Annotated in this window: 59 protein-coding genes, 1 other RNA gene, 1 pseudogene and 1 riboswitch (2 of these 62 cut by a window edge); of the genes and pseudogenes, 54 read left to right on the top strand and 7 right to left on the bottom strand. The window is 30.3% G+C overall.

Annotated features, from left to right (window positions below; all coding sequences use genetic code 11):
- The 3 genes from HMPREF3131_RS03010 to xerD all read left to right on the top strand — a co-directional run.
- Positions 1–238, top strand: partial view of an NUDIX domain-containing protein gene (locus HMPREF3131_RS03010; protein ID WP_049420513.1) — the 3' end only. The gene continues 305 nt to the left of window position 1, outside the view; the window shows 238 of its 543 coding nt (coding positions 306–543); its start codon lies beyond the left edge, outside the window; the stop codon is at positions 236–238.
- Between the two features lie 100 nt (positions 239–338).
- A complete protein-coding gene (locus HMPREF3131_RS03005; RefSeq protein WP_048679284.1) occupies positions 339–785 on the top strand; it encodes a ferric iron uptake transcriptional regulator in 447 nt (148 codons plus the stop codon).
- Between the two features lie 164 nt (positions 786–949).
- Entirely contained in the window at positions 950–1,837 is an 888-nt protein-coding gene (gene xerD, locus HMPREF3131_RS03000) for a site-specific tyrosine recombinase XerD (protein WP_070436446.1), read from the top strand.
- A 25-nt stretch (positions 1,838–1,862) separates the two neighbouring features.
- Here xerD and HMPREF3131_RS02995 read toward each other — a convergent pair whose 3' ends face one another.
- The gene (locus HMPREF3131_RS02995) at positions 1,863–2,366 is read right to left on the bottom strand and encodes a DUF309 domain-containing protein (protein WP_048679289.1); all 504 of its coding nucleotides are present in this window, start codon (positions 2,364–2,366) and stop codon (positions 1,863–1,865) included.
- Between the two features lie 98 nt (positions 2,367–2,464).
- Between HMPREF3131_RS02995 and HMPREF3131_RS02990 the strand changes: the two genes are divergently transcribed.
- The 6 genes from HMPREF3131_RS02990 to HMPREF3131_RS02965 all read left to right on the top strand — a co-directional run bounded on the left by HMPREF3131_RS02990 (position 2,465) and on the right by HMPREF3131_RS02965 (position 8,126).
- Positions 2,465–3,196 (top strand): segregation and condensation protein A, encoded by a 732-nt coding sequence (locus HMPREF3131_RS02990; RefSeq protein ID WP_048679292.1) that lies wholly within the window; start codon positions 2,465–2,467, stop codon positions 3,194–3,196.
- Entirely contained in the window at positions 3,189–3,722 is a 534-nt protein-coding gene (scpB, locus tag HMPREF3131_RS02985) for an SMC-Scp complex subunit ScpB (RefSeq protein WP_049382022.1), read from the top strand. Before HMPREF3131_RS02990 ends, scpB begins: the two co-directional genes overlap by 8 nt.
- A 1-nt stretch (position 3,723) precedes the next feature.
- Positions 3,724–4,461, top strand: a complete 738-nt coding sequence (locus tag HMPREF3131_RS02980; protein WP_017176278.1) for a pseudouridine synthase — start codon at positions 3,724–3,726, stop codon at positions 4,459–4,461.
- Positions 4,462–4,667: 206 nt separating this feature from the next.
- Positions 4,668–5,393, top strand: a complete 726-nt coding sequence (locus HMPREF3131_RS02975) for a response regulator (RefSeq protein ID WP_048681466.1) — start codon at positions 4,668–4,670, stop codon at positions 5,391–5,393.
- Entirely contained in the window at positions 5,374–7,143 is a 1,770-nt protein-coding gene (locus tag HMPREF3131_RS02970; protein ID WP_017176280.1) for an ATP-binding protein, read from the top strand. Before HMPREF3131_RS02975 ends, HMPREF3131_RS02970 begins: the two co-directional genes overlap by 20 nt.
- Positions 7,144–7,388: 245 nt before the next feature.
- Positions 7,389–7,516, top strand: a riboswitch (FMN riboswitch).
- Positions 7,517–7,580: 64 nt separating this feature from the next.
- Entirely contained in the window at positions 7,581–8,126 is a 546-nt protein-coding gene (locus tag HMPREF3131_RS02965; RefSeq protein WP_002449844.1) for an ECF transporter S component, read from the top strand.
- An 83-nt stretch (positions 8,127–8,209) separates the two neighbouring features.
- Here the strand turns inward: HMPREF3131_RS02965 and HMPREF3131_RS02960 are convergent, their stop codons facing one another.
- On the bottom strand, positions 8,210–8,458 hold the full coding sequence (locus HMPREF3131_RS02960) for a ferredoxin (RefSeq protein ID WP_002449743.1): 249 nt from the start codon (positions 8,456–8,458) through the stop codon (positions 8,210–8,212).
- A gap of 96 nt (positions 8,459–8,554) precedes the next feature.
- Here HMPREF3131_RS02960 and HMPREF3131_RS02955 point away from each other — a divergent pair, with 96 nt between their 5' ends.
- From HMPREF3131_RS02955 to ypdA, 4 genes are all read left to right on the top strand, one after another.
- A complete protein-coding gene (locus tag HMPREF3131_RS02955; RefSeq protein WP_017176281.1) occupies positions 8,555–9,520 on the top strand; it encodes a helix-turn-helix domain-containing protein in 966 nt (321 codons plus the stop codon).
- Positions 9,501–10,880, top strand: coding sequence for a RecQ family ATP-dependent DNA helicase (locus tag HMPREF3131_RS02950; RefSeq protein ID WP_017176282.1), 1,380 nt, complete (start codon positions 9,501–9,503; stop codon positions 10,878–10,880). The genes HMPREF3131_RS02955 and HMPREF3131_RS02950 overlap by 20 nt, the downstream gene beginning before the upstream one ends.
- Before the next feature lie 147 nt (positions 10,881–11,027).
- Complete coding sequence (gene ebpS / locus HMPREF3131_RS02945) at positions 11,028–12,554, top strand: elastin-binding protein EbpS (protein ID WP_037541042.1); 1,527 nt, start codon at positions 11,028–11,030, stop codon at positions 12,552–12,554.
- Between the two features lie 150 nt (positions 12,555–12,704).
- A complete protein-coding gene (gene ypdA, locus HMPREF3131_RS02940) occupies positions 12,705–13,691 on the top strand; it encodes a bacillithiol disulfide reductase YpdA (RefSeq protein ID WP_037541041.1) in 987 nt (328 codons plus the stop codon).
- A gap of 62 nt (positions 13,692–13,753) precedes the next feature.
- Here ypdA and HMPREF3131_RS02935 read toward each other — a convergent pair whose 3' ends face one another.
- Positions 13,754–14,722, bottom strand: a complete 969-nt coding sequence (locus HMPREF3131_RS02935; protein ID WP_017176285.1) for an asparaginase — start codon at positions 14,720–14,722, stop codon at positions 13,754–13,756.
- Between the two features lie 75 nt (positions 14,723–14,797).
- Between HMPREF3131_RS02935 and cmk the strand changes: the two genes are divergently transcribed.
- From cmk to HMPREF3131_RS02810, 25 genes are all read left to right on the top strand, one after another.
- Positions 14,798–15,454 (top strand): (d)CMP kinase, encoded by a 657-nt coding sequence (gene cmk, locus HMPREF3131_RS02930; RefSeq protein WP_017176286.1) that lies wholly within the window; start codon positions 14,798–14,800, stop codon positions 15,452–15,454.
- 309 nt (positions 15,455–15,763) lie between these two features.
- Positions 15,764–16,942 carry a 30S ribosomal protein S1 gene (gene rpsA, locus HMPREF3131_RS02925; RefSeq protein ID WP_017176287.1) on the top strand — a complete coding sequence of 393 codons (1,179 nt, stop codon included), beginning with the start codon at positions 15,764–15,766 and terminating at the stop codon, positions 16,940–16,942.
- A gap of 184 nt (positions 16,943–17,126) precedes the next feature.
- Positions 17,127–18,437, top strand: a complete 1,311-nt coding sequence (gene der, locus HMPREF3131_RS02920) for a ribosome biogenesis GTPase Der (protein WP_017176288.1) — start codon at positions 17,127–17,129, stop codon at positions 18,435–18,437.
- A 14-nt stretch (positions 18,438–18,451) separates the two neighbouring features.
- Positions 18,452–19,450, top strand: a complete 999-nt coding sequence (locus HMPREF3131_RS02915) for an NAD(P)H-dependent glycerol-3-phosphate dehydrogenase (protein ID WP_017176289.1) — start codon at positions 18,452–18,454, stop codon at positions 19,448–19,450.
- A gap of 168 nt (positions 19,451–19,618) precedes the next feature.
- Positions 19,619–19,891: an HU family DNA-binding protein gene (locus HMPREF3131_RS02910; RefSeq protein WP_002449794.1), complete on the top strand. Its 273-nt coding sequence runs from the start codon at positions 19,619–19,621 to the stop codon at positions 19,889–19,891.
- Between the two features lie 188 nt (positions 19,892–20,079).
- Entirely contained in the window at positions 20,080–20,661 is a 582-nt protein-coding gene (locus HMPREF3131_RS02905) for a heptaprenyl pyrophosphate synthase subunit A (RefSeq protein ID WP_017176290.1), read from the top strand.
- Complete coding sequence (locus HMPREF3131_RS02900; protein WP_017176291.1) at positions 20,661–21,362, top strand: demethylmenaquinone methyltransferase; 702 nt, start codon at positions 20,661–20,663, stop codon at positions 21,360–21,362. The genes HMPREF3131_RS02905 and HMPREF3131_RS02900 overlap by 1 nt, the downstream gene beginning before the upstream one ends.
- A 29-nt stretch (positions 21,363–21,391) precedes the next feature.
- Positions 21,392–22,348 (top strand): polyprenyl synthetase family protein, encoded by a 957-nt coding sequence (locus HMPREF3131_RS02895; protein WP_017176292.1) that lies wholly within the window; start codon positions 21,392–21,394, stop codon positions 22,346–22,348.
- 120 nt (positions 22,349–22,468) lie between these two features.
- Positions 22,469–22,921 (top strand): nucleoside-diphosphate kinase, encoded by a 453-nt coding sequence (gene ndk / locus HMPREF3131_RS02890; RefSeq protein ID WP_017176293.1) that lies wholly within the window; start codon positions 22,469–22,471, stop codon positions 22,919–22,921.
- Positions 22,922–23,150: 229 nt separating this feature from the next.
- Positions 23,151–24,317 (top strand): chorismate synthase, encoded by a 1,167-nt coding sequence (gene aroC, locus HMPREF3131_RS02885; RefSeq protein WP_017176294.1) that lies wholly within the window; start codon positions 23,151–23,153, stop codon positions 24,315–24,317.
- 38 nt (positions 24,318–24,355) lie between these two features.
- Positions 24,356–25,420 (top strand): 3-dehydroquinate synthase, encoded by a 1,065-nt coding sequence (gene aroB, locus HMPREF3131_RS02880; protein ID WP_070436445.1) that lies wholly within the window; start codon positions 24,356–24,358, stop codon positions 25,418–25,420.
- A gap of 10 nt (positions 25,421–25,430) precedes the next feature.
- On the top strand, positions 25,431–26,729 hold the full coding sequence (gene aroA, locus HMPREF3131_RS02875) for a 3-phosphoshikimate 1-carboxyvinyltransferase (RefSeq protein ID WP_049420515.1): 1,299 nt from the start codon (positions 25,431–25,433) through the stop codon (positions 26,727–26,729).
- Positions 26,730–26,735: 6 nt separating this feature from the next.
- Positions 26,736–27,980, top strand: a complete 1,245-nt coding sequence (locus HMPREF3131_RS02870; protein ID WP_017176297.1) for a tetratricopeptide repeat protein — start codon at positions 26,736–26,738, stop codon at positions 27,978–27,980.
- 14 nt (positions 27,981–27,994) lie between these two features.
- On the top strand, positions 27,995–28,534 hold the full coding sequence (locus HMPREF3131_RS02865) for a YpiB family protein (protein WP_017176298.1): 540 nt from the start codon (positions 27,995–27,997) through the stop codon (positions 28,532–28,534).
- A gap of 25 nt (positions 28,535–28,559) precedes the next feature.
- Positions 28,560–29,177 (top strand): DUF1405 domain-containing protein, encoded by a 618-nt coding sequence (locus HMPREF3131_RS02860; protein WP_049420517.1) that lies wholly within the window; start codon positions 28,560–28,562, stop codon positions 29,175–29,177.
- A 27-nt stretch (positions 29,178–29,204) separates the two neighbouring features.
- Positions 29,205–29,903, top strand: a complete 699-nt coding sequence (locus tag HMPREF3131_RS02855) for a zinc metallopeptidase (RefSeq protein ID WP_017176300.1) — start codon at positions 29,205–29,207, stop codon at positions 29,901–29,903.
- 200 nt (positions 29,904–30,103) lie between these two features.
- Entirely contained in the window at positions 30,104–30,421 is a 318-nt protein-coding gene (locus HMPREF3131_RS02850) for a nucleotide pyrophosphohydrolase (RefSeq protein WP_017176301.1), read from the top strand.
- A 22-nt stretch (positions 30,422–30,443) separates the two neighbouring features.
- Complete coding sequence (bshA, locus tag HMPREF3131_RS02845; RefSeq protein WP_017176302.1) at positions 30,444–31,562, top strand: N-acetyl-alpha-D-glucosaminyl L-malate synthase BshA; 1,119 nt, start codon at positions 30,444–30,446, stop codon at positions 31,560–31,562.
- 15 nt (positions 31,563–31,577) lie between these two features.
- Positions 31,578–32,780, top strand: a complete 1,203-nt coding sequence (locus tag HMPREF3131_RS02840; RefSeq protein ID WP_017176303.1) for a CCA tRNA nucleotidyltransferase — start codon at positions 31,578–31,580, stop codon at positions 32,778–32,780.
- Entirely contained in the window at positions 32,767–33,738 is a 972-nt protein-coding gene (locus HMPREF3131_RS02835) for a biotin--[acetyl-CoA-carboxylase] ligase (RefSeq protein ID WP_017176304.1), read from the top strand. The genes HMPREF3131_RS02840 and HMPREF3131_RS02835 overlap by 14 nt, the downstream gene beginning before the upstream one ends.
- A 29-nt stretch (positions 33,739–33,767) precedes the next feature.
- Complete coding sequence (locus HMPREF3131_RS02830; RefSeq protein WP_070436444.1) at positions 33,768–36,476, top strand: helicase C-terminal domain-containing protein; 2,709 nt, start codon at positions 33,768–33,770, stop codon at positions 36,474–36,476.
- Positions 36,477–36,582: 106 nt separating this feature from the next.
- The gene (gene asnS / locus HMPREF3131_RS02825; protein WP_048682152.1) at positions 36,583–37,875 is read left to right on the top strand and encodes an asparagine--tRNA ligase; all 1,293 of its coding nucleotides are present in this window, start codon (positions 36,583–36,585) and stop codon (positions 37,873–37,875) included.
- A gap of 97 nt (positions 37,876–37,972) precedes the next feature.
- Positions 37,973–38,659 carry a DnaD domain-containing protein gene (locus tag HMPREF3131_RS02820; protein ID WP_048762449.1) on the top strand — a complete coding sequence of 229 codons (687 nt, stop codon included), beginning with the start codon at positions 37,973–37,975 and terminating at the stop codon, positions 38,657–38,659.
- Entirely contained in the window at positions 38,649–39,308 is a 660-nt protein-coding gene (gene nth / locus HMPREF3131_RS02815) for an endonuclease III (RefSeq protein WP_049415974.1), read from the top strand. The genes HMPREF3131_RS02820 and nth overlap by 11 nt, the downstream gene beginning before the upstream one ends.
- A 4-nt stretch (positions 39,309–39,312) precedes the next feature.
- The gene (locus HMPREF3131_RS02810; protein ID WP_048762447.1) at positions 39,313–39,648 is read left to right on the top strand and encodes a YpoC family protein; all 336 of its coding nucleotides are present in this window, start codon (positions 39,313–39,315) and stop codon (positions 39,646–39,648) included.
- A 93-nt stretch (positions 39,649–39,741) separates the two neighbouring features.
- Here the strand turns inward: HMPREF3131_RS02810 and HMPREF3131_RS02805 are convergent, their stop codons facing one another.
- Together HMPREF3131_RS02805 and recU are read right to left on the bottom strand one after the other, a co-directional pair.
- Positions 39,742–42,126, bottom strand: coding sequence for a transglycosylase domain-containing protein (locus HMPREF3131_RS02805; protein WP_048762445.1), 2,385 nt, complete (start codon positions 42,124–42,126; stop codon positions 39,742–39,744).
- Positions 42,123–42,749 carry a Holliday junction resolvase RecU gene (gene recU / locus HMPREF3131_RS02800; protein ID WP_048762475.1) on the bottom strand — a complete coding sequence of 209 codons (627 nt, stop codon included), beginning with the start codon at positions 42,747–42,749 and terminating at the stop codon, positions 42,123–42,125. Before recU ends, HMPREF3131_RS02805 begins: the two co-directional genes overlap by 4 nt.
- A gap of 261 nt (positions 42,750–43,010) precedes the next feature.
- Between recU and HMPREF3131_RS02795 the strand changes: the two genes are divergently transcribed.
- The 8 genes from HMPREF3131_RS02795 to HMPREF3131_RS02760 all read left to right on the top strand — a co-directional run bounded on the left by HMPREF3131_RS02795 (position 43,011) and on the right by HMPREF3131_RS02760 (position 51,374).
- Entirely contained in the window at positions 43,011–43,364 is a 354-nt protein-coding gene (locus HMPREF3131_RS02795; protein WP_017176309.1) for a DUF1798 family protein, read from the top strand.
- Entirely contained in the window at positions 43,361–43,924 is a 564-nt protein-coding gene (locus tag HMPREF3131_RS02790; RefSeq protein ID WP_017176310.1) for an SLOG family protein, read from the top strand. The genes HMPREF3131_RS02795 and HMPREF3131_RS02790 overlap by 4 nt, the downstream gene beginning before the upstream one ends.
- A gap of 11 nt (positions 43,925–43,935) precedes the next feature.
- Positions 43,936–44,274, top strand: a complete 339-nt coding sequence (gene gpsB, locus HMPREF3131_RS02785; RefSeq protein WP_002449866.1) for a cell division regulator GpsB — start codon at positions 43,936–43,938, stop codon at positions 44,272–44,274.
- Positions 44,275–44,410: 136 nt separating this feature from the next.
- An RNA gene (gene rnpB, locus HMPREF3131_RS02780) (RNase P RNA component class B) lies at positions 44,411–44,797 on the top strand.
- Positions 44,798–44,914: 117 nt separating this feature from the next.
- Positions 44,915–46,051, top strand: coding sequence for a THUMP domain-containing class I SAM-dependent RNA methyltransferase (locus tag HMPREF3131_RS02775; RefSeq protein ID WP_017176312.1), 1,137 nt, complete (start codon positions 44,915–44,917; stop codon positions 46,049–46,051).
- 178 nt (positions 46,052–46,229) lie between these two features.
- Entirely contained in the window at positions 46,230–46,868 is a 639-nt protein-coding gene (locus tag HMPREF3131_RS02770) for an SDR family oxidoreductase (protein WP_002455331.1), read from the top strand.
- A gap of 163 nt (positions 46,869–47,031) precedes the next feature.
- Positions 47,032–50,475, top strand: coding sequence for a dynamin family protein (locus HMPREF3131_RS02765; RefSeq protein ID WP_049415971.1), 3,444 nt, complete (start codon positions 47,032–47,034; stop codon positions 50,473–50,475).
- Positions 50,476–50,489: 14 nt separating this feature from the next.
- On the top strand, positions 50,490–51,374 hold the full coding sequence (locus HMPREF3131_RS02760) for a 5'-3' exonuclease (protein ID WP_049415968.1): 885 nt from the start codon (positions 50,490–50,492) through the stop codon (positions 51,372–51,374).
- 63 nt (positions 51,375–51,437) lie between these two features.
- On the opposite strand, the gene HMPREF3131_RS02755 is transcribed toward HMPREF3131_RS02760, so the two are convergent.
- Both HMPREF3131_RS02755 and HMPREF3131_RS02750 read right to left on the bottom strand, forming a co-directional pair.
- Entirely contained in the window at positions 51,438–51,839 is a 402-nt protein-coding gene (locus HMPREF3131_RS02755) for a ribonuclease HI family protein (RefSeq protein WP_002449811.1), read from the bottom strand.
- A gap of 99 nt (positions 51,840–51,938) precedes the next feature.
- The gene (locus HMPREF3131_RS02750) at positions 51,939–52,643 is read right to left on the bottom strand and encodes a queuosine precursor transporter (protein ID WP_049382033.1); all 705 of its coding nucleotides are present in this window, start codon (positions 52,641–52,643) and stop codon (positions 51,939–51,941) included.
- A 199-nt stretch (positions 52,644–52,842) separates the two neighbouring features.
- On the opposite strand from HMPREF3131_RS02750, the gene HMPREF3131_RS02745 reads away from it, so the two are divergent.
- The 8 genes and pseudogenes from HMPREF3131_RS02745 to msrA form a co-directional block, all read left to right on the top strand.
- The gene (locus HMPREF3131_RS02745) at positions 52,843–53,037 is read left to right on the top strand and encodes a zinc-finger domain-containing protein (RefSeq protein ID WP_002449911.1); all 195 of its coding nucleotides are present in this window, start codon (positions 52,843–52,845) and stop codon (positions 53,035–53,037) included.
- Positions 53,038–53,048: 11 nt separating this feature from the next.
- Positions 53,049–53,297, top strand: coding sequence for a NifU N-terminal domain-containing protein (locus tag HMPREF3131_RS02740; protein WP_002449746.1), 249 nt, complete (start codon positions 53,049–53,051; stop codon positions 53,295–53,297).
- A 17-nt stretch (positions 53,298–53,314) separates the two neighbouring features.
- Positions 53,315–54,430: pseudogene (locus tag HMPREF3131_RS02735) on the top strand (conserved virulence factor C family protein).
- 13 nt (positions 54,431–54,443) lie between these two features.
- Entirely contained in the window at positions 54,444–54,878 is a 435-nt protein-coding gene (gene brxA, locus HMPREF3131_RS02730) for a bacilliredoxin BrxA (RefSeq protein WP_017176317.1), read from the top strand.
- Positions 54,879–55,059: 181 nt separating this feature from the next.
- Complete coding sequence (locus HMPREF3131_RS02725; RefSeq protein WP_017176318.1) at positions 55,060–56,016, top strand: thymidylate synthase; 957 nt, start codon at positions 55,060–55,062, stop codon at positions 56,014–56,016.
- Between the two features lie 41 nt (positions 56,017–56,057).
- On the top strand, positions 56,058–56,534 hold the full coding sequence (locus HMPREF3131_RS02720) for a dihydrofolate reductase (RefSeq protein WP_048679885.1): 477 nt from the start codon (positions 56,058–56,060) through the stop codon (positions 56,532–56,534).
- A 21-nt stretch (positions 56,535–56,555) separates the two neighbouring features.
- On the top strand, positions 56,556–57,401 hold the full coding sequence (locus HMPREF3131_RS02715; protein ID WP_017176320.1) for a DegV family protein: 846 nt from the start codon (positions 56,556–56,558) through the stop codon (positions 57,399–57,401).
- A 101-nt stretch (positions 57,402–57,502) separates the two neighbouring features.
- Positions 57,503–57,671 carry the 5' end (the start) of a peptide-methionine (S)-S-oxide reductase MsrA gene (gene msrA / locus HMPREF3131_RS02710; RefSeq protein ID WP_017176321.1) on the top strand. Its footprint extends 359 nt past the window's final position, so only the first 169 of its 528 coding nucleotides appear in the window; its start codon is at positions 57,503–57,505; its stop codon lies off the right edge, out of view.

The raw sequence follows: 57,671 nt of genomic DNA, 5'->3' as shown, positions 1-57,671 counted from the left end.
TCTAACGTTCATCACTCATATGTATGGTTCTCCAGGATTTTCAAATGAGAAACTAACTATTTATTTTACTGATCATTTAAGTGTAGGAGAATTAAATCTGGATGATGACGAATTTGTAGAATTGCATAAAATACACTTAGACGATATCCATGCACTTTTAGAAAATCATGAAATTGAAGATGCGAAAACAATGATTGCTTTACAATATGTATTATTAAATTATAATCATTCTAAATAAGATGTGATAACTACTTGATTTTCACTAAATTTATTGGTAATTTATTAATTGAAATAATTTAGTTTAAAATGATTATAATTAATTGAGGAGTGATGCTCCCGTGGAAGAACGTCTAAATAGAGTAAAACAACAATTACAGCAATCTTCTTATAAATTAACACCTCAACGCGAAGCAACAGTTCGTGTGTTAATTGAGAATGAAAAAGATCATCTCAGTGCTGAAGATGTATATTTAAAAGTAAAAGATAAAGCACCTGAAATAGGTTTAGCTACTGTTTATCGAACTTTAGAACTACTTGCTGAATTAAAAGTAGTAGATAAAATTAATTTTGGTGATGGCGTAGCGCGATTTGATTTGAGAAAAGAAGGTGCTAAACATTTTCATCATCACTTAGTTTGTATGGAATGTGGTAAGGTAGATGAAATTCATGAAGACTTACTACCAAAAGTAGAAGAACGTGTTGAATCAGAATATCAATTTAAAATTTTGGATCATCGCTTAACATTTCACGGTATATGTTCAGAATGCCAAGCTAAAGGTAAATAATAAGTTAAACCTAATAAAGTGTTGTATCAACTCTATATACAAATGCTTGAAGAACTTTTCAAGATAAAAAAGTAATATGTAATAATTAATCGATAGAAGGTGTGAAATTAAGAATCAACTTTGAATTCTATTTCATACCTTTTTTATATAAACAGAGGTGTAATATGAAGACGATTATTGAAGAATTCTTAAAATTTATTCAAATTGAAAAGGGATTGAGTGACAATACTATCGGCGCATATCGACGTGATTTAGCTAAATATGAAGAATACATGAAAGAACATAAAATTGCTCATATCGATTTTATTGATCGCCAAGTTATACAAGAATGCTTAGGATATTTAATAGACCAAGGTGCTTCTGCTAAATCAATGGCGCGTTTTATCTCTACAATTCGCAATTTTCATCAATTTGCACTTAGAGAAAAATATGCCGCTAAAGATCCAACTGTCTTAATTGAGACTCCGAAATATGAGAAGAAGTTACCCGATGTTTTAGAAGTTGAGGAAGTCATTCAACTTTTGGAAACACCGGACTTAAATAAGAAAAATGGGTATCGTGATCGTACAATATTAGAATTATTATATGCGACTGGCATGCGTGTTTCTGAACTGATACAAATTAATATTGAGGATATAAATCTTATTATGGGATTTGTTAGAGTATTTGGTAAAGGTAATAAAGAACGAATTATACCATTAGGAGACACTGTGATTGAATTTCTAGATACGTATTTAGAAAAGATACGTCCTCAACTTTTGAAAAAGACTATTACGAATGTATTGTTTTTAAATATGCACGGTAGACCTTTAACTAGACAAGGGATATGGAAGATGATTAAACAATATGGTTCAAAGGCCAATATTAATAAAACTTTAACTCCTCATACGTTGAGACATTCATTTGCTACACATCTTTTAGAAAATGGGGCAGATTTAAGAGCAGTTCAAGAAATGCTTGGTCATTCAGATATTTCAACAACGCAACTTTATACACATGTGTCTAAATCTCAAATACGACAAATGTATAATCAATTCCATCCTAGAGCTTAAAATAAAAGAAAGAAAAGTGAATGATTTAACTTTTCTTTCTTTTATTTTTAAGTGCTTTTTTTCTAGCTGCAATGATATCGCTTCTATCTCTTAGACGATGACAATGAACAATCATGTCATCATTGTTAATTTGTGTCTTATATTCATAATTAGGATATAAATTGATAATTTTCCTTTCTACCGCAGATTTAATTGGCAACTGTATTGGTTGAAATGTCTGATCATGTTTCACTTTTTCTATTTGATTTTGAATCAATAAAGTAAATTCATTGACCTTTAAACCAAGTGTCTCTTTATCTTTTGCATGCTTAAATGTATATAACGCTTTTTTAAAGCTTTTTAATGCACCTAACTTATTACATCGTCTATAGTGATACATTGCAGTTGAAAATAGTATTAAACTAACTACAGCATCTTTCTTAGAAAAATTAGGTTTTGACTTCCATAATTCTTCTAAAATATCATGACATAAAAAATAATGTTGGTGTGTATGAAATTGATAGTAGAAGTGACTTAATGCTTTATTCATGAATACTCATCCTTAATTTAATTCTAATATATATTCATGCTATAATATTTAAGTGAATTATGCACAATTTAGATTTTATAATACAAGGAAGTTAATTTATGTACGAAGTTAAATTAGATGCTTTTAATGGCCCATTAGATTTACTTCTTCATTTAATTCATAAATATGAAATAGATATTTATGATATACCAATGAAAGCTTTAACTGAACAATATATGCAATATGTTCATGCAATGAAAGAAGTTGAAATTAATATTGCAAGTGAATATTTAGTGATGGCTTCAGAGTTATTAATGATAAAAAGTAGATTATTATTGCCACAACAAGAAACTGAAAATGACTTAGAAGAAGATCCTCGTGAGGAACTTGTAGGTCGTTTAATCGAATATCAAAATTATAAAGAATATTCTTTACTATTAACAGAATTAAAGAAAGAACGAGAATTATATTATACTAAATCACCAGCTGATTTATCTCACTTAGAAAAAGAAACGCATTGGGACAAAAATCAAACGATTGATTTGACTCAACTGATTGTTGCATACCAAAGAGTAAAAAATAGAGTAGCATTAAATACGCCAAAAGCAGTTGAAATTTCAAAAGATACTTTTACAATTCAACAAGCTACTGAAGTGGTTGCTAAACATTTAGAGAAACAAACATCATTTAACTTCTTTAGTTTATTTAACTTTAATGAATCTGTGAGTAAAGTCGTTACACATTTCTTAGCAATATTAGAAATGTCTAAAGCAGGTCTTATTAATATAGAACAGTCAAATAACTTTGAAGACATCAATATCATTAGAGGAGTGAACTATTCTATTGGATAACATTGGCATTATAGAGTCATTATTATTTACTGTAGGCGATGAAGGACTCGAAGCAGGTCAGCTTGCAGATATTTTAAAAATGGATTTAGATGAACTTGATCAATTAATTTCGACGTATCATTCAAAAGGTCTTGAAATACAAAGATATGGTTCCATTTATATGTTAACCTCCAAAAAAGAGAGTGCACCTTTTATCGAAGTATTAGTGAATCAAAAAGCAAACATGAAATTATCTCAAGCTGCTATGGAGACACTATCGATTATTGCTTATAATCAACCATTAACTAGAAGTGATATCGAAGTAACAAGAGGTATCAATTCTGATGGTGCAGTGAGAACATTAATTGCTAGAGGACTTATTGAAGCAAAAGACATGGAGAATTCGCGTAGTCATTTACTCATGACTACTGATTTATTTTTAAATGTTTTTGGAATGAAATCAATAGAAGAACTACCATCTACTGAAGAAGATAACGAAGAGATCGAAAATTTCTTTAGTACACTTACAGAGCAAAAGGAGAAATAAAATGAATAAAGATTTAGAAAGACTTCAAAAACGAATTGCTAACAGTGGATATACATCTCGAAGAAAGGCAGAAACTTTAATCACTGAAGGTAAAGTAAAAGTCAATGGTCAAGTAGTTACAGAACTTGGAACGAAAGTTAAATCTTCAGACACTGTTGAAGTTGAAGGAATTAAAATTGAGCAAGAAGATAAAATTTATATTCTGTTCTATAAACCAACGCAAGTGATTACTAGTGTTTCAGATGATAGAGGTAGAACGGTTGTAACAGATTATTTTAAAGATTTAGAAGCAAGAATTTATCCAGTTGGACGATTAGACTATGATACTTCAGGGTTATTATTACTTACAAATGATGGTGAATTTACTAACCTGATGACTCATCCTAGATATCATATTCAGAAAAAATATGTTGCAAAATTAAAAGGGTATTTAATGAGAGAAGAAGTTAAAGCATTAGAACAAGGAATTGAATTAGAAGATGGTTTTACACAACCTGCTCAAGTTAAAATAAAAAATCAAAATAAAGAAAAAAATACGACACTGGTTGAAATAACTATTAGCGAAGGTAGAAATAGACAAGTTAGACGTATGTTCGAACATTTTAATCACACAGTCGATAAATTGATACGAATCGAATTTGGAAATCTTAATTTAAAAGGTTTAAATGCAGGTGAAGGTAGAGTATTAACACCTCATGAGGTGAAAATATTAAGACATATGGCTGAAAATGGTAATTAATTCGAAATAACTTAACAATACAAAGTATTTTCTCAATTACAATGTGTATCTTTTTTTATTTATTCACTGTAATTATAAATCATAGGTCCTACATCAAAAAAGATATTTTGCTATTTTTTTCACAAAGTCAATTGAATCGAAAGCTTTAATATAGTGAATATGCTATAATTAAAATGGTATAGAGCATGTGTAGGAGGTATATTGTAATGATGAATGAAATATTAATTGTAGACGATGAAGATAGAATCAGAAGATTATTAAAGCTTTACTTAGAAAGAGAATCGTTTACTATCCATGAAGCAAGTGATGGTAGAGAAGCATATGAACTTGCTATGGAAAATGACTATGCGTGCATTCTTTTAGATTTAATGTTGCCTGAAATGGATGGTATTGAAATGTCATCAAAATTACGTGAGCATAAAGATACGCCTATTATTATGCTTACAGCTAAAGGCGAAGAAACTAATCGTGTGGAAGGATTCGAATCAGGTGCAGATGATTATATAGTGAAGCCTTTCTCTCCCCGAGAAGTCGTATTAAGAGTGAAAGCATTACTACGTAGAACTCAAACATCTAAACCAGAACAAAGCGAACCACATGCAAGAGATGTCATTGAGTTTAATCATCTTATTATCGATAATGATGCACATCGTGTATTAGCGGATCAACAACAAGTGAATTTAACTCCAAAAGAATATGAGCTATTAATATACTTAGCAAAAACACCTAATAAAGTATTTGATCGTGAACAACTATTAAAAGAAGTTTGGCATTATGAATTTTATGGTGATCTAAGAACTGTAGACACACATGTTAAACGATTAAGAGAAAAATTAAATCGAGTTTCTGAAGAAGCAGCACATATGATTCAGACCGTTTGGGGTGTCGGTTACAAATTTGAGGTCAATACAAATGATGAATCGACTAAATAGTGTTGTTATAAAACTGTGGTTAACTATAATATTTATAGTAACGACAGTTTTAATTTTATTAAGTGCAGCATTAATTACATTTATTCAATATTATTACACCCAACAAACAGAAAATGCTATAAGAGAAGATGCTTCAAGGATTAGTCATCTTGTTGAAAAAGCTGATAACAAGTCACTTGCCATACAACATAGTCAGGAATTGATTGATGGTACAGGTGGCGTTATTATTATGTCTAATAAAAATATGTCAGCAGAAAAATCATATAATCTGATTAAAAAAAGAATGTTAAAAGAAATACAAAACAATGACAACTTTAATAAAGTATTTGATACAGGGAAATCTGCCACACAAAACGTCACAATAAGTGAAAAAGGAGCATCCCATTCTTATATTCTTTTAGGATATCCGATGCAATCTCAAGATCGTAAACATGCTAAGTTTAGTGGCGTATTTATATATCAAGATTTAAAAACAATTGAAGATACTAATAATGCAATTACCATTATTATTTTAATTACTGCCATTGTATTTTTAATTGTTTCAACGATTTTTGCGTTCTTTTTATCTAATCGTATCACTAAGCCACTTAGAAAATTAAGTACACAGGCAATCAATGTATCGAATGGAGATTACTCTCAAAAAACAACAGTAAATACGAAAGATGAAATTGGTGAACTTTCTTATACTTTTAATAATATGAGTTATAAAATTCAAGAACACATTGAAGCTTTATCTACTCAAAAAAATATTCGTGATCGTTTATTTAATTCTATGATTGAAGGTGTAGTGGGTTTAAATGATAAAAGTGAAATTATTTTATCTAACAAAATGGCAGACCAAATACTACCGACAATTGATAAATCTATTTATTCAGAAATTAAAAATCAAATTAATGCCACATTTCATTCAAAAGGTACAGAGTTTAATGAATATACAATAAACTCTAAGTATTATGTGTTTATAATGAGCTATATTGATCGTATTCAACAAGATGGTCGTAGCGGGATTGTAACCATCATAAGAGATATGACAAATGAACATAATCTTGATCAAATGAAAAAAGATTTTATCGCAAACGTATCCCATGAACTCCGTACACCGATTTCGTTATTACAGGGTTATACTGAATCGATAGTCGATGGCATTGTAACAGAACCTAACGAAATCAAAGAATCACTATCAATTGTATTAGATGAAACAAAACGACTTAATCGCCTTGTCAACGAGCTTTTAAATGTTGCAAGAATGGATGCGGAAGGATTAGCCATTAATAAAGAAATACAGCCTATAATGCCATTATTACGTAAAATACAACTTAAATATCGTCAACAAGCACAAGATTTAGAACTAAACATAGACTTGTTACCAAATATTAATGAAGATGATTTATGGAATTACGATGCTGATCGAATTGATCAAGTACTCACAAACTTAATTGATAATGCAACACGCTATACACATCCTGGAGATTCAATTACGATTACTGCTAATAAAGATAGTCAGTACCAAATTTTAAATATAAAAGACACAGGTAGCGGCATTGCTCCCGAACATCTTGATCATGTATTTGATCGTTTTTATAAAGTAGAAGCTTCTAGAACTAGAGGTAAACAAGGAACTGGTTTAGGATTATTTATTAGTAAGATGATTATTCAAGAGCATGGCGGAATTATTTCTGTAGAAAGTACAGTGAATAAAGGCACAACCTTTATTATTAAATTACCTAAACCTTCTATAGATTCTAAATAATTAACTTTCGACAAAATAAGATTAAATATCCAAATTATTTGAGATTACGCTCTTCAAAGTTAAAGATAAAACTTTGAAGAGCGTTTTTATATCTATAGTTTTTTTAATATCATATTTCATTTCATATTAATTTAAAATCAGTCGACGAAATTGATGAACCATATCTCTCATTTTTATAAATAAACAGAGATATTGCAATGAAGGAGTTATTCATGTAATATAAATTTTAAATGATAAATTCAATAATTCATCTTCGGGGTAGGGTGTAATTCCCAACCGGCAGTAATTTGAGCCTGCGACCCGCTTCAATGGAAGTGGCTGATTCAGTGTAAATCTGAAGCCGACAGTATAGTCTGGATGGGAGAAGGTGGAGGTTTTTTGTTGTGTAAAAGTATCCTCCAATTCTTAGTAAGATGAATGGAAGGAGAAAACTGAATATGCAACAAAATAAACGTTTAATTACCATAAGTATGTTGAGTGCAATTGCATTCATATTAACATTTTTGAAATTTCCATTACCATTTTTGCCTCCATACTTAACATTAGATTTTAGTGATGTACCGACTTTATTAGCTACTTTTATTTTTGGTCCTTTATCTGGTCTTCTTGTAGCATTAATTAAAAATATATTAAATTTCTTATTTAATATTGGCGATCCTGTTGGGCCTGTGGCAAATTTTTTAGCAGGAGCTAGTTTTTTACTAACAGCTTATTTTGTTAGTCATCGTAAACAATATTCATCTCGTCGTTCACTAATTATAGGATTAGTTGCCGGCACTATTGCAATGACTATCGTTTTAAGTATTTTAAATTATTTTGTCTTACTACCTTTATATGGCATGATTTTTAATCTTGGTGATGTATTTACTAATTTAAAAGTAATTATTTTATCTGGTATTATTCCTTTTAATATTATTAAAGGATGTGTAATATCGATTATTTTTATCTTGCTATATCGCCGTTTAAAAAAAGTATTGAAATAAAATCAAAACCTCCGATGACTTCTTAGTAGGAATCATCGGAGGTTTTATATTATAATTGTGGTAATGCAATTTTATTTACGGATTTATTCAAATTTTAAGGCATCTCCATCAAAAGGCTCTTCTTCAATTTTAATTGAATCAGTTGGACAGCCTTCAAGAGCATCTTCCATATCTTCATATAATTCTTCTGGTACTTCTGCAGTACCTTGATTATCGTCAAGGATTACGAAAGCAATACCTTCGTCATCATAATCGTAAATATCTGGTGCAGCAGCGCCACAAGCACCACAAGCAATACATGTATCCATATCAACGATTGTGTACTTTGCCATTTTATTCGCCTCCTTTGATAAAAATGCTACACTAGTCATAATAAATAATTTTATTATATTCTAGATATAAAAGTTCTATAAAAGAGGAGTTCACTCATGCAAGAAATGATTAGTTATGTTAAACATCACTCATTCAATTATAAAACTAATAAAAGTATATATAATATTTTAAGTGGAAAAAAGTCACATCAAACGTTTTTTGATGCGAGCTCTCAACAACTTTTATCATTATATCATAGTTTACCTAAATTAAAATATCAGACATTTGAACGACTTTTAAATAAAAATGATATAAAAGAATTAAATATCAAGGTGCATCCTCGATTCACTTATGATAGTCTTAATAATACTTTTAAATGTATTCAATTATTAATTCAGACGATATCTCAATATCTCCATCATCAACTTAAATTCGTACCAATGAACCAACAGGTTATTATTCAAAATAAAGTTAAAAAGGTTTATGGAACTATTATTGAAAATGATTTAATAAAAGACTTTGAAAATGAAGTGACTGATTTATTTCAAGCAATCAGTTTAAATAATAATAATAAGTGTTACCTTCATTATTATTTGCATGGTTATGATGAGCCTATGTATACAAGACAACAGGTAAGTTTGATTGAGAATATTTCTATTTCAAAATTATATACATTAGAATTGAATAATTTAGTCACCTTAGGAAGTGAAATTGAAAATAAACAACGTTATCCTATATTGTCTGAATGTATTATTCTTTCATCATTATTAAATAAAACATCTATTACTCAACAATATCTTCATCAAGGTTTGAGTTTAAATGAAATCGCAATTGCACAGAATGTTAAACTTAATACAATAGAAGATCATATTTTAGAATTATTTATTAAAGGTTATGAGAAAAATTACGAAAATTATGTGGGAAAAAAAGATATTTTTCAATTTACTCAATACTATACAGAGCATAAAGGAGAAAGATTAAAACGATATAAACAAGAGTTTGATCATTTATCATACTTTGAAATTAAACTCATGATTGTTGGGATAGAAAGAGGTGAAATGAATGTTAGAGAACAATCTTAAACAATGGTTTGGACATGAAAGTTTTCACCCAGGTCAGAAAGAGGTCATAGAAAGTGTATTACAAGGCAATCATACACTTGGTGTTTTGCCAACAGGTAGTGGGAAAAGTCTGTGTTATCAATTTCCAACTTATATGCAACAAAAACCTACTCTTATTATTTCACCGCTAATTTCTTTAATGGATGACCAAGTGATGCAACTTAAATCTCAAGGTGAACGAAGGGTTGTGTGTATTCATTCAGGTATGGATGAACAAGAAAAAAAAGAAAATATCAATGTATTAAATCAAAGTCGTTTTATATTTCTAAGTCCTGAATTTATTCTTCAATCTCATCATTTCAATTTAATTAAAAACATTCCATTTGGTTTAGTAGTATTAGATGAAGCACATTGCTTATCAGAATGGGGATATGATTTTAGACCGCATTACGCACTTATTGGTCAAATCACTCATCATTTTAAATTAGCGACTATTTTAGCATTAACTGCTACTGCACCGCCACATTTAACAAGTGATTTAGAACATATTTTAAAAGTTAAATTAAACACTATACAAACTACTATGAATCGTAAAAATATTTCGTTATCACATTTTAATTTCAAGGATGACGACGAAAAAATAGAATGGTTATTGAAATTTATTGAATCTTCAGGTCCCACAATTATTTATGTATCATCTAAGAAAATATGCTTACAACTCGCAAAACTCATTTATCAACATGGATATTTAACTGGTATTTATCATGGGGATTTAACTTATCAAGAACGTCAAACTGTTCAAAATCAATTTATTAATAATTTTATTCCAGTTATTGTAGCTACTAGTGCTTTTGGAATGGGGGTTAATAAAAAAGACATTCGGACTGTTATTCATTTTCATTTATCATCTAGTCCTTCAAATTATTTACAAGAAATTGGACGAGCTGGGAGAGATGGAAAACAAAGTCAAGCGATTAGTCTATATCAACCAGACGATGCTTATATTCTAGAGACGTTACTCTTTAATGATGCTATCGTATCAGAAGATGTCGAAACTTTTGAGTTAGGCGCATTCCTTCCACCTAATAAAGAAGAAATTTTAACAGTATTACACCAAAATTATACATTTAAAGAATTGAAACACATTTTTAAAACCTCATATATACGTAAACAAGCTGGTTATCAAAGAATCATAGGTTATACTCGTATAGATCAATGTAGAAGAAAATTTTTACTGGAATTTTTTGGAGAATCTCCTAATCAATCTAATGAATGTTGTGACAATGATTCAGATTTAAGTAAAATTGAGTGTTACAACAGAAAAAAAGTTAAAAGACAATTTACTTTCAATGAAAAAATTAAAAACTTATTTAGAGTTTAGTGACTTTACTTTACTAAAATATTTTATACAGGATATAATTAAATTACAAAATGATTTATAAGAAATTTAAAAAATGATACATATTTATGCATTACTTGGGTATAAATAATGTGACAATTAAAATAAGAAAAAGAAAGGATGTTGACTATGTCTAGAGATAATTTTAAGGATGATTTTGAAAAAAATCGACAATCGATAGATTCAAACGATCAATTCGATCGTGTAAATAATGAAACTAACGATGAAATAGACAATTTTAACAATGAAACTGATCAACAGTTTCCACCAAGAAATGCACAAAGACGACAAAGAAGAAGAAACCAATCTTCTAGTCGTAACAAAAAATTTAACGATCAGGTTAATGATTATGAAGAAGGTTCATTAGATGACCGTTATGATGAGGAAACATTTGACAAAGTACATAACGAAAGTAACTCTCATCATAATCACGAGAATGATGAGAATAATCAACGTTCCAATATAGATGAGCATTATGATGAACGCAACCGTCATTCTAATTTAAATGATCGTCATAATGATGATGATCGTCGTAATAATTCTAATCATCGTTTTGAGGACGATAGTTATGAAAATGATGATAATAGTGATGATAGAATGAATAGTGATCATCGTCGTCATCGTGATTTTGATCAAGATAATGATAGACATGAAGATCATCATTCCAAAATCGGAAAAGATGCAACCATTGCTGGAGGAGCTGCTGCTACTGGAGCTGTTGGAGCAAAAGCATCACGTAATAAAAAACGTAAAAATAATCGTCATGATGAGGAAAATTATAGAGATAATGAAAATAGAAGTGTTCAACATGACAACGAAGATAATAATGAACTAGATAATAAACATCACAGAAAAAAAGGAAATAAAGGCAAAAAAGCTGCTGCAGTCGGTGCTGGCGCAGCTGGAGCAGGTGCTGCTGGTGCTGCTGCTTCTAAACATAAACATCATAATGAACATAACAATCTAAATCATCATGATGATGATAAACATCGTGAATACGAAGATAATGATGGTTTCCAAGCACATAACGGTAAGAAAAAACGTGGTTTAATGGGAATTTTACTTCCACTCATAGCTTTATTACTTATTTTAGCTGCTCTAGCTATTTTTATTGGCATGTATCTTAACAATGACCATAAAGATAAGAATAATAACACTGCAGATAATAAAACAGAACAAACTGAGAACAAAGATAAAGATAAAGACAAAGACAATGCTACAAATGAAAAAGACCAATCAAATGAAACAGCAGCAACAAAAGAAGATAAATCAAGTGAATCAGATAATAGCACTAAAAAAGATAGTGATGAGTCAAATGAAGTAGCTACAACAGAAAACAGTACATCAAATGATAATAATGATAAAAATTCTACTGAAAATGCAACATCTGAAAATGATAACAATAAATCAAATGTATATAATAATTCATCAAGTTCAGATAATAACTCAAATTCTCAATCAACTCAAAATAACACACAATCAAGTAATAGTGTTGGCCAACAAACTCACGTAGTATCTGGTAATGATAATTTATATCGTATTGCAATTCAATACTATGGTGAAGGTACAGTTGAAAATGTAAATAAATTAAAACGAGCTAATGGCTTAACTAGTAATAATATTGTAAATGGTCAAAAATTAGTTATTCCTCAATAATATCTGAATGTATTAAAAAAGATACACCTAAAATGGTGTATCTTTTTTATGTTCATTTGAAGATAAGTAAATAATAATGTAAATATTTTTATTTAGAAATATATCAGTAAACTGATATAATATGTTAGTGATTAAAGGAGGCCATTAAACATGCAAACAATTGAAAGTATTATTATTGGTGGAGGCCCATGTGGTTTAAGTGCAGCCATTGAGCAAAAGAAAAAAGGCATAGAAACACTAGTAATTGAAAAAGGTAATATTGTAGATGCCATTTATCATTATCCTACGCATCAAACTTTTTTCTCTTCTAGCGATAAATTAAGTATTGGCGATGTGCCATTTATTGTAGAGGAAAGTAAACCTCGTCGTAACCAAGCACTTGTCTATTATAGAGAAGTAGTAAAATTTCATCAGTTGAATGTACATCCTTTTGAGGAAGTATTAACAGTTAAAAAAATTGGAAATAAATTTACAATTACAACAACTAAAGACGTGTATGAATGTAAATTTTTAACAGTTGCGACTGGTTATTACGGTCAACATAATACTTTAGATGTTAAAGGTGCGGATTTATCTAAGGTTAAACATTACTTTAAAGAAGCACATCCATACTTCAATCAAGATGTTGTGGTTATTGGAGGTAAGAATTCTGCAGTAGATGCAGCTTTGGAATTGGAAAAGGCTGGGGCAAATGTGACTGTATTATATCGTGGAGATCGATATTCAGCAGCAATTAAACCTTGGATTTTACCAAATTTTGAATCTTTAGTTAACCATGAAAAAATCGATATGGAATTTGATGCAAATGTTACTGAAATCACTCAACATTCAGTAACTTATGAAAAAAATGGTGAAACAGTAACAATACCAAATGACTTTGTTTTTGCAATGATTGGTTATCATCCAGACTATGAGTTTTTACAATCTATTGGTATAGATATTCATACTAATGAATTTGGAACAGCTCCAATTTATAACAAAGAAACGTATGAAACAAATGTGGAAAACTGTTATATTGCTGGTGTTATAGCAGCTGGTAATGATAATAATTCAATTTTCATTGAAAACGGTAAATACCATGGTGGCATTATCGCTCAAAGTATTTTAAGAAAAAAACAAACTCCACTAGAAAGTTAAATTTCATTTATTTTAATTAAAAGAGAGAAACAATGAGTGCATCATCATTGTTTCTCTCTTTTTTAAGTTTCAAAGTATTCTTTCAATTCCTTGTGATTCATATGATTACTTAAACCAATTAAAAGTTTTAATCTTGCTTTAGGGCCATTTAATCCGTTAGAAAAAATAAGTCCCTCTTCAGCTAATCGAAAACCTCCACCTTCATAATCATATACTGGACTTACAATGCCATTAAATGAGCGAGACACAAGTACGATAGGAATATCTTTTTTGACACACGATTCAATACCTTTTAAACAACTTGGGGGTAAGTTACCTTGGCCTAACGCTTCAATAATTATACCTTGAACATTTTGTTGAGCATAAAATTCTAAAACATCCTTAGTCATCCCCATATACGCTTTAATTAATGGCACATTTAAACTCTCATCTATTCTTGGAAATACTGTTTGTCGATATGGACGATTATAGAATTGAACACGATCTTTAGTTAAGATACCTAAAGGGCCTTGATTAGGACTCTGAAAGGTATTGATATTCGAAGTATGTGTTTTAGTAACATTTCTCGCAGTATGTATTTCGTCATTAAATACGACCATCACGCCTTTATCAGAAGCTTCTAATGAAGTTGCAACTCTAATTGCTGAAATAAAATTATATAGCCCATCTGAACCAATCTCGTTTGATGAACGCATCGCACCTGTTATAACAATAGGTTGACTTATATCGATTGTTAAATCGAGCAAATAAGCTGTTTCTTCTAACGTATCTGTGCCATGTGTAATCACACATCCATCATAATGATTCTTAGAAAATTCCTTAATAATGATGTCTTTTAACTTTATTACATGAGAAAGTGTGATATGTGGTGATGGGACATTAAAGGGACTTATTTCATATACATTTGCATATTGACCTATGATGTTTTTATGTAATGAAATAGGATTGATGTCATTTGTAACGACCTGATTGAGTTGATTTTGAGACATACTAATTGTTCCACCTGTATGAATAACAAGTATTTTTTTCATTAAACTCCTCCTATTTTTAAAATATATATTTATGATAAAATAATACAGATAAAACAACAAGAAAGGAAAAATGTTATGAATCCAATTAATATTGCATTAGATGGTCCTGCTGCTGCTGGAAAAAGTACAATTGCAAGACAAGTGGCTAGTAAATTATCAATGATTTATGTCGATACTGGTGCAATGTATCGTGCAATAACGTATAAATATTTAAAGCAAGATGCTCCTGAAGATTTTCAAAATTTAATTAATCATACTTCTTTAGAATTAACTTACAATCCATCAAAAGGACAACGAATTATTTTAGATAACGAGGATGTGACAGACTATCTAAGAGAAAATGATGTCACGCAACATGTTTCATATGTTGCATCAAAAGAACCTGTACGCACATACGCCGTACAAAAACAAAAAGAATTAGCAATAAAAAAAGGAATTGTTATGGACGGTAGAGATATTGGTACCGTCGTTCTTCCAGATGCTGAGTTAAAAGTATATATGATTGCCTCTGTAGATGAAAGAGCTGAAAGAAGACAAAAAGAGAATGAATTACGTGGCATTTCTTCCACTTTAAATCAATTAAAAAAAGAAATTGAAGAAAGAGATCATTACGATATGAATCGTGATATTTCACCTTTAAGAAAAGCGGAAGATGCTATAACAGTGGATACAACGAGTAAAACTATAGAAGAAGTAACTGAAGAAATATTAAAATTAGTAGAGAATCTGTAATTTTTGTACATAGCTATTTAATTTAATTCGTTAAATGACTAAAATATAAGCGAATTATTTTAAATAGCTATTTTAGTTATATATAATTAATTATGGAAATATAAACAATAAATTTTCTTAATCTTATATTCAATCATAAGTTTCGATTTTTATTGATATTAATAAATATATTTTTCTATTGCTCAATATTAAATAATTTTAAAAAATGATATATTTTTTAAAAACTTATGAAACTAAAGGGGTATTTCTTGACAATTCCTTGTGTTTATAAGATGTTATAGTTATGTAGTGTATAAGGAGGCAAACATGATGACTGAAGAATTCAATGAATCAATGATTAATGATATTAAAGAAGGTGACAAAGTCACTGCAAAAGTTCAACAAGTTGAAGATAAACAAGTAGTAGTTCATATTGATGGGGCTAAATATAATGGAATTATTCCAATTAGCCAACTTTCAACTCATCACATTGAAAATCCAAGTGAGATTATTTCAGAAGGTGATGAAATTGAAGCATATGTAACCAAAATTGAAATTGACGAAGAAAATGAATCAGGCGCTTACATTTTATCAAAACGTCAACTTGAAACCGAAAAATCATATGAATATTTACAAGAAAAGCTTGATAATGACGAAGTAATCGAAGCTAAAGTTACTGAAGTAGTTAAAGGTGGCTTAGTTGTGGATGTGGGCCAAAGAGGATTCGTTCCTGCGTCACTCATTTCAACTGATTTCATTGAAGATTTCTCTGTATTTGAAGGACAAACAATTCGTCTTAAAGTAGAAGAATTAGATCCTGAAAATAATAGAGTCATTTTAAGCCGTAAAGCAGTTGAACAAGCTGAAAATGACGTTAAAAAAGCATCGTTATTAGATTCACTTAATGAAGGGGACGTTATCAAAGGGAAAGTTGCTCGTCTTACTAACTTTGGTGCTTTTGTAGATATTGGTGGCGTTGATGGATTAGTTCACGTATCAGAATTATCACATGAGCATGTTCAATCTCCTGAAGACGTGGTAAGCGTTGGACAAGAAGTGGACGTTAAAGTTAAATCTGTTGAAAAAGATTCTGAGCGTATTTCTTTATCTATTAAAGATACTTTACCAACTCCATTCGAAAATATTAAAGGTAAATTCCACGAAAACGACGTTATCGAAGGTAAAGTAATTCGCTTGGCTAACTTTGGTGCTTTTGTGGAAATTGCTCCTGGTGTTCAAGGACTTGTACACATTTCAGAAATTGCTCATAAACATATTGGTACACCAAGTGAAGTGTTAGAACCAGGACAACAAGTGAGCGTTAAAATTTTAGGTATTGATGAAGAAAATGAGCGTATTTCTTTATCTATTAAAGCTACATTACCAAATGAAGATGTGATTGAAAGTGACGAAGCTACAACTCAATCATATTTATCTAATGAAACAGATGAAGACAATCCAACATTAGGTGACGTTTTTGGTGATAAATTTAAAAACTTAAAATTCTAATATTAAATATTTTATTATTTAATTTAATGATGAGAGCAAGAAAAGATATTCAAATAGAATTCTTTCTTGCTCTTTTTTATTTATCTTTACTCACTATCTATCGTATGACAATATATACTTGTTTTTAAATCATCATTGCATATGATAAAATTATAGAGATTTTAGAAAGAGAGGAAGTTAGCTTATGACTAAACCTATTGTAGCAATTGTAGGTAGACCTAATGTGGGTAAGTCTACAATTTTTAATAGAGTAGTAGGTGAACGTGTATCAATTGTTGAAGATACTCCAGGTGTTACGCGTGATCGTATTTATTCTTCAGGCGAATGGTTAACACATGAATTTAATATCATTGATACTGGAGGCATCGAAATCGGAAATGCACCTTTCCAAACACAAATAAGAGCTCAAGCAGAAATCGCTATTGATGAAGCAGACGTAATTATCTTTATGGTAAATGTAAGGGAAGGTCTCACTCAAAGTGATGAAATGGTAGCTCAATTACTTTATAAATCAAAAAAACCTGTTGTTTTAGCAGTAAACAAAGTAGATAATCCTGAAATGAGAAGTGATATTTTTGATTTTTACTCTTTAGGTTTTGGCGATCCTTATCCAATTTCTGGTTCACATGGTTTAGGTCTAGGTGATTTATTAGATGAAGTCGTTAAACATTTTAAAGAAGAAGATAGTGATCCATATGATGATGACACTATTCGTTTATCTATTATTGGTCGTCCAAATGTGGGCAAATCTAGTTTAGTAAATGCCATTTTAGGTGAAGAACGTGTTATTGTATCAAATGTAGCAGGTACAACTCGAGATGCTGTAGATACTGAGTATAGCTATGATGGACAAGATTATGTGTTAATAGATACAGCAGGTATGAGAAAAAAAGGTAAAGTATATGAATCAACTGAGAAATACTCTGTATTAAGAGCTTTAAAAGCAATTGAGCGTTCAAATGTGGTGTTATTAGTTATTGATGCCGAAGAAGGAATTATTGAACAAGATAAGCGTGTTGCTGGATATGCTCATGAAGAAGGAAAAGCAATGGTGATTGTCGTAAATAAATGGGATGCTGTAGAAAAAGATACTAATACCATGAAAAAATTTGCTGACGATGTACGTAATCAATTTCAATTTTTAGATTATGCACCTATCGCTTTCGTATCGGCAAAAGAGCGACTACGATTAAAAACACTTTTCCCTTATATTAGAGAAGCAAGTGAAAATCACAAAAAACGTGTTCAAAGCTCAACACTTAACGAAGTAGTAACAGATGCTATTTCAATGAATCCTACACCTACAGATAAAGGTAGACGTTTAAATGTCTTCTATACTACTCAAGTGGCTATTGAACCACCAACATTTGTTGTATTTGTAAATGATGTTGAGTTAATGCATTTTTCTTATAAACGCTATCTCGAAAATCAAATTAGAGATGCATTTGGTTTTGAAGGAACGCCTATTCATATCATCCCTAGAAGAAGAAACTAAGAGGAGAGATTAAGATGACTAAGATTACGGTTTTTGGTACAGGAAGTTTTGGTACTGCATTAGCAAATGTTTTAGCAGAGAATGGCCATTCAGTTTTAATGTGGGGGAAAAATGAAAATACTGTAGATGAAATCAATCAATCTCATCAAAATAAACGGTACTTGAAAGACGTAACATTAAATGAAACGATTAAAGCAACAAGTCAATTAGAACAAGCAGTTAATTTTTCAGATATATTTTTAATTGCTTTACCTACAAAAGCAATTAGGAATGTTGTGACTGAAATTGATCAACATATTAAAACTAAAAAAACGTTTATTCACGTTGCAAAAGGTATTGAAAATGAAACATTTAAACGTGTATCAGAAATGATTGAAGATTCAGTATCTAAGAACCATAAAAATGGCGTAGGGGTACTATCTGGACCAAGTCATGCTGAAGAAGTTGTAATTAAACAACCCACAACTGTTGCAGCTTCGTCAAAAGATGAACACATAAGTAAACTTATTCAAGATTTATTCATGAATGATTACTTAAGAGTATATACTAATAATGATTTGATAGGAGTAGAACTAGGTGGTGCACTTAAAAACATTATTGCTGTAGCAAGTGGTATTGTTGCTGGAATGGGTTATGGTGATAATGCTAAAGCGGCTTTAATGACAAGAGGTTTAGCTGAGATTAGTCGACTAGGTGAAAAGCTAGGGGCTGATCCTATGACTTTTCTAGGTCTTGGTGGCATTGGTGATTTAATTGTAACGTGTACGTCTACTCATTCAAGAAATTATACTTTGGGATATAAATTAGGAAAAGGTAAAACGACTGAAGAAGCACTTAACGAAATGAATATGGTTGTTGAGGGAATTTACACAACAAATTCAGTATATCATTTAGCGAAGTCTCAAAATGTTGATATGCCAATAACCAATGCTTTATACAAAGTATTATTTGAAGATAAACCAGTGAAAGATAGCGTGAAAGATTTAATGGGGCGAGATAAAAAAGCTGAATAAAGTGTAATTTTGCTATTTAACACAAATATTTTATAAAATTATTCACGAAATACTGACAATTCAACGTTTTAAGTATATAAATCGTTGCGGTAAAGGGAATTATTGTGTTAAAGTCATACCATAATGATATAAATTTATCATTATCATTCATCCGGAGGTGAACTCATAATGAATAAAACTGACTTAATCAATGCGGTTGCAGAACAAGCTGATTTAACTAAAAAAGAAGCTGGTTCAGCAGTAGATGCTGTTTTCGAATCAATTCAAAACTCACTTTCTAAAGGTGAAAAAGTTCAATTAATTGGTTTCGGAAACTTCGAGGTACGTGAACGTGCTGCACGTAAAGGACGTAACCCTCAAACAGGTAAAGAAATCGAAATTCCTGCAAGTAAAGTTCCAGCATTCAAAGCTGGTAAAGCATTAAAAGATGCTGTAAAATAATTTACTTAAAAAAGCCCTATAAGGGCTTTTTATTTTATATATTGTTTAATTCTAAATACATATGTTTTATTTATAATTGTACAATTCACTGTGAAGCGACTATGAAGTTATTTTCGTCATAAGCACTATATTTTATTTTTATGAATATAATGTTAATATGTATATTGATACTAACGTGAGGTGTGAACATGGAAAGAACATTAAGCAAATTAAATAGACAAATTACTCAAAGGCTTAAAGGAATTAATGAATATGAAGCAATTCACATTAATAAAGGATTAAGTGATGTTTTAGATCATTTTAATATTCCAGAAAATGCTAAACTTGCCTGCCTCACTATTGATACTTCAATGAAGCATCTAGATGATATTTCTAAAAATAAATTATCTAAGAAATCAATTCTAATTGGTGACTTATTAAGTGCTCATTTTTATACTTTAATATCTGAAATTGGTGATGTATCATATCAAAGACTAATGAGTGAAGCGATTATCAAATCTAATGAGCTTAAAACTTCATTGCATCATCATTCACTCGAGCGTCATGATATATATAAGGCTGTGTTAGATATAGAAACACTTTTCCCTTTTATAACTATTTCTCATTTTACAGATATTGAGATCTCTCAATATGAAATATTTGAAAAATTATTTAATGGGGTACATCAATATTATCCCTCTTATTTAAGTGAATATGATGAAGATGAAATCAACCAAATTATTAAACATATAAAGCAAAGCGATAAAGAGAAAAGTAGAGGTAATAATTAATGACTGAAAATAATGCAAAAAAAGAACAAGTTCATACGGTTTTTCAAAATATTTCTAAAAAATATGATCGATTGAACAATATAATAAGCTTCGAACAACATAAAATATGGCGTAAACATGTAATGAAAGATATGAATGTGTTACCTGGAAGTAAAGCACTTGATGTATGTTGTGGTACAGCAGATTGGACCATTGCTTTAAGTAGAGCAGTAGGACCTAATGGAGAAGTTACAGGTTTAGATTTCAGTGAAAATATGCTTGAAGTTGGTAAAGAAAAAACTAAATCAATGCCTAATATTCACTTAGTGCACGGCGATGCTATGAATTTACCATTTGAAGATAACACATTCGATTATGTAACCATTGGTTTCGGTTTAAGAAATGTGCCTGATTATTTAGCAACATTAAAAGAATTAAATCGCGTATTGAAACCAGGCGGTATGATTGTATGTTTAGAAACAAGTCAACCAACATTACCCGTATTTAAACAAGTTTATAAACTTTACTTTAAATTTGTGATGCCTATTTTCGGGAAGTTGTTTGCTAAATCTAAGGAAGAATATGAATGGTTACAACAATCTACATTCAATTTTCCAGATAAAACTAAATTAAAGCGTTTATTTGAACAGGCTGGTTTCAGTCATGTAAAAGTTCGTAGCTTTACAGGTGGCGTTGCTGCAATGCACCTTGGCTATAAATAGAAAGTTCTACTAAATAAAAGGTGATTAATGTGGCAAAGTTAAGTATGAATAGTGAAATTAAAAATGTTGAAAAGCGTTTAAAAAATGCTATTAAAAGTAATGATTCTGTATTACAAGAAGCAGCATTTCATTTATTATCTTCGGGTGGCAAACGAGTGCGTCCAGCATTTGTTCTTCTTAGTAGTCAGTTTGGACCAAAAAAAATTACTGAAGATACGTATCATGTTGCAGTAGCTTTAGAATTAATTCATATGGCAACACTTGTGCACGATGATGTGATTGATAAAAGTGACAAACGTCGTGGTAAATTGACGATTGAAAAAAAATGGGATGTTACTACCGCTATCCTAACTGGCAATTTCTTACTAGCTTTAGGTTTAAAACAACTTTCTAAAATTGAAGATCATCGTGTTCATACTATTATTTCTAACGCAATTGTTGATGTTTGTAGAGGCGAGCTCTTCCAATTCCAAGACCAATTTAATAGTCATCAAAATATTACGAACTATTTGAGACGTATTAATAGAAAAACGGCGTTGCTTATTCAACTTTCAACGGAAGTTGGTGCAATAACATCACAAGCTGATAATGAGACGATTCGAAAATTAAAAATGATTGGTCATTATATTGGAATGAGTTTTCAAATTGTAGATGATATTTTAGATTTTACAAGTACTGAGAAAAAATTAGGTAAACCTGTGGGTAGTGATCTAATGAATGGCCATATTACATTACCAGTTTTATTAGAGATGAAAAAAGACCCAGTTTTCAAAAAACAAATTGCTGAGTTATCACACCTGACAAATAAAAATCAATTTGGCCCACTTATTGATCAAATCAAGAATTCAAATAGTATCACACAATCTCAAGAAGTGAGCGATCACTATTTAAATAAAGCACTCGACTTAATTGATCAATTAGAGGAACCAAATGCTCAAAATTTATTTAGAAAGCTTATTAAAAGAATGCGATCTAGAAATACTTAAAAATAGAAAAAAGTTGAAAGCGCTTTAACAACCTGTTAGTATTTAGTAGTAGTAGGTTGTTTTCTATTAAATGTATTTATACATATTAAATCAATTTTTTTAATTAGGGGGATTTGTATAATGGAACGCACTTTTTTAATGATTAAGCCAGATGCAGTACAACGTAATTTAATAGGAGAAATTATTTCTAGAATTGAAAGAAAAGGTTTAAAAATAGTTGGCGGTAAATTTATAATTCCAACTAAAGATACTGTTAACGTACATTATGCTGAACATACAGAGAAGCCGTTTTTTCATAAACTTGTTTCATTTTTAACTTCTGGACCTGTGTTTGCCATGGTTGTTGAAGGAGAAGACGCAGTTGCGGTATCTAGACATATTATCGGAAAAACAAATCCCACTGAAGCCGATCCCGGTACTATAAGAGGCGATTATGGTTTAACAGTAGGGAGAAATATTATTCACGGATCAGACTCTGTAGAATCTGCTGAAAGAGAAATCAATTTATGGTTTAATGATGATGAAATATATAGCTACGAAGCTATTAGGGAAAATTGGCTTTATGAAGAATAATTTTTTAAAATTGGAATAAACTGGAATTTATTTTCCATTCAACCATTGACTGCCAACATGTTAGAAAGTACCTAAGACAACAGTTGTCTTAGGTACTTTTTTATATGAAATTATTTGAATTTTCAAACACCAATTATTCTACACTAGTTATGTAATTTCGTTGAATATGATATGATAACAAATAATACATAATACTATTTAAAGTGGTAAAGGAAAGGAGCTATTATTCATGAGATATTTAACTTCAGGAGAATCCCATGGTCCACAACTAACAGTAATTATTGAAGGTGTTCCAGCTAACTTAGAAATGAGAGCTGAGGAGATAAATAAAGAAATGTTTAAGCGTCAAGGTGGCTACGGTAGAGGACGTCGAATGCAAATTGAAAAAGATGCAGTAGAAATTGTTTCTGGTGTAAGAAATGGCTTTACTTTAGGTAGTCCAATTACAATTGTAGTTAAAAATGATGATTTTACTCATTGGAGAAATATTATGGGTATTGAACCAATTAGTGACGAAGCACGAGAAAATATGAAACGTACAATTACAAAGCCAAGACCTGGTCATGCAGACTTAATTGGCGGTATGAAATATAATCATCGTGATTTGAGAAATGTACTTGAACGTTCTTCTGCAAGAGAAACAGCTGCACGCGTAGCTGTAGGAGCAGTGTCCAAAATTTTACTTTCTCAACTAGACATTCATATGTATAGTCGTGTTGTAGAAATTGGTGGAATTAAAGATGAAGGGTTATACGATACAGAAACATTTAAACAAAATATCGATAAAAATGATGTACGTGTGATTGATGAATCGATTGCTCAAAAAATGAGAGATAAAATTGATGAAGCTAAAAAGGAAGGCGACTCTATAGGTGGCGTAGTTCAAGTTATGGTTGAAAATATGCCAGTTGCAGTAGGTAGCTACGTGCATTATGATCGTAAACTCGATGGACGTATTGCGCAAGGTGTTGTAAGTATTAATGCCTTCAAAGGTGTCAGCTTTGGTGAAGGGTTTAAAGCTGCTGAAAAACCTGGAAGCGAAATTCAAGATGAAATTTTATATCATTCTGAAAGAGGTTATTATAGAGGATCTAATCATTTAGGTGGCTTTGAAGGTGGAATGACTAATGGTATGCCTATCATTGTAAATGGCGTTATGAAACCTATTCCAACTTTATATAAACCTTTAAATTCTGTAGATATTAATACTAAAGAAGATTTTAAAGCAACTATAGAACGTTCAGATAGTTGTGCAGTTCCAGCAGCAAGTGTTGTTTGCGAGCATGTCGTTGCTTTTGAAGTTGCTAAAGCTCTTTTAGAAGAATTCCAATCTAATCATATCGATCAACTTAAAGAACAAATTGAAGAACGTAGAAAGTTAAATATAGAATTTTAAACATCTTTTTTAATTAACCTTTAGAAATGAGGTATATCATGCAATTACAAACCACATATCACAGTAATAATTATCCAATTATTGTAGAACATCATGCATTTAAATATTTATCCGAATATATTCAAGATTACGATAAAGTATTCTTAATTATAGATGAATTTGTTGATTTTAATTTTAGAGATAAATTTGAAACAATATGTCACAATTCAAACATTCAAAAAGTTATCGTTCCTGCCGGCGAAAAAATGAAAACGTTTAATCATTATCAAGCTATCATAGAACAACTACTAGGAATGAATCTTACTCGTAATACTTGTTTAGTTGCTATAGGTGGTGGAGCCACAGGAGATTTTACAGGATTCTTAGCTTCTACTTTATTAAGAGGTGTTGATTTTATACAAGTACCTACAACAATATTAGCGCATGACTCAAGTGTAGGAGGTAAGGTTGGAATAAATTCTTCCCATGGTAAAAATCTTATAGGCGCATTTTATAGACCTAAAGCAGTCATATATGATTTGGATTTTTTAAAAACTTTACCTTATCATGAAATTTTAAGTGGATACGCTGAGGTGTATAAGCATGCTTTATTGACTGGCACAGTTGCTACAGAAGATATTGAAAAACACTTTTCAGATAGAAAAACACTTGAATCACTTAAAGATATGGATCAATTTATTTTTAAGGGCATAAAAACAAAACTAAACATTATTATAAAAGATGAAAAAGAAAGTAATGTTAGAAAATATTTAAATTTAGGTCATACCTTTGGACATGCAGTAGAATATAAGTATAAAATACCTCATGGTCATGCCATTATGATTGGGATGATTTATCAATTTATTGTGGCAAATCATCTTCTTGGCACACAATTTGATATTCAACATTATATTAATTATATGAATCAATTAAATTATCCGCTGGATTTAATCCAGCAGATTGATTTTGAAGAAATGTATCAATATATGTTATCAGATAAAAAGAATAATGGTGAAGGTATTCAAATGGTTCTACTCGAGAAATTAGGCAAACCTAATGTATATCATGTAGAAAAAAATATATTGAAGCAATCATTTAAACAACTACAATTATTAGTAGAGTAGGTGAAATACTGTGACAACAAGTCAAATAATAGATATTCATGGTCCATTAAAGGGTGAGATAGAAGTACCCGGAGATAAATCTATGACGCATAGAGCAATTATGCTATCGTCACTCGCTAAAGGTAAATCAATTATTGAACAACCGCTTCTAGGTGAAGATTGTTTACGTACGATTGAAATTTTTAAACTCTTAGGTGTGGAGATTGAAATTGAAGAACATCGTCTTATTGTTAATTCTCCAGGATATCAACATTTCAATATACCACATCAAACGTTATATACTGGAAATTCTGGTACAACAACGCGCTTACTTGCTGGTCTTTTAAGTGGATTGGGCATAGAGTGTGTTTTATCTGGAGATGCATCGATAGGAAAACGACCTATGAATCGTGTTTTAAGACCTTTAAAATTAATGAATGCAAATATTAACGGTATTGAAAATAACTATACACCACTTATTATTAAGCCTTCAGCCATTAATGGCATCAATTATCAAATGGAAGTCGCAAGTGCTCAAGTTAAAAGTGCAATTTTGTTTGCAAGTCTATTTTCAAAAGATGCATCACAAATTACAGAATTAGACATAAGTAGAAATCATACTGAAACGATGTTTAAACATTATCAAATTCCAATACAAGTAAATCAAAAAGTGATTACAACATCTCCTTATGCTATAAGCAATATTCAACCTAAAGACTTTGTAGTACCAGGAGATATTTCTTCGGCCGCTTTCTTTATTGTAGCTGCTTTGATTTCTCCTGGAAGTGATATTACAATTCATAATGTTGGCATCAATCCTACACGTTCAGGTATTATAGATATCGTTGAACAAATGAATGGTAACATTGAGTTATTTAATGTTACAGAATCTTCAGAACCAACTGCGTCGATTAGAGTTCAGTATACGAACGACTTGAAACCCATCACAATTGAAGGAGATTTAATTCCTAAAGCAATTGATGAATTGCCAATTATTGCTTTGTTATGCACTCAAGCTTCTGGTACAAGTATGATTAAGGACGCAGAGGAATTAAAGGTAAAAGAAACTAATCGTATTGATACAACTGCAGATATGCTTAATTTACTAGGTTTTAAATTACAAGCTACTGAGGATGGATTAATTATTCATCCCTCTAAATTAACTAGAAATGCTATAGTAGATAGCTTAACTGATCACAGAATTGGCATGATGCTTGCAGTCGCATCTATTTTAAGTGATTCACCATTAACGATACGTCAGTTTGATGCAGTAAATGTATCATTCCCTGGTTTCTTGCCGAAATTAAAGCTTTTAGAAAATGAGGGATAAAATATTATGGAAGATATCTATAAATTAATAGACGATATCAATCTTCAAAAATTAGATCATTTAGATACACGTGTAAATGAAGCATTAACTTCCAATAATGATGATGCTTTATTTATTTTAGGAGAAACATTATATAACTTTGGATTAACACCTCAAGGTCTTGAAGTGTTTAGAACGTTATATCATAAGTATCCAGATGAAAGTGAACTATTAATTTATTTTATCGAAGGGCTTATGTCTGAAAATCAGACAGACGAAGCATTAGAATATTTAAATCAAGTTGAATTGTCACCTGAAAAATTAATGTTAGAAGCCGACTTATATCAACAAATCAATATGACTGAAGTTGCTATTGATAAATTAACTGAAGCGCGTGAATTAGAACCTAATGACCCAATTATTCATTTTGCTTTAGCAGAATTACTTTATTTTGATGGACAATACCTTCGTGCTACACGAGAATATGAAGTTGTTTTAGATACAGGCGAATATGAAATAAATGGAATTAATTTATTTTCAAGAATGGCTGATTGTGCGTTACAAAGTGGAAATTATAGTGATGCTATACAGTTATTTGATGAGATTAGTGAAGATGAAATGATCTCTGATGACTTTTTCAAAAAAGCTATCGCATATGAAAAAAATGATCTAACTCAAGAAGCTATAAAAATTATGACTACACTTCTTTCTAAAGATCCAGACTTTATTCAAGGTTACTTTTATTTACAATCTTTATATGAAAATGAAAAAAATTATCCAGATGCGATTGAAACAGGTAAAGAAGGGTTACGTCTTAATCAATTTTATAAAGAGCTCATGGTTTCTACCGGTAGTTTAGAAATTGAACATGGAGATGCGAATGAGGGGGTAGAACTTCTTAAAAAAGCACTTGAAGTAGATAATGCTTACCATGAACCTTTACTTATCTTAAGTGATTTATTCCGCCAAGAAGAAGATTATGAAGCCATCATTTCACTCCTATCTTATGTAGATGAAGAAGATCTTGACCCTGTCTTTATGTGGCACTTAGCACATGCATATGGGGAAGAAGAAAGAGATACTGAAGCCCAACATTTCTATGAATTGGCTTATCCGACATTGAAATCTCAGAGTTTATTCTTAAGCGATTATTATTTTTATTTAATTGAAATTGGCCAAAAAGATAAAGCTAAAGTATTGCTTAACGAGTTATTAATCATTGATCCAACTAATGAAACTTGGAATGAAGAATTGAGTAGATTGAATGACTAGAGTGGGTGTTAAAATTGAATGACACATTAGTTAAAATGAAACAAAGCTATATTGAATATGCTTTGTTTCATTATCATTTTAAGTCCAGAATTAGTGTGTGGCTATTAAATTATTTAAAAGCTTCACCGCTAAAATTAAATTGTAGTCATTTTGTAAATAAGAAAATTAAAAGTCATATAACCCTTGAAATTGGCCTAAAACACTCCAATTTCTCTGCAATTAAATTAACAAAAGACGATCAAACATTAATTAATACAAATGAAATATTCAATTATATAGCTTCTAAAGATATTTGTATTGATATATTCATTCACTTTGAATACAACGATGAGCAAGATTGGCGATTAAATGAGCTCATAATTCAACAATTAATATATTCTGATCAATATCTTGCATATCTTAATAATATATATCACTTAAATCTTGATCTAAATAAAAAGTATTCATTAATCGAACAATTAGAACATCATATCGATGTAAGTTTACAAATGAAAGATCAACAACGCTTTTATCAATTATCACAAATTTTGAGTGTATTAACTCATCACTCATAGATCAAAATTAAAGGAATTATAACTTATGCCTACTTTAAGACAACTATGGGAATTATCATTATATCAACGTTCCATACTCGTAATATTGCTTATATGTAATGTTTTAGGTACCATTTATGGTTTTATATGGTATGGTGATCAATTACTTAAGACACAATGGCATTATCTAATTTTTGTACCAGATAGTCCTATTGCATCGCTATTTTTATGTATATCAATTTGTTTAATAATTTTAAATAAACAAAATAGTATTATTGAAGGACTAGCATTTGTAACTTTATTTAAATATGGTTTATGGGCTGTCATTATGAATTTTATAATGATAATTAATAATGATGATATAACTATTATGAATGTATTTTTAATTATTAGTCATGGAATTATGGTACTTGAAAGTATCTATTTTTATCCACGATTCAACATCTCTATGCTCAGTTTGTTTATCTCTATGATATGGGTATTTAACAATGATTATGTAGATTATATATTAAAGAAATATCCTTATTATGATTTTATACAGCAACACGTTCATTTAGTTGCTTTTATCGCGCTATGGCTAAGTATTATATCACTTATGCTTTATTATAATTTTAATAAATTAATAAAGGTTAAATTATTTGATAAAAAAATCGATAGTCAGTAGAATATGATTAAAGGAGAGTGAAATTGATTGTCTATAGTGTCTTATATTATATATATCGTCATTATTATGCTCATTCCAATGTGGGCTCAACACAAAGTAAAATCAAATTATGAAAAATATTCACAGGTAAGATCAACAAGTGGTAAAACTGGTCGTGAAGTAGCAGAAGAAATTCTTCATGCTAATGGAATTTATGATGTAGATGTAGTTAAGGGCGAAGGCTTTTTAACAGACCACTATGATCCAAATAAGAAAGTAGTTTGTTTATCTCCTGCAAACTTTGACCGTCCTTCAGTAGCTGGTACAGCTATTGCGGCACACGAAGTTGGACACGCTATTCAACACCAACAAGGTTATGCATTTTTACGTTTTAGAACTGCTTTAGTACCGTTAGCAAATATTGGTAGTTCATTAAGCTACATCGTTATTATGGCTGGGATCTTTTTAACAGCATTAGGTAGCGCTTTTGGCTCAACTGCATTATGGATTGGTGCTGGGTTAATGTCATTAGCAGTTTTATTCTCAATCGTGACATTACCAGTTGAATTTGATGCAAGCTCAAGAGCTATGAAACAAATTACTGCACTTAATATTGTGAATGAAAAAGAATATAAACATGCGAGAAAGGTATTATCAGCAGCAGCTATGACTTATGTAGCAGCAACAGCTACAGCTGTAGCCGAACTTGTTAGAATTATTTTACTGGCACGTGCAAATGATAACTAAAATACCTTTATAAACTAACTTAAGTTTAAATCTTGTATAATAACATTTAAGATTTTCAAATAGTTATACCGAGCGAAATATGAATTCAAAAATGAATTCTGTTTCGCTCTTTTTTATACCCCATAGAATAGAATTGATAAAATGCATTAACAAGTAATTTGAGATATACTTAGTAAGAAACGGAAAAAAGGAGAATGATGATGAAATCTTTAAATCAAATGCAAAAAGAAGTAGATGACTATATTAGTCAATTTAAAGCGGGTTATTTTTCTCCATTAGCTAATTTAGCCCGTCTAACAGAAGAAGTGGGCGAACTTGCAAGAGAAATCAATCATTATTACGGTGAAAAGCAAAAGAAACCAACGGAAGAAGAAAACTCTGTTAAAGCTGAATTAGGAGATAATTTATTTGTTTTACTTTGCATTGCTAATTCCCTTGGTATTGATATGACAGAAAGTTTTAATGATACAATGGAGAAATTTAATACTAGAGATAAAAACCGATTTGAACGTAAATAATGGATAGAAAGGTGGTTATTTTATGAAAATAGGTATTACATGTTATCCGTCAATGGGTGGCTCAGGTATCATAGCAACTGAATTAGGTATTAAAATGGCAGAAAGGGGACATGAAGTTCACTTTATTACGTCAAATATTCCTTTTAGAATTCGTAAGCCGTTGCCTAACATTACTATCCATCAAGTCGAAGTAAATCAATATGCAGTATTTCAATATCCACCGTATGATATTACATTGAGCACAAAAATATCTGAAGTCATTAAAGAGTATGATTTGGATATCTTGCATATGCATTATGCTGTACCACATGCTGTATGTGGTATTTTAGCACGTCAAATGGCTGGAAAAGATATAAAAATTATGACAACATTACATGGTACTGATATCACAGTGTTAGGCTACGACCATTCACTTAAAGGTGCTATTAAATTTGGCATTGAACAAAGTGACCTCGTGACTAGTGTCAGTCAGTCATTAGCTAAACAAACACAGTCAATTATTGAAACAGATAAAGAGATTATTCCTATTTATAATTTTGTTCGAGAAAAAGAGTTTCCTACACAACATGAAAATCAATATAAAGAGCTTTACGATATAAAGCCTGAGGAAAAAGTTCTTATACATGTATCAAACTTTAGAAAAGTCAAACGTATTGACACTATTTTAGAAACTTTCGCTAAAGTCCATAAACATATACCAAGTAAGTTGATCTTATTAGGTGATGGCCCAGAACTTTTAGATATGCGTAAAATAGCAAGGTCATTACATATCGAAGATGATGTATTATTTTTAGGTAAACAAGCTCAAGTTAGTAAATTTTATCAAATGGCTGATTTAGTTTTACTGTTAAGTGAAAAAGAAAGTTTTGGTCTTACACTATTAGAGGCAATGACTACGGGAGTAGTACCTATAGGTTCAAATGCTGGAGGTATTAAAGAAGTCATCAAACATGGTGAAACAGGTTATATTGTAGATGTAGGAGATAGTGAACAAGCAAGTGATTATGCACTAAAATTATTAACAGATGAGCAACTCTATCAAAGGTTACAAAGTAATATGCTTAAAGATATTAAACAACGATTTAGTTCTGAACTTATCGTCGATCAATATGAATATTACTATAAAAAAATGTTGAATTAAAAAAAGAGGATTAATATGGGTAATGAATTATTTGAAAAAGCTCTGCCAATTCTTAATCAAATAGAAACACATCATTTCGAAGCTTATTTTGTAGGCGGGGCAGTCAGAGATTACATTATGCATCGTACAATTCATGATATTGATATCACTACAAGTGCGATGCCAGATGAAATTGAAGATATATTTGAACACACTATTCCAATTGGAAAAGAGCATGGAACAATCAATGTTGTTTTCAACAATGAAAATTACGAAGTGACGACATTTAGATCAGAAGGTGATTATTTAGATCACCGTCGTCCAAGTGAAGTTCATTTTGTGAGAAATCTCTATGAAGATGTACAACGTAGAGATTTCACTATCAATGCTATTGCTATGGATAAAAATTATAAAATATTTGATTACTTTGGTGGTCAAAAGGATATACAATCAAAATTAATACGTACAGTAGGGAATCCAAGTGAACGATTTAAAGAAGATGCATTAAGAATTATTCGTGGACTTAGATTTCAGTCACAACTTACATTTGATATTCATACTGAAACCTTTGAAGCAATGCAATTAACTTGTTCGGACATTGAATATTTATCAATCGAACGAATTGTTGTAGAATTTAAAAAATTAATCTTAGGAAGTAATGTTAAACAGAGTTATCATAATTTATTATCTTTAAAACTTTTTAATCATATTCCATTTTTTAATGAATTAGATATGACATGTGTTTACATCAATGAACCTCTTGAATTTGAACAATGGTTAGCCATTTTACTTATAAAAAATGATACGCTTCCTTCTTTAAAGCAATTAAAAATTAGTAATAAAGAAAAATCAGATATACATACATATATTGATATTATTGAAACATTACCTCAAATTACTTCTAAAGATGCTTTAAAATTATTTGTTTATGATTATAGTGACTATTATATCTTAAAGGTTTTAAATATTTATTCTGTACTTCAAAATAATCAAATTCCTACCGCTTCAGAACTTATTATCAATTCTCTTTCTATTAAACAAGTCGTTCAACACCTCCAATTACATGAACGTAAAGAAATGGATGTGAATGGAAAAGATTTACTTGACCATTTTAATAAAAATGGTGGCCCTTGGTTAAAAAATGTATTGAGAGAAATAGAATGTGCGATAGTTACTGATAAAATCAAAAATAACAAAGAAGAAATTTTGAAATGGGTGAATGAAAATGTCAAAATATAGTCAAGATGTCGTTAAAATGTTATATGATCATCAATCAGAATATATTTCTGGTCAATACATTGCGAATCAGCTTAATATATCGAGAGCTGCTGTAAAAAAAGTAATTGATCAATTAAAAGCAGATGGATGTGATATTGACTCAATTAATCATAAAGGACATAAGCTTAATGCATCGCCAAATCGTTGGTATAGAGGCATTATCAATAAAGTACTAGAGTCTAATCATTTAGTATCCAAAATTGAAGTATATGATAGTGTTGAATCTACTCAAACTATTGCTAAACAAAGCCTTGTTGATAATCAATACACCATGTTAATTTTAAGTGATGAGCAAACAAAAGGTCGTGGTCGTTTCAATCGTAATTGGTCTTCTTCAAAAGGAAAGGGGTTATGGATGTCTGTTGTTTTAAGACCTAATGTCTCATTTGCAATGATTCCAAAATTTAATCTTTTTATAGCTTTAGGAATTAGAGATGCTATCCAAGCATTTTCTAAAGACAAAGTAGAGATTAAATGGCCAAATGATATTTATATTAATGATAAAAAAGTATGTGGATTTTTAACAGAAATGGTAGCAAATGCTGATGCAGTTGAGGCTATAATATGTGGTATTGGTATTAATTTAAACCATCAAGAAGAAGATTTTTCTGATATTATACGTCATCGTGCTACAAGCATTCGCTTGCACAATTCAGAAGAAATCAATCGATATCAATTTTTAAAACGTTTAATTGAGGAAATTGAAAAGCGTTACCATCAATTTCTTAATTCTTCATTTGAAACGATTAGAGATGAATACATTCGTACATCTAATATTTGGCATCGTAAGTTAACATTTACTGAAAGTGGAGAACAATTTATAGGTGAAGCTATTGATATTGATAATGATGGCTTTTTAATTGTCAAAGATGAAGATAATCAGATGAGACGACTGATAAGCGCAGATATAGATATATAAGCATACGGATAGAATTAGGAGAGATAGATATGGCATATACAAGTTTTGCGGTAGTAGATTTAGAAACAACCGGAAACCAACTTGAACATGATGAAATTATACAAATTGGTATTACATTTGTACGTGATAATAAAATATCAGGAACTTATCATTCAATGATTCGTACTGATTTGGAAATCCCACCATTTATCCAAGCTTTGACTTCTATCGAAGAAACTATGCTAGAACAAGCACCGTATTTTTATGAAATTGCTGATGACATATACGAACAACTCAAAGATTGTATATTTGTAGCCCACAATGTTGACTTTGATTTAAATTTCATTAAAAAGGCATTTGAAAAAAGTAATATTCATTTTAAACCTAAAAAGGTGCTTGATACCCTGGAATTATTTAAAATTGCATTTCCTACTGAAAAAAGTTACCAATTAAGTGAATTAGCAAATGCTCATAATATACCTCTGACAAATGCACATCGAGCAGATGAGGATGCAACAACAACGGCCTATTTAATGATTAAAGCTTTTAAAAAGTTTGAGTCATTACCTATAGATACCTTAAAGCAATTATATTATTTAAGTAAGCATTTAAAATATGATTTATTTAACATTTTATTTGAAATGGTCAGACAACATCATAATCATGATATAGATTATCAGTATGCTCAATTTGAACAGATTATCTATAAAAAACAACAAGACTTAAAAGTACCACAAATTGAATTTAAAGGTTCATTAAAAGATTTATATCTAGAAGTTACAACAGCACTTGAACTTACTTATCGCCCACAACAACTCTATTTGTCAGAAATTATTTTAGAGCAGTTAATGCATAATGATAAGGCACTTATTGAAGCACCTTTAGGAAGTGGTAAATCACTAGCATACTTATTAGCTGCATTGATGTATAACATTGAAACAGGCAAACATGTAATGATTTCAACAAACACGAAATTACTTCAACATCAATTACTTCAAAAAGATATTCCTAGTATTAATCGCGCGCTAGATTTCAAAATTAATGCTGCACTTATCAAAAGTAAAACAGACTATATTTCACTAGGATTGATAAGTCAAATTTTAAAAGATGATACAGCTAACTATGAAGTGAATATTTTAAAAATGCAATTACTTATATGGATATTAGAAACAAATACTGGAGACATACAAGAGTTAAATTTAAAAGGTGGTCAGAAAATGTATTTTGACCAAAAATTAGAAACTTATGTTCCAGTAAGGCACGATATTCATTACTATAATTATATAAAACGTAATGCTCAAAATATTCAAATTGGTATTACTAATCATGCGCATCTTATTCATTCAGATCAAGAGAATTCAATCTATCAGTTATTTGATGATTGTATCATTGATGAAGCACATCGTTTACCTGATTATGCTCTTAATCAAGTGACCAATGAATTAAACTATTCTGATATCAAATATCAGTTAGGTTTAATAGGGAAAAATGAAAATGAAAAGCTTCTTAAATTAGTAGATCATTTAGAGCAACAACGTATTTTAGAACGATTAGATATTCCACCTATTGACGTGTTTGGTCTAAAATCTAATATTTCTGATTTACACGAACTAAATGAAACCCTATTTAATCATATTTTTGATATTGTTCAACACTCAGACGTACATGATGATGATGTACATCGATATCATTATGTATTCGACTTTGATGCTACACGTATTCTAAAAGATTTGCATGCAATTGTAGACAAAATCAACAAAACTTTAGAATTTTTTAATGGTATTAACCATAAAACAATCAAATCTATACGTAAGCAATTACTTTACATTAACGATAATTACAGATATATAGAACTAAGTTTAAAACAAAATCATACTGCCTTCATATCTATCAAAAATTTGAATCAAAAATCGACCATACGTCTAATTGTAAAAGATTATGAAGTCCGTGATATTTTAACAAAGCAAGTGCTCGAGAAATTTAAATCATTAACATTTATTTCAGGCACACTTACATTCAACCATTCGTTTGAAGCATTTAAAAACTGGTTTAAAGAAGATGTAGAATTTAATACTTATGAAGTACAGTCATCACTTCAAAATCATAAATCAACAAATATTTACATTCCAAGCGATGTTGTTTCTTATGATTTTAAAAATACAGAAGATTATGTAGCATCTATTGTAGACTATATTCAAGAGTACGTCACTGTAACACAATCTAAATGTCTCGTACTTTTCACAAGTTATCGAATGATGCATATGGTACAAGAGCTATTAAATGAATTACCGATATTTGACGATTATGTTATTTTGACCCAACAACAAAATCAAAACTATAAAATTGTTCAACAATTTAATCATTTTGATAAAGCTATTTTGTTAGGTACATCAACATTCTTTGAAGGATTTGACTATCAATCTAATGGTATTAAATGTGTGATGATTGCTAAATTACCATTCATGAATAAATATAATACAAAGCATTGGTTAATGGATTCAGAATTTGAATCTACATTTAAAGATTATGTCTTACCTGATGCTGTAACGCGTTTTAGACAAGGTCTAGGTAGATTGATTCGTAACGAAGATGACAAGGGGCTCATTGTTTCCTTTGACGATCGTTTAACAAATAGTAACTATAAGCATTTTTTTGAACAATCGTTAGAATCTTATTCCCAAAAAAAAGGGAATATTCAACAATTTAGTAAATTACTTCACCGCATGCAGGCGAGTAAACTGAAAAATAGAAAAAAATAGATTATTTTAAATGATGAGAACACTATTCAGGTGCTAGAAGTTCACTTTCTATTTTGATAAAATAAATAAGTATTGTATAAAAAGAAAATAAAGTAGGAGTTTGATTATGAAAACAACAATTAAACAAGCAAAACAATACATTAATCAAGAAGTCACAATTGGCGCTTGGTTAACAAATAAACGTTCAAGCGGTAAAATTGCATTTTTACAATTACGTGATGGTAGTGGATTTATGCAAGGTGTTGTCGTTAAATCAGAAGTTGACGAAGAAACATTTAAACTTGCTAAAGACATTACACAAGAATCATCATTATATGTCACAGGTACAATTACAGAAGATAATCGATCTGATTTAGGCTATGAAATGCAAGTAAAATCAATTGAAGTCATTCATGAAGCTCATGATTATCCAATCACACCTAAAAATCATGGTACAGAATTCTTAATGGATCATCGTCATTTATGGTTAAGATCTAAAAAGCAACATGCAGTAATGAAAATTAGAAATGAAATTATTAGAGCAACATATGAATTCTTTAATGAAAATGGCTTTACTAAAATTGATCCGCCTATCTTAACTGCAAGTGCACCAGAAGGTACTAGTGAATTATTCCATACTAAATACTTTGATCAAGATGCATTTTTATCTCAAAGTGGTCAATTATATATGGAAGCTGCAGCTATGGCACACGGACGTGTTTTCTCATTTGGACCGACATTTAGAGCGGAAAAATCTAAAACAAGACGTCATTTAATTGAATTCTGGATGATTGAACCTGAAATGGCATTTACCAATCACGAAGAAAGTTTACAAGTTCAAGAACAATATGTATCACATATCGTAAAATCTGTATTAGAACATTGTAAATTAGAATTAAAAGCGCTAGATAGAGATACGAGCAAATTAGAAAAAGTATCTGCGCCATTCCCACGCATCTCTTATGATGATGCTATCAAATTCTTAAAAGAAGAAGGATTTGATGACATTGAATGGGGTGAAGACTTTGGTGCGCCTCATGAAACAGCTATAGCTAATCATTATGATTTACCAGTATTTATTACAAACTATCCAACTAAAATTAAACCATTCTATATGCAGCCTAACCCTGACAACGAAGACACAGTTTTATGTGCAGATTTAATTGCACCAGAAGGTTATGGTGAAATTATTGGTGGTTCTGAACGTATCAATGATCTAGAATTATTAGAACAACGTATCGATGAACATCAACTTGATACAGAAAGTTATAACTACTATTTAGACTTACGTCGTTATGGTAGTGTGCCACACAGTGGTTTCGGTTTAGGTTTAGAACGTACAGTTGCATGGATTTCAGGCGTTGAACACGTGAGAGAAACATCACCATTCCCACGTTTATTAAATCGTTTATATCCATAAAAATATCACGTTTTATAAATCATACTTGGGGAGTGAGACTAAATGATGTTATTCATGTCTCACTCCCACTTTTTACAATAAGAAAGAGAGGGGTATCATGGACACACATCAACTTAAAACTCGTCCTGTTGTAGTTAGAAGGGAACTTTTCGATCATTACAATGAATTAGGTTTAAATGAAAAAGATTTAGTCATTTTGATTAAGTTGATTTATGCCGCTGAAGTTTCTAATAAACAACCCTCAATAGAATTTTTGCAAAAAGGTTCAAATATGGAGCCGAGAGAAATAACATCAATTATTCAAAATTTAATTCAGCGTGATTTACTTGCACTGCATGTAAGTAAAGATGAGGAAGGAAAATTTACTGAATATATGAATTTAAATCGTTTTTACGAAAAGTTAAGTGATATTTTAACTCAAGAAAAAAATGAAACTACACATCATCAAACGCAACAAAACTTTAAGGATTTATTTCAATATATTGAACAGTTGTTTTCGAGACCCTTATCACCATATGAAATCGAAACGCTCAACCAATGGATTGATATAGACCAACATGATTACACTTTAATACGTGCTGCATTAGATGAAGCATATAGTCATGATAAATTAAGCTTTAAATATGTTGATCGTATTTTATTAAATTGGAAGAAAAACAATGTAACAACTTTAGAAGAATCTAACAAAGTGAGAGAAAAATTCAATAAACCTAAATTAACTCATACTGTAAAACATATACCTAAATTTGACTGGTTAAATGGAGAGAATCTAGATGGTAAGTAAGAAAAAAGCATTAGAAATGATTGACGTTATTGCAGATATGTTTCCCGATGCAGAATGTGAATTAAAACATAATAATCCGTTTGAATTAACAATAGCTGTATTATTATCTGCGCAATGTACAGATAATTTAGTTAATAAAGTAACACGTTCACTTTTTAAAAAATATAAAACACCTGAAGATTATTTAAAAGTAGATATAGAAGAATTGCAGAATGATATAAAATCCATAGGTTTATATCGTAATAAAGCAAAAAATATTAAAAAATTATGCCAATCTTTACTCGACCAGTACGATGGACAAGTTCCTCATACACATAAAGATTTAGAAAGTTTAGCTGGAGTCGGACGAAAAACAGCGAACGTTGTCATGAGTGTAGCTTTTGATGAGCCTTCTTTGGCAGTAGACACACATGTTGAACGTGTTTCAAAGCGTCTAGGTATTAATAAGTGGAAAGATAATGTTAAACAAGTAGAAGAACGTTTGTGTGATATTATTCCAAAAGAAAGATGGAGTAAAAGTCATCATCAACTTATCTTTTTTGGACGTTATCATTGTATTGCTCGAAAACCAAAATGTGATATTTGTCCATTACTTGAGGATTGTAGAGAAGGGCAAAAACGCATGAAAGCAATGAAAAAGGAAGTCTAATCAAATGATTAATAAATCACAATTTGAATCGCTAGAAAATGAACTTGATGTCTATGCTAAGAAAAGACAACTAAATTCTGATTTAGCAAAACAATATATCGATGATTATTTTGAACTACTTCTTTTGTTTTTTAGACAAATTAATGAAATAGAGTCTATTGATTTAAATCAGTTAGACCAATATCCAGTTGTTCCTATGAATTTTTTAGAACGATATCAATATATGTTAAAAAGAAAATACCACTTTATGGGGTATAGTCAAATGAAAACTTTGAAAAATGAACTTATTAAAATGAACGCTTCATATCAAATTAGAAGAAAAAATCAAAATAATAATTAATATGAAAGATAGTCTAGAGCAAAGTTGTTCTAGACTTTTTTTAGTTAAAAAAACGACATAGCCTTATAAAAGACTATGTCGTTTTTAAAGCTATTACGACGCTTTTCTAAAATTAAAAATCGTATTTGCTTTAAATATGTTAGATAAACTACTATTGTTATTTGTATTATCATTATTATTATTTTGTTGAGTTGATGTGGTACTATTGTTAGCACTGTTGTTCGTAGTTGAATTATTTACTGAGTTATCAGTTGTATTACCTGTATTCGTTGTAGTATTACTGTTCGTTGTTGATGTAGTATTTGAGTTGTTATCACTGGTAGAATTAGAATTGCTTGAACTATTTCCTGTACTACTAGAATTACTTGATGAGCTACTATCTGAATTGTTAGTAGACATATTATCATATTTACTTCCTGATGTTGTATTATTATCTGGATGATCTTTAACTGATAATGTACTTGCACCTGAACCAACAACTGAATCAGGTTTTTTGAAGTCTCCATCATTACTTGAAGTAATATCTGACATCACATCTTTATATAGATATTGTGCATATTCTTGTTCAGAATGTCCTAAGAATGAATCTTCACCGCCTTGTTTAATTTGGCTGAAGCCCATCCAAATTGACATTGTATATTTAGGTGTGAAACCATTCATCCAGATATCTTTGGCTGCATTGTCAGGTAAGTTATATTGATTATTAACTTCTGTGCCATAAGTACTTGTACCTGTTTTAGCCCCCATATTAACGCCAGCAACACCATGACCGTAAGCAGAACCATATGGTTTAAATGTACCAGTTAACATTTCTGCAAGCATATAAGCAGTATAATCTTCCATCGCTTTATGACTTGTATGATCAAATTCGATAGTTTCATCATCAGATGTTACAACTTTGCGAATTGAATGAGCATTATTGTAAGTACCACCATTAGCTATTGATGCGAATGCTGATGCTAATTGAGTAGGTGAGAATTCAGAAGCACCACCACCTAAAATTTCAGATGGTCCTAAATCAATGTCATAATCTAAACCAACTTTAGACGCAAACTCTTTTGGAGCATCTTTACCTGCACTTGATGATACTTGTTGCCAAGCTTTTAAGGCAGGAATATTAAAACTTTGTCTTAATGCATCATATGCAGATACTGTACCATGACCTTGACTATCATAGTTACGGAATGTACCGCCATCAATGGAATAACTTGATTCATCTTGAATTGCATGGTTTGTAGCCCATTGCATATTTTCAATTGCTGGACCATATGATAAGAATGGTTTAAGTGATGAACCAGTCAAGTGTGTATCTGTAGCAGCGTTACGATCAACGACATCTTTATAATTTCGTCCACCAGAAATGGCTACAATGCCTCCTGTTTTACTATCAAGAATGGTTGAACCCACTTGTTGATCATCATTTTTATAGTAATTACCATTATCAATGCGATCTTGAAGCGTTTTTTGCACGTCCTTATCCATATTTGTATAAATCTTAATACCACTTTGCATTAAATCACTATAGTTTTTATTTTTAAAGTGTTTATTGCCTATTAATTCAGCTTTAACAAAATTAACGTAAGAATCATACTCAGTATCAGAATCATTATTAGATATTTGACGTTCTTTTGTTGTACGTTTTACTAAATTATCTTCTAATGAAGTAGCTTTAGCTTCTTTCCACTGTTTATCAGAGATTCTATGATGGTAGTGCATTAAGTATAAAACAGTTTCTTTACGGTTTTCAGCTTCTTTTGGGTTATCATAAATGTTATAAAGGTTAGGAACTTGTGGTAAACCAGCTAGATAGGCTTCTTCAGCTAAATTAAGTTCATTTAAATTCTTATTAAAGTAATATTTAGCTGCAGCCCTAACGCCATATACACCGTCTGAGTAATAAATTTTATTTAAGTACATTTGGAAAATATCATCTTTACTGTACTCTTGCTCTAAACGGTAAGATAGATAAGCTTCTTGCGCTTTACGTCCAATAGATTTCTTTTCTGAAAGGAATGAACGCTTAACCACTTGTTGTGTTAAAGTAGATGCCCCTTGAGAACCAAAACCACCAGTTACGTTCTTACCAATAGCACCAAATAAACGTTTATAGTCTAAAGCACCATGTTCATAGAAGCGATTATCCTCAGTTGCTAACACGGCATTTTTCATATTTTTAGGAACATCTTTCAAATCAACATGTTCTCTACGTGCACCATTGTCTAATTTCTTAACCAAGTCACCGTTCTTATCATAAATTTCAGCAGGCTTTGGATCTTGTAATTTAGACTCATTAAATGCTGGAGCTTTCCAAGCATAATATGCAAATAGAAGTATACCGAGTAGAAGTAACACGATAAAGGCAATGAATAAAAAGCCTATAATCTTAATAATCGTTCTTTTTACATTCTTATTCTTTTTTGATTTGGATTTCCCATTTTTACCTTTATTTGGTTGGGAAGATCCTTTATTTTCCGTCATACGCGGTCCTCACTTTCATCTAATATCAACTTATCAACAGCCTTGAGATAGTTCAATCTAGGTTGATACTGATAAGGAATATAGTAACTATTTTTTTTGATTTCTTCAACTGTTATTGATTTTTTTATTTCCTTTTTATATCTTTCCCAAAAAGGTTCAAACTTCGAAAAAGGTAATAGATATACCTCATCAAGCATTTTAAATCTAATCAGTAAAAAGACGAGTCCCTTTTGTAGAAAACAACTTTTCATATGTTCTACTTGATGATCATGGATATTATTTAAAGGGAAAGACGTTTTATTTTTCGTTTCTTTCGCTTCAAAATCAATGTAATAGCCTCGATAAACGCCATTATAATCAGTTGTAGAAGGTGTTCGAAAGTATGCTTCATTAATTACAGCTTTACTTCTTTTAGGATAATGAACATTTACAATTTGAATAGGAGTAGGTTTCTTATGTATAACAGCCACACCATGCTTAAAATAGTAATTGTTAGATTGTTCAATATCTTTTTCGAGAGTCATACCTCGTCCACCATATTTAATGTTACTAGAAGCATCACTTTGATTACTTCCAACCTTAGTAGGATTTAGTTTGAATGGTTTTCCATTTGGATAATTTATCATACTCACCACACAAATTTAATATTACACTTTCAATTTCTCAGAGAATAATATTAAACTATAATACGATAATAATGAAATGAGCATAATATTTATATTATACTACACATAATTAAATATATTCATTAATTATCTATTCTATTTTAACGTGCTTTAACAGTGAAAACAATATGTTTAAAAATTTGTAATAATGTAAAATTTATATCTAAACAATACTATAAAATAATTGTAATAAATTGTAAGAATATAGGAGGCCTCGTTATGTACACATTAATTAATGAAATACTTAAAGAACTACAGTACATGGCGTCAAGCTATAATGAAATAAAATTGACACAGTCAGAGAAGCAATTTCATCGAGATGTTGTTCCTTATGTAAAAAAAATTGATGGTTTAACTGAAGAATTATCTCATTATCATGATGAACTAATTCAATTTCCTTATATGAATAAGGAAAAATTAGAAATTTTAGTTAAACATATTAAGGAATTATCTGTAGAGTGTCACTACAATAAAACAAGTAAGAAGTTATTTAATGAAAAATTGAAATCTGCTAATTATGATCTTACCAATTTGCTTAAACATATAAAAGATAAAGAGGAATCAATACATTGAAAACAGTATATGTGACTGGATATAAATCATTTGAGTTAAATATATTTAAAGATGATATGAAAGAAGTGGATTATCTTAAACAATTTATAGAACATAAATTATTACAGTATATTGACGAAGGGCTAGAATGGGTACTCATTCAAGGACAAATTGGTATTGAATTATGGGCAGCTGAAGTAGTATTAAAATTACAAGACACATATCCTGAGTTAAAATTAGGTATTATCACACCATTTTATGGTCATACCTCCAAATGGAATGAACACAATATAGCAAAGTATGAATCTATTGCTAGTAATGCACAATTTCTAGAAAGTGTATTTCATTCTGAATATCAAGGACCTTTTCAATTTAAACAAACAGACCAGTTTATATTAGATCATACAGATATGACGTTATTAATTTATGATGATGAACAAGAAGGAAGTCCAAAATATTTTAAGAGGATGTTAGTTGATTTTATGGAAAAAACGACTTATAATTGTGATATTGTGACATTTGATGAACTTACTGACTTTATTAACGATTTACAATGGCAACAAGACCAAAGTTTTGAATGAGGTGGAAATTAATGGCAGATGTTTCTTTAAAGCTTTCAGCAAAAGATATCTATGAAAAAGACTTTGAAAAAACGATGGCTCGCGGTTATCGTCGTGAAGAAGTTGATGCTTTTTTAGATGATATCATTACTGATTATCAGAAAATGGCTGATATGAATAATGAAGTAGTCAGACTATCTGAAGAAAATAATAAACTTAAAAAAGAAGTTGAAGAATTGAGAATCAGAGTTGCAACTTCACGTCCTTCTGATAATAAGTCATTTGCTTCAAGCAATTCGAAATCAGCGAATAACAACGTAGACATTTTAAAAAGAATTTCTAATCTTGAAAAAGCTGTTTTTGGCAAATAATACATTGATATCTTAAAGATATAAGCTTGTTACGAAGCATGTTTGATTGCTATTATGTTTGATTTTGATAGCTAATTATTTATCTATTTAAAATTCTATTAAATATTTTAAAATTATGTTATACTCACAAAAGTGATATTTTGGGTAATCGCTATAGAAATATAGAGGAAAGTCCATGCTCACACAATCTGAGATGATTGTAGTGTTCGTGCTTGATGAAACAATAAGTCAAGGCATTAATTTGACGGCAATGAAATAACCTAAGTCATTCATTGATATGGTTAAAATAGTTTGAAAGTGCCACAGTGACGTAGCTTTTATAGAAATATAAAAGGTGGAACGCGGTAAACCCCTCGAGTGAGCAATCCAAATTTGGTAGGAGCACTTGTTTAGCGGAATTCAACGTATAAACGAGACATCTTTACTCGCATAGTAAAGATCTGTAGACAGATGATTACCACCAAAGTACCAGTACAACTAGTGTACGTTATGAGTACAATGGTACAGAACATGGCTTATAGAGATATCACAGACTAGTTTAGCTCTCCCTTTTTATGGAGAGCTTTTTTTATTTTGTATACATAATTATTTTAATATTTGTTAATATACTAATATGATATGAGACAAAGGAGATGAAATAATGTATCAATTATTAGCCGTGTGTCCAATGGGTCTTGAAGCCGTAGTTGCTAAAGAAATACAAGAACTTGGTTATAATACTCAAGTTGAAAATGGACGCATTTTCTTTGAAGGTGATGCTAATGCCATTGTAAAATGTAATTTATGGCTACGTACAGCTGACCGATTAAAAATAGTAGTAGGACGCTTCAATGCTAAAACATTCGATGAACTTTTTGAAAAGACAAAAGCATTACCTTGGGAAACAATTATCGATAAAGAAGGACAATTTCCTGTCCAAGGTCGTAGTGTAAAATCTACACTTCATAGCGTTCCTGACTGTCAAGCCATTACTAAAAAAGCTATCGTTGAACGTCTTAAAAAAGCTTATAATGAAAAAGGATGGTTAAACGAAAGTGGTGCGAAATATCCTGTTGAAGTAGCTATTCTTAAAGATAATGTCCTACTTACCATTGATACGTCAGGTTCAGGACTAAATCGTAGAGGGTATCGTATTGCACAAGGTGAAGCACCTATTAAAGAAACATTAGCAGCTAGCTTAGTACGTTTAGCAAATTGGAAGGGTGATACACCCTTTATTGATCCATTTTGTGGTTCTGGAACCATTGCTATTGAAGCATGTTTAATTGCTCAAAATATTGCGCCAGGTTTTAATAGAGAATTTGTATCAGAGGAATGGAATATTATGCCTCCTAATATTTATGACGTCATGCGTGACGAAGCTGATCAACAAGCTGACTATGATAAAGACATTCAAGTGTATGCGTCTGATATCGATCCAGAAATGGTTGAAATTGCTAAACGTAATGCTGAAGAAGTAGGCCTAGGTGATATTATTCAATTTAGTGTTAAGGATGTTAATACATTAACTATCGACCAAGAAGGACCTGTAGCGTTAGTTGGTAACCCGCCATACGGCGAGCGTATTGGAGGTAGAGCTGAAGTTGAAGAAATGTATCGATATGTAGGTAAACTAATGAAACAACATCCTTATTTATCAACATATATCCTTACAAGTAATAAAGAATTTGAGTATTTAGTAGATCGTAAAGCAACTAAACGTCGAAAACTTTTTAACGGTTATATCGAATGTACGTATTATCAATACTGGGGAAAAAAGCCTAATATTGATAAATAAATTTGACTTGAAGATTTATTTGAAAATAATTAATTTTGTAAATTTTTCTTAATAAATTGGATAATATTTATTTAAAATTTATGTATTTATTAGCACTATAATAGTGACTATTGTAAAGTTATTAGTAAGCGTGTTAAAAACATAGCACATTTAAACAGTATAGTAAGGAGAATAAGTTATGCAAACAGTTTTAATTGTAGGGGCTAACGGAAAAGTATCAATTGAAGCAACTAAAATTTTCTTAGAGAATTCTAGTTTTAACGTTGATTTATTTTTAAGAAATGCCCACCGTATTCCTGATTACGCATCTAATCGTATCACTGTCTTTGAAGGTGATGCTAAAAATGTTGAAGATTTAGAAAAAGCATTAGATCAAGTAGATATTGTTTTTGCAAGTTTATCAGGATCACTAGATAGAGAAGCACAAGCCATTATAGATGCCATGAACAAAAAGAATGTTAAACGTTTAATATTTGTGGCAGCTCCTGGTATTTATGACGAATTACCAGATAAATTCAATACATTTAACAAAGAACAATTTGGTGAAAAATTAACTAAATATCGTAAAGCAGCTGATTTAATTGAAGCGTCTGACTTAGATTATACAATTATTCGTCCTGCTTGGTTAACATTTAAAAATGAATCAGATTATGAAATTACTCAAAAAGGTGATACCTTTAAAGGAACAGAAGTTTCTAGAAGAAGTGTAGCCAATTTAGCAGTGCGTATAGCGAAACAACCTGAACTTTATTCTAGACAAAATATTGGAGTAAATAAACCAAATACTGATGGCGATAAACCAGCTTGGTTTAACTAATTCATTCTATATAGGTTTTTATTATTTCTTATGATAAAATTTAATAAACATAGCTAAAGATATTTTAGTTTTATCACCCTAAAAGTGAGGTTATAATTCTTTTTAGTTTTATAACCTTAATTTTTTTATATTTTAGAGTGAGTGAAATAAAGGGGATAGCATTATGCAAAATAATGAACAATTAGATGTATTATACAAATTAAAAAAAGAAATAGAAAAATCGAATAACGAAGCATTAGTACATACAATAAATCAAGTGATTAAAAAAGTATATTTAAATCAATATACTTTATCATTTGTTGGACATTTTTCAGCTGGTAAGTCAACATTAATCAATTTATTATTAGAACAAGATATATTGCCTAGCTCACCTGTACCAACAACGAGTAATACGGCTATAGTTTCTGTTTCAAAAGAAGAAGAAATTATTGCTAATTTAGAATATCAAAAATATGCTAAGTTAAAAACGTATGATGATGTAAAAATAATGAACCGATTAAATATTGATGTGGAATCTATTGAAATAAAGTTTCCTTCAAATAAGTTTAATCTTGGTTTTACATTACAAGACACTCCAGGAGTAGATTCAAATGTTTCTACACACCAATCCACTACTGAACAATTTTTATATACAAGCAATATGATTGTGTATATAGTTGATTATAATCATGTTCAGTCTGCGCTCAATTTCCAATTTATGAAACGCATGAATCAAGTAGGCATACCTATTATTTTTGTTATCAATCAAATTGATAAGCATAATGAGAATGAAATTTCTTTTGATACATTTAAACAAAAAGTAGAACAATCTATACAAGATTGGGATATTAAAGTCGCTCAACTATTTTATGTTAGTAAATTTGATCATCCAAACAATCAACTTCATTTATTCTCAGAGTTTTTAGTAGAACAAGATAAACTACGTGAACCTATTGAAGATTTTGTAACACGTATCATTGAATTTATACATCGTACTCAGCTTTCATATATTCAAGAGCATATGCAAAATATACTTGACGCTTTAAATATCAATGAATCCGAATTTGAAGAATCCTATAAACAATTTCAACAGAATCAAGCTATAAGTGAAGAAGCACAATTATTAAATCATTCTTCTCAATTATTAACGTACTTAAAAGAAAAACGGAAAAATATATTAGATAATGCTTATATTATGACTCATGATATGCGAGAAGATATTCGTTATTATCTTGAAAGCATGGCTTTAGACTTCAAAGTGGGCGGTCTTCTAAATAAAAAAAAGAAAACGGAAGAAGAGAGAGCAAAACGTTTACAAATTGTTGTAGACCGTTTACAAGAAAAAGTGAATCGACACATTCGTCAACCAATGCGTGAAGATTTATCTTTTGTAACTCGCTTTATTCATCATTCTGAAGTAAATCAACGAATTTTAAATCAACATTATGAAATTGAACCTACTTTAATTTCTAATTTATATCAAGTACAAACAAGCATTAATAATACCTATGTGCTCACATTTAGTGATGACGTTTTAAAAGCAATTGCACGTGCTATCGAAAAACAATCAGATTCATTATTTAAAGACATTATTGAACATACTGAAGCAACGGAATTATCTAACATAGAAGATAATGATGCACATTTATATGAACAGTATCTTGAGTTCAAGAATTTAAAACAGTCATTAACAACTGAAAATTATAAACATTATTATATTCATATAAATGACTCACTCGATAAATTAATTGATCGAACAGAAACACATTATAAACTTAATCAATCAACCATATCTTCAACAAATGATTTAGACGAAGATATTACATCAACTAAGGATACGACAACTCATCACTTTGATATTCAGAAAGCTCTGGCTATCATTGAGCCTGTTCCTTTATTCAATAAAACTAAGCAAGACATCAAAGCAACATTGCAACGCATAGATAATAAAATTGTAAAAATAGGCGTCTTTGGTACATTTAGTGCAGGAAAAAGTAGCTTGATTAATGCTTTACTTGGAGATCATTATCTTGTAAGCTCACCTAATCCAACAACAGCAGCTACGACTGAAATCTCATATGGTCATGATAGTCAAATTACTTTGAAAACAAATACGCAATTGTTAAATGAATTAAACCAATTACTTGAATATCAAAACGTTTCTTTTAACTCGTTAGAAAAATTTATGAATAGTAATATTGAGTCTTTAAAACAACAATTAGAAAAAAATCAATTGGCTTTTATAACATCAGTAGAGAAGCACTTTTCAATGTACCAAGATATGCTAACAGAAGGTATAACACATACTATTTCACAAAATGAAATTAAGCAATGGAGTGCTGAAGACGAATACGCTACATTTGTTAAAACCGTTCATATACAACTTCCACTGGATTGGTTAAAAGACAAAATTATCGTTGATTCATTAGGGTTACATTCTAATAATCAACGACATACAAATGAAACTGAACGCATCTTAACTTCTTCAGACCTAATTTTATATGTGAGCTATTTTAATCACTCATTTACTGATAATGACAAAGCATTTATTGAACATATGAAAGATATTAACCAATTAAATGAAGCACAGACATTTAAAATGATTATTAATGCGATAGATTTAGCTGAAACTAATGAAGATTTAATAGCAGTGGAGCAGTATGTAAAAGATGCTCTATCTCAAGTGAATCTGCCATCTGAATTATTCGGTGTATCAAGTAAACGTGCATTGGAGACTAAAGATGAAGGCATTCTTAAATTAAAAGAAAGTATTAATCATTTTGTCGAAACTGAATCGAAAACGATTTTAGAGAAGCAAATGATTCATCAAATCGAGCAAATGCGCGATAACTTTAATCAAATCATCTATGAATTTAAAACAAATCAAACACGTATGTTAGAACAACAACAACAACTTGAAACTTATAAAAATAAAACACCATTAACTAACCAAATTATTCATACAAGTGAGCAGCATACTAAAAATGAGGTTGAAGAACAAATCTATCATTTAAATAAACGATTACAGCTTCAATTATTAGATGAGGTTAAAAAAGTATATAATAGTCAAATGACACAAAATAATGATTTTAATGATGAAAAGAAACGTGCTACGAAAATGTACTTAGATCAAGTTCATCAACGATTATATTTAGAACAAACTTTATTAGTCGAAAGAATAAAAACATACTTTACTTCTCAATTAGATCAACAAATAGCACCAACAATTCAAAAATTAAACTCAGTTCATGTACTTATCCAACCTCATTTTAAAATAACAGCGCCGTTTACTGATGATGCACTATTACGTATTAGTTTAGAAGAGATGCTTTCAGTTTTACCTAAACAGTTGTCTAAACGTAAAATTTTAAATGCAAATGCGCAAAGAGAACTGCAAGAAATGATTTGTACAAATACACTAGAACTGCTACAACCATCACTAAACGTATTAAAACAACAATTAAATTATTATGTATCTAACTTAACTCACGACGCGAACATCGAACTTAATCAGTTAAATAATAATGTTTTAGAGCAAATCAATGACTTATTATCTAAACGTATCGATAATTCACTCATTGAACAATTAGAAACAGTAAATCAACAATTGGAACCACTTTTAAATTAGAAAGAAGGATTAATATGACTCAACGTGTCTTACTTGTAGATGGAATGGCACTCTTATTTAGACATTTTTATGCTACAAGTCTACACAATCAATTTATGTATAATTCTAAAGGTATGCCAACCAATGGGATTCAAGGTTTTGTTAGACATATCTTTACGGCAATTAAGGATATTAAACCAAGCCATGTTGCGATATGTTGGGATATGGGGCAAGCGACCTTTAGAGATGCTATGTATACTTCTTATAAACAAAATAGACCTGCGCCACCAGAAGAATTGATACCTCAATTCGATTACGTAAAAGACATTTCAGAACAATTTGGTTTTGTGAATATCGGTGTTGCAAATTATGAGGCAGACGATGTCATAGGAACACTCGCTAAAATATATTCAAAAGATAATGAAGTACATATTGTAACTGGAGATAGAGATATTTTACAATGTATCAATGAACAAGTAGAAGTCTGGTTAATCAGAAAAGGTTTTAATATTTATCATCATTATACTCTTAATCGTTTTAATGAAGAGTATGCATTACATCCACTTCAACTTATTGATATTAAAGCATTTATGGGAGATTCAGCAGATGGGTATCCTGGTGTTAAAGGTATTGGGGAAAAAACCGCCATTAAATTAATACAATCTTATGGTAGCGTTGAAAACGTACTAGACCATATCGAATCACTTACACCTGGTCAACAGAAAAAAATTGCAACTGATAAAGAAAATTTGATTTTATCCAAACAATTAGCGGAAATCTATACGGATGTGCCTATCGATACAACTGCATTATATAAAGAAATGGAATATACACATTCATTGAATCATATTCTTTCAATTTGTAATGAACACGAACTTTATGTCTCTGGTAAATATCTTGCTTCAAAAATTTTAATGTAAAACAGATAAAAAAAGAAGATAAAAGAATTCAACATAAATTCTTTTATCTTCTTTTTTACATTATTATTGTTTATTCTTAATTAATTTGTATAGAGCTTGTTGTGCTAATTGATTTGCTTCTTTATTTTTATCTCTTGGAACCCATTTTACAAATAGCAAATCAAAACTTGCTTCTAAAATCTCCATATTTTCAAAAAATGGTTTGAAACGCGCATTTTTTACATAACCTTGATTCACGCTATCTTCTATCAATTTAGAATCTGTATGCAATAAAGCATTTGAAACATTTAATTCACGAGCATGTTCTAATGCATGAATGAATGCAGACCATTCAGCACTATGGTTGTCCAATTCTCCTAAATCATGTGTATACGTATATTTAATATCATTTTCTTTAATTACTATCCCACACGTACTACGTCCCGGATTGCCACTCGTCGCAGCATCAAAAAATATTTTAGCCATTAAAAACACCTCTAGTTTAAGCATTAATTAAACACTATTTGTCTATTTAAAAATAGCATATTGCTTAGTAAACCTAAACAATATGCATGTATGATTGTTTTAATAACCTTCGTCTAATTTTTGAATTTTTCCTTTTCGATAGAAAGACTTCGCAATATAACCAAATGGAACATTGAAAATCGTTGAGACTAATTTTAAAACATACGTAGTAATAAAGATTTCAAATACAACACTTGCAGGCAATGTACCGATAAATGCGATAGTTACAAATAATGCAGTATCAATAATTGAACTTAATACCGTACTTCCATAAGCTCTAATAATAAATGTTTTATCTGATTGGAAAACTTTTTTTATCATTGAAAAGATGAACACATCTACATGTTGCCCTATAATATAAGCAATAATTGAACCTAAAGCAATTCTCGGCACTAAATCAAAAATCGTAGATAATGCTTTTTGAGATATATCTTCTGGTGCGGGTATAAAATGTAATGACATTTGCATTACAATTATCATAACAAGAGTTGATGAGAAGCCTAACCATACAGCACGTTTAGCAACTTTTCGTCCATAAATATCATTTAAAATATCTGTAGCTAGGTAGATAGAGGCAAACATTACATTACCTAAAGTTGCTGAGATACCAAAAATATCAACCGTTTTGATGACTTGGATATTAGCAATAATTGTACCGATAGCTACCCAAGCGATAAGACCTTGTTTACCAAAACAACGATACATTAAAACCATTACAATAAATGTTACAAAAAAAGTAGCAATACCAAAAAATTCATTATACATCATTTATTCCTCCTAAATTTTGATAATGCGGGTGTTTAGAAACCGCTAAGCAACTTTAATATTTTATAGTAAAAGTAATTCAAATTCAATACTCATTAATCAATTCATATTATAAATAATAAAAAATAAAATCGATTATTTTAAAATGATCATCATATAAGTTATAATAACTCCATATTTATAAAATTAAGTATAAGGAGTGAAAGTTATACTTACACATTCCGAACAAAATGCAATAGAAAAAATTGATGAATTAATGAATACTTATTGTGATAAATGTTTACTGAAAACACACATTAGAAAAACAGAAGGAAAAACACAAGCACATCATTTTTGTATTTCTGAATGTTCAATAGGTAAGCAAATTAAGCAATTAGGCAATGAACTTCAATAGGAGGGAATTTTATGCATATAAAGTCAATTGAAGACACACCAAATTATAATACGATTAAAATTAATTTAAGTGAAAAACGTAAAGATAATCAATCAAATACGTATACATCTGCTCAAGATGGGCAACCTGATTTTATTAATCGATTATTTGATATCGAAGGAGTAAAGTCAGTTTTTTATGTCATGGATTTTATTTCAGTAGATAAAGAGGAATATGCCAATTGGGATGATCTTGTACCTAAAATTGAAGACACATTTTAATTTTAGGAGGAACAGTAGTGGAAATATTAAAAATTGAACCAACACCAAGCCCAAATACAATGAAAATCGTTTTAAGTGAAAAGCGTGCTGATAATCAGTCGAACACATATACAGAAGTCAAAACATCTCAACCTGATTTTATTAATGACTTATTACAAATTAAAGATGTTAAATCTATATTTCATGTAATTGACTTTTTAGCTATTGATAAGTATCCGAAAGCAAATTGGGAAGAGGTATTACCTCAAATTACTGCGTCACTTCAAAAAGAGGAAACTATTAGTCAATCATCTCAGTTTGATGAACACTATGGAGAAGTGAAAGCAGAGATACTCACTTTTAAAAATATCCCATATCAAATTAAATTAACAAATGCTCATGAAGAAGTACGTAAACAACTACCTGATATCTTTATTAATAGTATGCTTAAAGCACAAGAAGATGATGATAATGTTATTTTTCTTAGAAAATGAAAAGAGCTTGGTTTACGTTATGGAGAACTTTCTCTAGTTATGGAAGAAGTTTATGAAGAAATCATTGCATTATATCCAAAAAGTCGATTGGAACAATTAGTCGTTCAAGCTTTATCTACACAAACGAAAAGTACATCTCATTTTTATCAACATGTTTCATACGAGGAGTACTTGAATGAATCAGACTGGAAAGTACGTCTCAGAATGTTAACAGAATTCCCAACACCAACACTTGAGGATATTCCACTCTTAGAGCAAGCCCTAAATGAAAATAAGTTACCATTAAGACGTCAAGCGATTGTTTTATTTGGTATGATTGAAAGTAAAGAAATATTGCCATATTTGTATAAAGGATTAAATGATCAGCATCCAGCTATTCGACGTACAGCTGGAGACTGTATCAGTGATTTAGGTTATAAAGAAGCTTTGCCAGAAATGGAAAAAGCACTTGATGATCCACAAAAAATTGTTCGTTGGAGAGCTGCAATGTTTTTATTTGAAGAAGGTGGCGAAGCGCAACTAGCATCTCTAAGAGCGCATGCAAACGACAATGCTTACGAAGTAAAACTTCAAGTGAAAATGGCAATTTCTAGAATTGAAAATGGCGATGAAGCATTAGGTTCCGTATGGAAACAAATTGCTAATCGTAATAAACATTAAAGGAGTTTTTTATATGAATCCGTATGAACAATATATGCATGAACTAGCACAACAAATGCGTTCTGAATTAACTGATAATGGTTTTACAAGTTTAGAATCAAGTGAAGATGTATCAAACTATATGAACAATGTTAAAGATGACGAAACAACATTTGTTGTTATTAATTCTACATGTGGTTGTGCTGCTGGTTTAGCGAGACCTGCTGCTGTAGCAGTTGCTGATCAAAATGATAAAAAGCCAACACATAAAGTCACAGTATTCGCTGGACAAGATAAAGAAGCAACGCAAACAATGCGCGATTATATCCAACAAGTACCTTCAAGCCCTTCGTATGCTTTATTTAAAGGTACAGAATTAAAGCATTTTATTCCGCGTGAACATATTGAAGGTAGAGATATTCAAGATATTTGTATGGATATTAAAGATGCTTTCGACGAAAATTGTTAATATGATTATATTAAATTAATCTATCTTAATATGCATCTCCAATAATAAATTATATCAGTTTGATAATTTATTATTGGAGATTTTTAAATATAAAAATGTTTTGAAATAATATAATTCATTCAATATCTTTCTATTTTCTAGTATAATGATAATTAATATAAAATTTAGGAGAGATGTACATATGCTCAATCCTTTTGATTCGGCGTATCACGATTTATGTAATGACATTTTAGAAATTGGTAATCAACGTGATGATAGAACACATACAGGTACCATTTCTAAATTTGGACATCAAATCCGCTTCGATTTAACGAAGGGATTCCCTTTACTCACTACAAAAAAAATATCTTTCAAACTTATTGCTACTGAGTTATTGTGGTTTATAAAAGGAGATACTAATATTCAGTATTTATTAAAATATAATAATAATATTTGGAATGAATGGGCTTTTGAAAAATATATTCAATCTGAAGATTATCATGGTCCAGATATGACAAATTTTGGACATCGTTCTCAAGAAGATGAAAATTTCAATAAAATGTATCAACAGGAAATGAAAAAATTTAAAGAGAAAGTGTTGAATGATGATACTTTTGCTAAAAAATATGGTGATTTAGGAAATGTCTATGGAAAGCAATGGCGTGATTGGGTAGATCAATATGGTAATCATTTCGATCAGCTTAAAACAGTTATTCAGCAAATTAAGACAAACCCTAATTCGAGAAGACACATAGTTTCAGCATGGAATCCCACTGAAATTGATACTATGGCATTACCACCATGTCATACAATGTTTCAGTTCTACGTACAAGATGGCAAATTAAGTTGTCAACTTTATCAACGTAGTGCAGATATTTTCCTAGGTGTGCCTTTTAATATTGCAAGTTATGCATTACTTACGCATTTAATTGCTAAAGAATGTAACTTAGAAGTTGGAGAATTCATTCATACTTTTGGAGATGCACATATTTATTCTAATCACATAGAGGCAATTAAGACTCAACTTTCTAGAGAAGGTTTTGCACCTCCTACATTAAAAATAAATTCTGAACACTCAATCTTTGATATTAATTATGAAGATTTAGAACTTGTAGACTATCAATCTCATCCAGCAATTAAAGCGCCCATTGCTGTGTAATCTATCTTTAATTAAAAATAAACTAAAAGGGGATATGATAAATGACCTTATCAATTTTAGTGGCACATGATCAACAACGTGTCATTGGTTATAAAAATGCTCTACCATGGCATATTCCAAATGATTTAAAACATGTAAAACAACTCTCAACTGGCCATACACTTGTAATGGGTAGAAAAACATTTGAGTCCATTGGCAAACCATTACCAAATAGAAAAAATGTAGTTTTAACTCGTGATAACAATTTTAAACCTGATGGCGTTGAAGTGATTCACACAATTGATGATATCTACAACTTAGAGGGTCATGTATTTATTTTTGGTGGCCAAACATTATTTGAAGTAATGATTGATAAAGTTGACGATATGTATATCACTGTAGTAGATGGAAAACATCAAGGTGATACATTTTTCCCTCCCTATACATTTGAAGATTGGACGGTTGTATCTTCTGAAGAGGGTCAACTTGATGGAAAAAATACTATTCCACATACCTTTTTACATTTAGTACGAAAATAAAATAAATTAACAGGAGAAATTATGACTAAACAAGTAATCGTTACAGACTCTACCTCAGATTTATCAGCTGAATATTTAAATCAACATAACATCCATGTTGTTCCATTAAATTTAACCATTGATAAAGAATCATTTGTAGATCAAGTAGATATCTCATCCGAGGAGTACATTAAACGTATTGAAGAAGACGCTGACGTTAAAACGAGTCAGCCATCAATTGGTAAATTTATTGAATTATATGAACAACTTGATAAAGACAATGACGATGTAGAAATCTTTAGCATTCATATGTCTTCAGGATTAAGTGGAACATATCAGACTGCTTTACAAGCGAGCAATATGATTGAAGCAAAAGTAAATGTGATTGATTCAAAATCAATTTCTTTTGGATTAGCATACCAAATTCAACGTTTAGTAGAACTTGTAAACACTAATCTTTCAAGTGCAGAAATTATTAAACATATTTCAGAATTGCAGAAAAATATTAAACTATTTGTTGTTATTGGCCAACTCAATCAATTAATTAAAGGTGGACGCATCAGTAAAACAAAAGGTTTAATCGGAAATATTATGAAAATAAAACCGATAGGAACACTTAGAGAGGGATATTTAGAAATCGTACATAATTCTCGTACACAAAACTCTAGTATTCAATATCTAAAAAAAGAAATTGCTAAATTTATTGAAAATCATACTATTCAATCGATTGGTATTGCACATGCAAATACGATTGAATTCATTGAAAAAGTAAAACATCAATTTAATGAAGCATTTGGACAACAAAATTATGATGTTAATGTAACGACACCAGTCATTTCTACACACACTGGTCAAGGCGCTATCGGTCTTGTCGTAGTTAGAGGATAATAGATAATAATAGGTGACTTAAGTTATTGATCTCTGAGTTAATTACTTTAATTTCATATCATTATATCGTAAATTTAAAGAAAGATAGAGGAGGTAATATAATGGCATATGCAACTTTAGCAGGAGGATGTTTCTGGTGTATGGTTAAACCTTTTACATCTTACCCAGGTATTGAAGATGTCGTATCAGGTTATAGTGGCGGAAATATAGAAAATCCAACGTATGAACAAGTATGTTCAAATCAAACTGGTCATAGAGAAGCAGTTCAAA

The organism is Staphylococcus sp. HMSC14C01, assembly GCF_001808085.1.
In the GTDB taxonomy this organism is placed as follows: domain Bacteria; phylum Bacillota; class Bacilli; order Staphylococcales; family Staphylococcaceae; genus Staphylococcus; species Staphylococcus hominis.
Note: the sequence above shows the minus strand (reverse complement) of the source record. Positions and strands in the feature narration are given on the sequence as shown.

Bases quoted from the DNA above. Each gene is read 5' to 3' on its own strand.
- xerD (WP_070436446.1), top strand. From the start codon at position 950: ATGAAGACGATTATTGAAGAATTCTTAAAATTTATTCAAATTGAAAAG.
- HMPREF3131_RS02995 (WP_048679289.1), bottom strand. From the start codon at position 2,366: ATGAATAAAGCATTAAGTCACTTCTACTATCAATTTCATACACACCAA.
- HMPREF3131_RS02990 (WP_048679292.1), top strand. From the start codon at position 2,465: ATGTACGAAGTTAAATTAGATGCTTTTAATGGCCCATTAGATTTACTT.
- HMPREF3131_RS02980 (WP_017176278.1), top strand. From the start codon at position 3,724: ATGAATAAAGATTTAGAAAGACTTCAAAAACGAATTGCTAACAGTGGA.
- HMPREF3131_RS02975 (WP_048681466.1), top strand. From the start codon at position 4,668: ATGATGAATGAAATATTAATTGTAGACGATGAAGATAGAATCAGAAGA.
- HMPREF3131_RS02970 (WP_017176280.1), top strand. From the start codon at position 5,374: ATGATGAATCGACTAAATAGTGTTGTTATAAAACTGTGGTTAACTATA.
- HMPREF3131_RS02965 (WP_002449844.1), top strand. From the start codon at position 7,581: ATGCAACAAAATAAACGTTTAATTACCATAAGTATGTTGAGTGCAATT.
- HMPREF3131_RS02960 (WP_002449743.1), bottom strand. From the start codon at position 8,458: ATGGCAAAGTACACAATCGTTGATATGGATACATGTATTGCTTGTGGT.
- HMPREF3131_RS02955 (WP_017176281.1), top strand. From the start codon at position 8,555: ATGCAAGAAATGATTAGTTATGTTAAACATCACTCATTCAATTATAAA.
- HMPREF3131_RS02950 (WP_017176282.1), top strand. From the start codon at position 9,501: ATGTTAGAGAACAATCTTAAACAATGGTTTGGACATGAAAGTTTTCAC.
- ebpS (WP_037541042.1), top strand. From the start codon at position 11,028: ATGTCTAGAGATAATTTTAAGGATGATTTTGAAAAAAATCGACAATCG.
- ypdA (WP_037541041.1), top strand. From the start codon at position 12,705: ATGCAAACAATTGAAAGTATTATTATTGGTGGAGGCCCATGTGGTTTA.
- HMPREF3131_RS02935 (WP_017176285.1), bottom strand. From the start codon at position 14,722: ATGAAAAAAATACTTGTTATTCATACAGGTGGAACAATTAGTATGTCT.
- cmk (WP_017176286.1), top strand. From the start codon at position 14,798: ATGAATCCAATTAATATTGCATTAGATGGTCCTGCTGCTGCTGGAAAA.
- rpsA (WP_017176287.1), top strand. From the start codon at position 15,764: ATGACTGAAGAATTCAATGAATCAATGATTAATGATATTAAAGAAGGT.
- der (WP_017176288.1), top strand. From the start codon at position 17,127: ATGACTAAACCTATTGTAGCAATTGTAGGTAGACCTAATGTGGGTAAG.
- HMPREF3131_RS02915 (WP_017176289.1), top strand. From the start codon at position 18,452: ATGACTAAGATTACGGTTTTTGGTACAGGAAGTTTTGGTACTGCATTA.
- HMPREF3131_RS02910 (WP_002449794.1), top strand. From the start codon at position 19,619: ATGAATAAAACTGACTTAATCAATGCGGTTGCAGAACAAGCTGATTTA.
- HMPREF3131_RS02905 (WP_017176290.1), top strand. From the start codon at position 20,080: ATGGAAAGAACATTAAGCAAATTAAATAGACAAATTACTCAAAGGCTT.
- HMPREF3131_RS02900 (WP_017176291.1), top strand. From the start codon at position 20,661: ATGACTGAAAATAATGCAAAAAAAGAACAAGTTCATACGGTTTTTCAA.
- ndk (WP_017176293.1), top strand. From the start codon at position 22,469: ATGGAACGCACTTTTTTAATGATTAAGCCAGATGCAGTACAACGTAAT.
- aroC (WP_017176294.1), top strand. From the start codon at position 23,151: ATGAGATATTTAACTTCAGGAGAATCCCATGGTCCACAACTAACAGTA.
- aroB (WP_070436445.1), top strand. From the start codon at position 24,356: ATGCAATTACAAACCACATATCACAGTAATAATTATCCAATTATTGTA.
- HMPREF3131_RS02870 (WP_017176297.1), top strand. From the start codon at position 26,736: ATGGAAGATATCTATAAATTAATAGACGATATCAATCTTCAAAAATTA.
- HMPREF3131_RS02860 (WP_049420517.1), top strand. From the start codon at position 28,560: ATGCCTACTTTAAGACAACTATGGGAATTATCATTATATCAACGTTCC.
- HMPREF3131_RS02850 (WP_017176301.1), top strand. From the start codon at position 30,104: ATGAAATCTTTAAATCAAATGCAAAAAGAAGTAGATGACTATATTAGT.
- bshA (WP_017176302.1), top strand. From the start codon at position 30,444: ATGAAAATAGGTATTACATGTTATCCGTCAATGGGTGGCTCAGGTATC.
- HMPREF3131_RS02840 (WP_017176303.1), top strand. From the start codon at position 31,578: ATGGGTAATGAATTATTTGAAAAAGCTCTGCCAATTCTTAATCAAATA.
- HMPREF3131_RS02835 (WP_017176304.1), top strand. From the start codon at position 32,767: ATGTCAAAATATAGTCAAGATGTCGTTAAAATGTTATATGATCATCAA.
- HMPREF3131_RS02830 (WP_070436444.1), top strand. From the start codon at position 33,768: ATGGCATATACAAGTTTTGCGGTAGTAGATTTAGAAACAACCGGAAAC.
- asnS (WP_048682152.1), top strand. From the start codon at position 36,583: ATGAAAACAACAATTAAACAAGCAAAACAATACATTAATCAAGAAGTC.
- HMPREF3131_RS02820 (WP_048762449.1), top strand. From the start codon at position 37,973: ATGGACACACATCAACTTAAAACTCGTCCTGTTGTAGTTAGAAGGGAA.
- nth (WP_049415974.1), top strand. From the start codon at position 38,649: ATGGTAAGTAAGAAAAAAGCATTAGAAATGATTGACGTTATTGCAGAT.
- HMPREF3131_RS02810 (WP_048762447.1), top strand. From the start codon at position 39,313: ATGATTAATAAATCACAATTTGAATCGCTAGAAAATGAACTTGATGTC.
- HMPREF3131_RS02805 (WP_048762445.1), bottom strand. From the start codon at position 42,126: ATGACGGAAAATAAAGGATCTTCCCAACCAAATAAAGGTAAAAATGGG.
- HMPREF3131_RS02795 (WP_017176309.1), top strand. From the start codon at position 43,011: ATGTACACATTAATTAATGAAATACTTAAAGAACTACAGTACATGGCG.
- gpsB (WP_002449866.1), top strand. From the start codon at position 43,936: ATGGCAGATGTTTCTTTAAAGCTTTCAGCAAAAGATATCTATGAAAAA.
- HMPREF3131_RS02775 (WP_017176312.1), top strand. From the start codon at position 44,915: ATGTATCAATTATTAGCCGTGTGTCCAATGGGTCTTGAAGCCGTAGTT.
- HMPREF3131_RS02770 (WP_002455331.1), top strand. From the start codon at position 46,230: ATGCAAACAGTTTTAATTGTAGGGGCTAACGGAAAAGTATCAATTGAA.
- HMPREF3131_RS02765 (WP_049415971.1), top strand. From the start codon at position 47,032: ATGCAAAATAATGAACAATTAGATGTATTATACAAATTAAAAAAAGAA.
- HMPREF3131_RS02760 (WP_049415968.1), top strand. From the start codon at position 50,490: ATGACTCAACGTGTCTTACTTGTAGATGGAATGGCACTCTTATTTAGA.
- HMPREF3131_RS02755 (WP_002449811.1), bottom strand. From the start codon at position 51,839: ATGGCTAAAATATTTTTTGATGCTGCGACGAGTGGCAATCCGGGACGT.
- HMPREF3131_RS02750 (WP_049382033.1), bottom strand. From the start codon at position 52,643: ATGTATAATGAATTTTTTGGTATTGCTACTTTTTTTGTAACATTTATT.
- HMPREF3131_RS02740 (WP_002449746.1), top strand. From the start codon at position 53,049: ATGCATATAAAGTCAATTGAAGACACACCAAATTATAATACGATTAAA.
- brxA (WP_017176317.1), top strand. From the start codon at position 54,444: ATGAATCCGTATGAACAATATATGCATGAACTAGCACAACAAATGCGT.
- HMPREF3131_RS02725 (WP_017176318.1), top strand. From the start codon at position 55,060: ATGCTCAATCCTTTTGATTCGGCGTATCACGATTTATGTAATGACATT.
- HMPREF3131_RS02720 (WP_048679885.1), top strand. From the start codon at position 56,058: ATGACCTTATCAATTTTAGTGGCACATGATCAACAACGTGTCATTGGT.
- HMPREF3131_RS02715 (WP_017176320.1), top strand. From the start codon at position 56,556: ATGACTAAACAAGTAATCGTTACAGACTCTACCTCAGATTTATCAGCT.